Source organism: Yersinia bercovieri ATCC 43970, assembly GCF_013282745.1.
Classification (GTDB): domain Bacteria; phylum Pseudomonadota; class Gammaproteobacteria; order Enterobacterales; family Enterobacteriaceae; genus Yersinia; species Yersinia bercovieri.
Genome location: NZ_CP054044.1, coordinates 2,647,587 through 2,705,257, shown reverse-complemented (window position 1 = coordinate 2,705,257; position 57,671 = coordinate 2,647,587). Strand labels below are relative to the sequence as shown.

Here is a 57,671-nt window from a genome sequence, read left to right as displayed (position 1 = left end):
TCGCAGATGAACGCCGTCCGGGGCGCCCGAAAACAAACCCATTATCCCGTGATGAACAGCTTAGAATTAATAAGCGAAATCAACTACGGCGCGATAAAGTACGTGGCTTACGACGCGTGGAACTGAAGATTAATGCCGATGCCGTCGATGCTCTCAACAGCCTTGCTGAGCAGCGTAACATCAGCCGCAGTGAACTGATTGAACAGATGTTACTGGCTCAATTAGCCCATGATCAAGAGGGGTTTTAACCCTATCAGTTACCACCACGGCGTGGCGTAATCACTTACGCCACGCCGCTATTCCTAGAAAGTTTCCCAGTTGGCGTTGCTGTCTGCCTTGGCAGCGACAGGTGCCAGTTTTAATGGATTCGCCCGAGGTTTCACTGCTGGTTTTGCCCGCGCATCATCTGATTGTAATTTAAATACCGCCACTGCTCGGTTTAGCTGCGTCGCCTGCTCTTCCAATGAAGCCGCAGCACGCGAAGCTTCCTGCACCAAAGCAGCATTCTGCTGGGTCACGCTGTCCATCTCTGCCACCGCTTGCCCAACCTGACTAATGCCCTTACTTTGCTCATCAGAAGCCGAGGCTATCTCTCCCATTAAGTCGGTTACATTAGTGATCGAACGAACGATTTCATCCATGGTGACACCGGCACTCTCCACCAATGCCGACCCGCTTTTCACTCGGTTGACCGACTCGGTAATCAAGCCATCAATCTCCTTCGCCGCCTGCGCACTGCGCTGTGCCAAATTACGCACTTCACTGGCGACCACCGCAAAACCACGGCCCTGCTCACCCGCTCTGGCCGCTTCAACTGCGGCATTCAACGCCAAGATATTGGTCTGGAAAGCAATACTGTTAATCACGGTGGTAATATCCGCGATTTTGCGCGAACTGGCAGAGATCTCATCCATGGTGTGCACCACGTCAGCCACCAGCGCCCCGCCTTTTTTCGCCGTGATGGAGGCACTCGCCGCCAGTTGACTGGCGTGATGCGCATTATCAGCATTATGTTTTACGGTCGCGGTTAACTGCTCCATGCTAGCTGCCGTCTCTTCCAGTGCGGCGGCCTGCTGCTCGGTGCGAGACGACAAATCGGTATTGCCCGCAGAAATTTCGGCCGCGCCGTGATAAATCCCATCCGTACTGCTACGGATAGCCTCTACGGTATTGACCAAACTGGTTTGCACATCGCGCAATAGCGGGAATAGCTGCCCAACGCAGTTACGCCCAAAATCGACGATAGGCTGCCCAAGCTGACCGGAAGCAATAACCCGAAAATGCGCACGGATCTCATCCAGCGGACGCACCAGATTGGCCAATAGGTAGCGGTCAGTAGCCAGTAAAATCACCAGACCGGCCACCAATGCAGAGATAAGTGTTATGCTGCTCACTTTTGTCAGTTGCGAGAATTGCACTTTCGCCACGCCAATGGCCTTTGACGCCGCCTGATTAAAACCCTCGGCAACCGCGCCATATTGGCGGCTTAATGCAGGCACCGTTTTTTTCGCCAGATCTTGATAAGCGGCGGTATTGTTATCCATTGCGGCCTGATAAAGCGGCATCACCCCCTGCTCAATTAATCCACTCCATCCATCAATCACTCCAGCGACTAAAGCAGGATCAATCTGTGCATGGTCGATAGCTTTAAACTCGGCGAGTCTTTTCTTCAGGTTTTCCAGCGCGGCACTGGACGATTTTAGCTCTTTATCCGCATCGGCCAGGTTACCGCTTTGGTGATAATCGACTGCGCGGGCAAGACGGGTCACCATGCGGAAATATTGATCCGTCCCCTGATTAACTAAATTCATATTCTCAACCAACACCGTATTCGCGTTAGATGATTGTGTGAGTTGATTCAGTGATAACAATGTATAGGCAGATACACCGCCCCAGAGCAGGCAAAAGGCGCCAAGCACCCATAATAGCGCTGCTCTGATAGTAATATTTTTTAAAAACTGCATGTTCGTTCCCCTTATATATCGGATGGTTACCGTTAGAGACTCTGGTGTTATTTGATGACCGAAAAGCAATAAAGGACGTTCCATACAGCTAACGACAACTCCTTTCCGGCAAATTTTCATCTGACGGTTTCCCCCTGGCACCGCTAATTGCAACCTTGCGGTTACACAACGGTTATCGGCAATGAGGTTATAAGGTTGAGCAACTCACAAAAATTTAATATCGCATAAACTTGATACCCGCCCGGCAGGGTTTTCTGGCATGATGCTGCGCTATGAAATGTGTTATATTATTGGGCAGAAAGCGCAATAATCTGCATAAATATTTGAATTTATAAGGTATTAAGTTATATGGCGACTGTAGGCATTTTCTTTGGCAGCGATACTGGCAATACCGAAAACATTGCCAAGATGATCCAAAAGCAACTGGGCAAAGATGTTGCTGAGGTTCACGACATTGCCAAAAGCAGCAAAGAAGATTTAGAAGCCTTCGATATCCTGCTGATCGGTATCCCAACTTGGTATTACGGCGAAGCACAATGTGACTGGGATGATTTCTTCCCGACACTAGAAGAGATCGATTTCAACGGCAAGCTGGTTGCCCTATTCGGTTGCGGTGATCAGGAGGACTACGCAGAGTATTTCTGCGATGCGATGGGCACCGTGCGCGACATCATCGAACCACGTGGTGCCGCGATTGTCGGTCACTGGCCAACAGCCGGTTACCACTTCGAGGCCTCCAAGGGCCTGGCTGATGATGATCACTTTATCGGTTTAGCCATTGATGAAGATCGCCAACCGGAACTGACGAATGAACGTGTTGATGCTTGGGTAAAACAGATCAGTGAAGAGATGAATTTGTCTGAAATCACCGGCTAATACGCCATCCCGAAAACGCTGTGGTGTATTGAGCATCGCCCAGCGTTTTCGTTGCTCTTCATCCCTTTCACCCTTCTCTGTTAAGCAGCCCACAGATCCACATCTTCATTCGTGAAAAATAAAAATAAGTCGCTACAACTTTTTAACGTTATCGCTAGCGAACATAAACTAAAATGATGCTACACCCCCATTCATCAATACACCGCATGATTAATCTGGCAAAGTGTGCAATTATATCTTTGTTAACAACCACGGTTTTCATTTGGGGCGAGCAGTTCTATAATGAGACGTAATTGTAATTATTACGCCACGGATGTCATAGGCTGAACAGCCTTAATTTGAATCGATAGTAACAGGACTGAATCCGCATGACTGACAACAACAAAGCCTTAAAAAACGCTGGCCTTAAAGTAACACTGCCCCGGCTGAAGATTCTGGAAGTGTTGCAAGATCCGGCGTGCCACCACGTCAGCGCGGAAGATCTTTATAAAAAGCTGATCGATATTGGTGAAGAGATTGGTCTGGCGACGGTTTACCGCGTTCTGAATCAATTTGACGATGCCGGTATTGTGACCCGCCACAATTTCGAAGGCGGTAAATCAGTCTTTGAGTTGACGCAGCAACATCATCACGATCACCTGATTTGCCTGGATTGCGGCAAAGTGATCGAGTTTAGCAATGAAGCGATTGAAACTCTTCAACGTGAAATTTCTAAGCAACACGGCATCAAGCTGACCAATCACAGTCTCTACCTGTACGGCCACTGTGAATCCGGCGATTGCCGTGAAAACGAGTCTGCGCACGATAAAAGATAATGCCGCATTATCGCATTGATCTTATAAAGATTTTAAGCACTGAAAAAAACCCCGGCAAGCCGGGGGAAAACCATCAACTCAACTTCACTTAATTTTGTTTACCACAAAACAGGGTAAACAGCAGACACAGCGATTTGAAACCCATCATCAGACTTTAACTGGCTCGGCCCGGCTATGACGTTTACCATCCGGGCTGGTTGAGCGGATCATTACATTACCACTGACTTTAGGTTGCACTTTGGCATCATACTGCTGCCATTGCTTACCACCATCAGTGGAGTACTGGATAATCAAGCCCGGTAAGGAGATATTAGCCTCCAATTGACCCGCGACCACTCGTGCTCCCGGCACCGGCAGCCGGTAAGCGATGCCCGCTTTATCCAGTTTCGCCAGTTCACGTTGACCCATGATGTTGGCAAAACGCTGCCAATCAGTGTCCAACGCCTTGGTATCCACCAGATGCGTCTCGCCGCCTCTGTACTCCCGACCCGCTTGATAATCTTGCTCCCATGACGCACGATGCCAGGCGCGCTCCGCCAGCGGTAATGCCCGTGGGAAGATCATGTACTCCATCTGCTCATCGGTACGGACAGTTTCATTCCACGACTGACCGGAGATACCGTGCACACCAGGCCATGGCTTGTCGCTCTTCGCACTGAAGTGATTACCATCGCGATCAACAGAGGTTTCGGCGTTTTGCGGCATGTTGTCTGGGGCGAAACTGAACACTTTTTCCTCGTCGTTAAAGCGGGTTGCCCAGTAGTAGCCACGTTCGCTCGGGTTAACTTCATACGGCATGTCGAAGTAGACATAATCCGGGTTGGACGCCACCACTTCGTAGCCTTTATTGGCCCAATCATTGATTGAGTCGGCACCGCCCCAGAACAGGGTGTCCCAGAAGTTGACACCAACACGTTTGGTCGCAAACTCTTTCGCGTCTTTGGCATCTTTCAAGCCATCCTGCCACGCTTGCATTTTTTCGATGCCATGGGCATTAACTAATTTGCTCACCTCAATGGCGAAGTAGCTGGAGAGATGCTCCACATCCTGAACTTTGCCTTGCTTGACCATCTCTTGACAGACCTGCGACTTGGCCCATGGCTTATCTTCAACACTCTTATCAATGATGCCTTTGCCCGGCTCAATTGGGCCGTTTTTGTCCTGGAACCCCGACCCCAGACGGATATTTTTCGCCTCATCACCGCCAAAGTGCCAGGTGGTCAACGGCATACCGGCCTCTTTGTGCATCTGAGCCATTTCGCCAATCACTTTATCGACAAAGCGCTTAGAGGAGTCCAGACATGGGTTCAGATAACTTTTGCGCTCATAGAACTGCACCGAGGTGGTGTTGGAGTCATCGGTAGGATCCAGCAGGCGGAATTCATTAGCCTCTTTCTCTTTCCCCTGCTTCATCAGATTGTTGTAGCGGGCCTCCATGGAAACGACCGCGGCACGAGCATGGGCTGGCATGTCAATTTCAGGAATAACATCAATCTGGCGCGCTTGGGCGTATTTCAGGATCTCGATGTAGTCATCGCGGGTGAAATGGCCGCTCCCCAGATTACTGCTATCCGGGCCAGACCCCAGCTGCGGCAACAAACAGCTGTTTTCAGTCAAGTCGTGACAACGTTTGCTGCCCACATCGGTTAACTCTGGCAGGCCTGGGATCTCAATGCGCCAACCCTCATCGTCGCTTAGATGGAAGTGGAATTTATTCAGCTTGTAGGCGGCCATCTGGTCCAGTAAACGCAGCACCGCCTCTTTGGTTTTGAAGTTACGGCCAACATCGAGGAAGAGACCACGGTATTCAAAGCGCGGGGCATCTTTTGCGTCTAGTGTGGCGATTTTTTGGCTGCCGTCAGTGGGCACTAAAGAGAGGATAGATTGCAAACCATAGAACACACCGGAGGGATCAAAACCAATGACCTGTGCGCCTTTGTCACCAATTTTCAGCTCATAGGCACCGGAAACCGCTAAGTCGCCTTTAAACACCGCCGGTTGAATCGAGGTTTTTATCGGGAAGCCCGTGGCGTTCAGTTTCAGGCCGAGTAATTCGAAACGCTGCTGTACCACCTCGGCAGCCGGTTTAGGTAAAGCGCTCAGATCCAGTGCCACGCCCTGGCTCAAATTCACGTCTTGCGGATGAATTTTGACCTCCATTGGCGTCGGAATAATCTGCCCGCGTAGGTTTGCTGCCGTTAATGTTTTCACCGCTTCATTTTTGACGAAACGAGACTCCGGCGTCATCAGCACGTTATTGTCATCTTTGGTACGTTTCCACTGATCGCCCGTAAATTGGGTTAGATATTCGTTGATATCTTCAGTGTCGGTACTTTTCAGCACCTTGGGTTTCGCATCGCCGGAGGTGGCATACCAGCGCGGCATAAAGTCAGTGGCAAACAGCTGCCAATATTCACCCGTTATCGGGATTTCAACCGCCTGATTGGCAGGAAAACCGGCGAATTTAGCCGTAGGTTCAATTTTATGCAGGTCACCGGTCAGGTGTGTGATGCTGAATTGATCGTTATCTACCGTCAGAATTTGGCGAATGCTGTGGAAGTAAATGGCCCAATCCCGGCCTTTGATCTCATCCCCAGTGTTGGTCAGAGTTATCATTACTTGGTTGCAAGATGCCCAATCAGCCCCCAATTTGGCGCAATCAGCACCATTCTCACCAGCACGGTTATCCAATACTTTATAGTTAACTTTCAAGGTGCTGAGCTGGTCAACAATCTGTTGATTGGCGGTGTCCGCATTGGCGGCCCCCATCAAGCCGAAGGTCGCGGTGATCGCCGCTAACGTATTTAATTTGAATCTGTTCATCACTAACCTCATCCGTAATTAATAATTGCAGCCAGAGTCACTACTGGAAGTATTGCTGCTGGCTGAATTATTGTTAGCTTAATTGCTACTCTCAGAATGGTTTCAAGCTTAGTTATTGGCGCGAATTTCTTGCCAAAGTTTTCCGCACTGCGCCTCATAGGCCTGACCATTACCGGTATGCGCCGCGTCAATACAGCGCTGATAATCCAATACCCGAACCGTCTCTTTCTCAGTAAAAGCTTGATGCGCTCTCTCTTGCTTCAAGACATTCAATACCGCTTTGCAGGGGATTAATCTCTCCGGCGAGCCTTCACTGGCATTGATACAAGCGCTGTATGCTTGCTTCAGCTTAGTGTCTTCCGGTTGAGCCGGCGCTTGCGGCGCACAGGCACTCAATCCCAATACCACGGCAATAATAAAAAGCGTTTTCTTCATAGCAGGTGCTCCATTATGACCCCGGAGTGGTTACCGGGGAGGGCAATCAGAAGATGGTAAATGGTGCAATTACGATGAATTTAACGTCTTTCTCATCCTGGAACACATTGCCGAAACCACCGCCAAAGCTTGGAATATTGGTATGGTTGTCGTACATGGTGTAATGCAGTTTGAATAGGGTGCCTTTCGCCCGACCCTCTTGCAGCGTGTAGAGCACATCAAAGTTCCATGCGGACTCTTTCAGGCGGGTATTTTGGTCGAATTTGGGGTTACTGCTTGGTTTTGCATCCCAGCCATAGGCATAGGAAGTCCCCACTGACCAACCCGCTAAGTTCCAGTTTTTCAGGTCATACATCACGCCACCAAACAGCGCTTTTTCGCCGTTGGCGTTGAAGTCAGAGCGAGAATCCCACCAAACGTCCAAACGGCCGTTGGAGGTCGCATAACCTGGAGTCATACGTTGCAGGAAGTAGCCTTGGTTACCTTCAGCTTTAGCCCAAGTCCCTTCCAAACGCAGGTCAAATGGCCCGGTGGTGTAACCCAGAGTTAATGCTTGCAACCAGGCTAAGCCGTCATAGACGTCATTCACATTGCTGGCACCACCATCAACTTTGTCTTTCGCGCCGTAGAACTGGTAAGAGGTACGCAGATCATTGCCCGCAACCGGGAAGGCGTACGAGGCTTTGGCAAAATACTGATCCATGTAGTCTTTGGCCTGGCCGAATGCCGCTTCCATCACCAGCTTATTTTTGAAGTCGTATTTGGCACCGATTGAGTGCAGGTAACTCACGCCGGTCAAACCATCCGCCTGACGGAAGTTGTACATATTCTGATACCACGGCGCTTTATATTCATCGGTCCACATGTAGGACATGGACAGTGCACCCGCTGTATCAAAATCGAATTTCGCACCGCCTTCAGCACCACGATAAGTCCCGGGCATGAAGCTCCAGTGTGGTGCTAACAATGTCTGCCCTGTCGGTTGGATATAACCACCACGCGCCCAGAAATCACCAAATTTGAATTTGGCTGCCGCCTTATACACGCTGACGCCACTCTTATCGCCAGTCCATTTTTCATCCCAGCGAGTTTTAGCATCACTGAAACCAATTTCGTTTGGTGCTGCCGGGCCGCTGTTGGTCATTTCAACTGCACCGAAAGCGGCCAGGTCGATACCAAACATGTCTGCCGCGTAGCCGGATGAGAAGTCCAGATTGGCGTTAAAGGTGGAGTGATGCAGGTTAGCAACATATTTGCCATACTCTGCACTGCCCGGCGTTAAATCCTTACGGTCACGCTGACGCTGCCAATAATAGATACCGCCAGTCAGTGACGAATCATCCACAAAGCCTTCAGCCCTGGCCTCTGGGGTTGCCATAAACCCCGTTCCTAACAATGCGCCCGCGACAGCGAGCACTAACGTTTTACGTTTAGCATCGTGCGTAACCATAAGAAAAAATTCCTCTTTGACATCACATTTAAAGTGCTTTGCCTATGTCCACCACAGCTCACAGGTTCAGCCTCAAAAAAACCCTAAGTGGGTAAAATTTAGCTGGGGAGAGATCTCCACCAGCTGTTACTGATTTAAAAAAACGTCTCTTTCGATAAACGCTCTGAAGATTGCTGCTGGGATACAGACTATTTTTCGCGACGCGAATTATCAATTAAAAAAGTCAATAATTATTCAAAGTATGACAACGAGCACATAACTGTGAAAAAATATTACAGAACTCACAAAAGCTTTAAAAACAATGCATAAGCTTCTCAGTGAACTCAAAAATCGTCTCTCATTGACATCTTGAATGGTTTCAGCAAATACAATAAAACACGGAATATTCCAGTGGAAAATCACATTATTTCCCTGGTTAATTTGTAAAGCGAATATTTAAGAAAGACTTACAGATCGCCACGTCATCATGTGCAAAGAGGGTAATCAGTCGATATTGACCAAAAGAAAATGCAGAAAAGAGGAAATTGAATAGGCGGGTCTAATGTTTAATAAACAAAACAAAGGGTATTTTTAAGCATAAAAAAGGCGTGGACTTAGCCACGCCAATTAAGTTGAATCTGATTGCTAAAGCTTAGTTTGTCGCCTTGGCAGCCCAGGTATCACGCAAACCTACTGTGCGGTTAAAGACCAGCGCATCAGGGCGGGAGTAGCGGCTATCAGCACAGAAATAACCTTCACGTTCAAACTGATAGGTTTTCTCTGGCACAGCACTCGCCAGGCTTGGCTCAACGAAGCCCTGACGGATAACCAAAGACTCTGGGTTAATCGTCGACAGAAAATCTTCTGCGGCTGCCGGGTTTGGTACACTAAACAAACGGTCGTATAAACGAATTTCCGCAGGCAAGGCATGTTTAACCGAAACCCAGTGAATAACGCCCTTCACTTTACGGCCATCTGCGGGATCTTTATTTAATGTTTCGGCGTCATAGCTGCAATAAAGCGTCGTAACATTACCTTCAGCGTCCTTCTCGACACGTTCAGCTTTAATCACGTAAGCATTGCGCAGGCGCACTTCTTTGCCCAGTACCAAGCGCTTATATTGCTTATTCGCCTCTTCGCGGAAGTCAGCGCGATCAATATAAATCTCGCTATCAAATGGAACCTGACGGGTGCCCATATCCGGATTATTCGGATGATTTGGCATCGTCAACCACTCTTCACCAGCCGCACGGTTTTCGATAATCACTTTGATCGGATCAAGAACCGCCATAGCCCGTGGAGCATTTTCGTTCAGATCATCACGGATACATGACTCCAGTGACATCATTTCAACGTTGTTATCCTGCTTGGTCACACCAATACGGCGGCAGAATTCGCGGATAGAGGCTGCGGTGTAGCCACGGCGACGCAAGCCAGAAATAGTCGGCATACGTGGGTCATCCCAGCCCTCTACAACCTTCTCTGTCACCAGTTGGTTCAGCTTGCGCTTAGACATAATGGCGTATTCGAGATTCAGGCGGGAGAACTCATATTGGCGCGGATGGCACTCAATGGAGATATTATCCAGCACCCAATCATACAAGCGGCGGTTATCCTGGAACTCCAACGTACAGAGTGAATGGGTGATCCCTTCAATCGCATCAGAAATGCAATGGGTAAAGTCATACATCGGGTAGATGCACCACTTGTTACCCGACTGGTGGTGTTCAGCAAATTTAATGCGATACAGCACCGGATCACGCATCACAATAAAAGGTGACGCCATGTCGATTTTGGCACGCAGACACGCGGTGCCTTCAGCAAAGCCGCCAGCACGCATTTTTTCAAACAGCGCCAGGTTCTCTTCCACACTGCGGTCACGATACGGGCTATTTTTACCCGGCGCAGTCAGTGTGCCGCGATATTCGCGCATCTGCTCAGCTGTTAACTCATCCACATAGGCCAGACCCTTGTTAATCAGCTCTATTGCGTACTGGTACAGTTGATCAAAATAGTCTGAGGAGTAACGTACATCACCGCTCCAGGTGAAACCTAGCCACTCTACGTCGCGCTTAATAGATTCAACGAATTCGACGTCCTCTTTCACCGGGTTGGTGTCGTCAAAACGCAGATTGCATTGGCCGTTATAATCTTGTGCGATGCCAAAATTCAGGCAAATGGATTTCGCATGACCAATATGCAGGTAGCCGTTTGGCTCCGGCGGGAAGCGGGTATGAACCGACGTGTGTTTGCCGCTGGCTAAATCTTCGTCAATGATCTGACGGATAAAATTACTCGGGCGGGCTTCTGCCTCACTCATTGTTCTATTCCTCAATGCAAACGCAACAAATATAACCGCATATAATCCAACAAGCCCGGCCCGGAAACAACCGTTTGTTACCGCAAACAAAACAAAAAACGGGAAGAGATTGCTCTCTTCCCGCTGCTTTGATGAAAACTTAGGTCAGGTGCTCAGGAGTTCAGCACTCCGGTGAACTGATTATTTGCCACGAATCTCAAACAATTGGCTTTGACCGGCGACCACAGTGTCACCTGCCAGAAGCGAGATACCGGCGTAATCATCAATATTGCTAACCACAACTGGGCTAATCATTGAGCGCGCATTGGCATTCAGGTAAGCCAGATCCAGCTCCAGCACTGGCTGACCGGCAACCACAGTGGCACCCTCTTCAACCAGGCGGGCAAAGCCCTGACCATTGAGTTTCACCGTATCAATCCCGATATGAACCACAATTTCAGCGCCGGTTTCAGTCTCCAGACAGAAGGCATGGTCAGTATTGAAGATTTTAACGATGGTGCCGTTGGCCGGAGAAACCACCATTTTATCGGTAGGACGGATGGCAACACCCTCACCCACAGCTTTACTGGCGAAGGCTTCATCAGGAACCTGTTCCAATGCCACCACCTCACCGGTAATAGGCGAAACCAAGACTAATGAAGCGGTTTTCGCGCTGTTAATGACCGCCTGAGGCTGGGCCGCAGCAGGTGCAGCAGTGCTGCTTGCCGCAGGAACCGGGCCACCCGCTAACACGGCACGCATGGCTGAAGCAATCAGTTCCGCACGAGTACCGACAATCACTTGCACACTCTGTTTATTCAGACGAATCACACCTGACGCCCCTAAACGCTTCGCCACATTGTCATTAACCAATGCAGAGTCTTTCACGTTCAAACGCAGGCGAGTAATACAGGCGTCGATGCCAGTCAGGTTATCTGAACCACCAATAGCACCGATATAGCGACGAGCCAGGCCATTGATTTCACTTTCGTTAACCGCAGGCGTGTTATTTACATTCACGTCATAACCATCCTCCTCGCTACCCTCAACCGCCAGTTCACGGCCTGGTGTCAGCAAGTTGAATTTCTGGATAGTGAAACGGAACACCACGTAGTAAATGGCGAAGAACACCAAACCTTGTGGGATCAGCATGTACCAGTGTGTCGCCAGCGGGTTACGGGATGAGAGCACCATATCCACCAAACCGGCGCTGAAACCAAAGCCCGCGATCCAATGCATACTCGCAGCGATGAACACGGAGATGCCGGTCAGCACGGCGTGGATGAAGTACAGCACTGGTGCAACGAACATGAAGGAGAACTCAAGTGGTTCAGTGATACCGGTGAAGAAGGCGGCAAACGCCCCCGCCAGCATGATACCTGCCACTTTCGCTCTATTTTCCGGACGTGCGCAGTGATAAATCGCCAATGCCGCACCCGGTAAACCAAACATCATGATTGGGAAGAAACCGGCCTGATAACGACCAGTGATACCCACTACCGCTTTACCGGCGTCGATAGACTGTTGGCCACCCAGGAAGTTAGGAATATCGTTAATACCGGCAACGTCAAACCAGAACACCGAGTTCAGGGCATGATGCAGGCCGACGGGAATCAATAAACGGTTGAAGAAGGCATAGATACCCGCGCCCACAGAACCCATATCTTTGATGTATTCGCCGAAGGTCACCAATGCGTTATAAATCAGCGGCCAAACGTACATCAGGATGAAAGCGACAACAATCATCAAGAAAGAGGTCAGAATCGGAACCAGACGGCGGCCACTGAAGAAGGAGAGCGCTTTTGGTAACTCAACGCTGCTAAAGCGGTTGTACAACTCAGCGGAGATGATACCTACCAGGATACCCACAAACTGGTTGTTGATTTTGCCGAAGGCTGCTGGAACCTGATCAACCGGGATCTTTTGAATCATCGAAACCGCAGCTGGCGAACACAGCGTGGTTAAGACCAGGAAGCCGACAAAGCCGGTCAGTGCAGCAGCACCATCTTTGTCTTTTGACATACCGTAAGCCACACCAATGGCGAACAGCACGGACATGTTGTCGATAATCGCGGCACCGGATTTGATAAATAATGCTGCTAGCGCATTATCACCCCCCCAGCTAACGGGGTCGATCCAATAACCAACACCCATCAATATTGCAGCCGCAGGCAGCGTGGCCACAGGGACCATCAAAGCCCGGCCTACTTTTTGCAAGTAACTAAGAATATTCACTTTTCCCCCTATTCGTCCGATATCGGACCCTTTAAGTAGTTTATTTATTTTTACTCACTACCTTTTAGAAAAACGCATTGCACACTTTTATTTATTCACCGCATGTATGACTCATTGTGGAGTGTAAAAAAATTATTTCGTAACGCAAATTAAAACCCCCTATTTTGTGATAAATGTCACCAAAAACCAGTGAAAAAGCATCAATACACTAGCCAGGATACAAAACTTATTTTATCATTCGAAAAATGAACAAAGCATTGTACCAGCGCATGAGTCAAAATCTGAGTTACGCTTAGCTGGATGACTCAAACCGCGTAGAGTATAGCCACTATTAGCAATCCTAAGAGGTGCACGATGAGACTTATCCCACTGAAAAACACCACAGAAGTTGGTAAATGGGCAGCACGTCATATAGTTAACCGTATTAATGCGTTCAAACCAACTGCTGAGCGCCCGTTTGTTTTGGGTCTGCCAACCGGTGGTACACCGATGGAAGCTTACAAACACTTGGTCGCGATGCATAAAGCCGGCGAAGTCAGCTTCAAAAATGTTGTTACGTTCAACATGGATGAGTATGTCGGCTTGCCGCAAGAGCACCCGGAAAGCTACTACACCTTTATGCACACTAACTTCTTCGATCATGTTGATATCCCTGCCGAAAACATTAACTTGTTGAATGGTAACGCGCCGGATATCGATGAAGAGTGCCGTCGTTACGAAGCGAAAATTAAGTCTTACGGCAAAATCAACCTGTTTATGGGGGGTGTCGGCGTTGACGGCCATATCGCCTTTAATGAACCCGCCTCCTCTCTGGCTTCCCGCACCCGTATCAAAACTCTGACGCAAGAAACCCGCATCGCTAACTCACGCTTCTTTGGTGGTGATGCAAATCTCGTGCCTAAATATGCACTTACAGTGGGTGTGGGTACATTGCTGGATGCGGAAGAGGTGATGATTCTGGTGACCGGCCACGGTAAAGCTCAAGCGCTACAAGCCGCTGTTGAAGGTAGCATTAACCACATGTGGACCATCAGTTGCCTGCAACTGCATGCCAAGGCCATCATGGTGTGTGACGAACCTTCCACTATGGAATTGAAAGTTAAGACTGTAAAATACTTCCATGAATTGGAAGCTGAAAACATCAAAGATCTTTAATCGTTATCAGGGGGCTAAGATGTACGCTTTAACTCACGGCCGTATTTATACCAGCCATGAAGTATTGGATAATCATGCTGTAGTCGTGGCTGATGGATTGATCGAACGTATCTGTCCTGTCGATGAACTTCCGGCTGGTATTGAGATACGCGATTTGGGTGGTGCCATTCTGGCCCCCGGTTTTATTGATGTTCAGTTGAATGGTTGCGGCGGCGTGCAATTCAATGACTCTCTTGAGGCCATCTCAGAAGAGACGCTGGATATCATGCAGCGCGCTAATGAAAAATCAGGTTGCACCAGCTTCCTGCCAACACTGATTACTTGCAGTGATGAATTTATGAAGCACGGCGTTGATGTCATGCGCTCATACCTGCAAAAAAACCAGCATCAAGCACTGGGCCTGCATCTGGAAGGGCCGTATCTTAACCCGTTGAAGAAAGGCACCCACAATCCGGCGTTTATCCGTAAACCTAGCGCCGAAATGATTGATTATCTCTGTGCCAATGCTGATGTGATTACCAAACTCACTCTGGCACCAGAAATGGTTGATGCAAAATATATTCAACAGCTAACAGAAGCGGGCATTTTAGTTTCTGCGGGTCACTCAAATGCCACCTATAAACAGGCCCGTAAAGGGTTCGCCGCCGGTATCCGCTTTGCGACGCACCTTTATAACGCAATGCCGTACATTACGGGGCGTGAGCCAGGTTTGATCGGGGCAATTTTTGATACGCCTGAGGTTTATACTGGCGTTATCGCGGATGGTCTGCATGTTGATTGGGCCAATATCCGTAGCGCAAAACAGCTGAAAGGTGACAAGCTGGTTCTGGTCACCGATGCCACCGCGCCGGCAGGAGCTGAAATTGATCAATTTATTTTTGCTGGTAAAACAATATACTATCGCGATGGCTTATGTGTGGATGAGAATGGCACACTAAGCGGTTCGGCACTGACGATGATCGAAGCGGTTCGAAATAGTGTTGAGCATGTTGGCATCGCGCTAGATGAAACATTGCGCATGGCGACACTTTATGCGGCCCGCGCCATTGGCGTGGATAAGCAGTTAGGAAGTATTGAAGTCGGCAAAGTAGCCAACCTGACTGCCTTTACCCGCGATTATAAAATCACTAAAACCATCGTTAACGGTAACGAGGTTTTAAAATAAGCGAGTAATTTTATTGATGAGCACCGGCGGACAGTCACAAATTGGTAATGTGGATCTTGTGAAGCAACTCAATGGTGCCGTAGTTTATCGGCTTATTGATCAGCAAGGCCCGATTTCGCGCATTCAGATTGCCGATCTCAGCCAGCTAGCCCCCGCCAGTGTCACCAAAATTACCCGCCAACTGTTGGAGCGCGGGCTGATCAAAGAGGTCGATCAGCAAGCCTCCACCGGTGGTCGCCGCGCTATATCCATCGTCACAGAAAACCGTCAGTTCCATACCATTGCCGTCCGTCTTGGCCGCCATGATGCCACCATTACCCTGTTTGATATGAGCGGCAAGTCACTGGGTGAAGAGCACTATTCGTTGCCCGAACGCACGCAAGAAACACTGGAACATGCACTGTTCAATATCATCAGCCAGTTTATTGAAGCTTATCAGCGCAAATTACGTGAACTGATCGCCATTGCCGTCATCCTCCCTGGGCTAGTCGAGCCAAGCAAAGGCATCGTGCGCTATATGCCCCATATCAGTGTCAGCAACTGGCCATTAGTCGAAAATCTGCAAAAACGGTTCAATGTCACCAGCTTTGTGGGTCATGACATTCGCAGCCTGGCACTGGCCGAGCACTATTTTGGTGCAACCCGTGACTGCGAAGACTCCATATTGGTTCGCCTGCACCGAGGAACCGGAGCTGGGATTATCGTCAACAGCCAGATCTTCTTAGGCAGCAACGGCAACGTGGGGGAGATCGGCCATATCCAGATAGACCCCCTGGGTGAGCGCTGTTATTGCGGCAACTTTGGTTGTCTGGAAACCGTCGCCTCCAATGCGGCAATTGAAAACCGTGTGCGTCACCTGCTCACACAGGGCTATCCAAGTAAGTTAACACTGGATGATTGTCATATTGGTGCTATTTGCAAAGCGGCTAATCGGGGTGATTTACTGGCCAGTGAAGTGATTGAGCATGTGGGTCGCTATCTGGGCAAAGCCATCTCTATCGCCATCAACCTATTTAATCCGCAAAAAGTCGTGATTGCTGGTGAAATCATCGAAGCCGACAAAATTCTGCTTCCTGCCATTCAGGGCTGTATTAACACGCAAGTGCTGAAAAACTTCCGCCACAATCTACCGATAGTCACCTCGCAACTTGACCATCAATCCGCAATCGGTGCTTTTGCTCTGGCGAAGCGCGCCATGTTGAATGGTGTCTTGTTGCAGCGCTTGTTAGAAAACTAACCCGCTGATAAGGAAGTTGCATGGTCGATCCCCTAATCGACCATGTTATAGTGACTCATTACCGCGCTAAAAGAGTAAGTTAAACAATGACAATTAAAAGCGTTATATGTGATATCGATGGTGTGTTGCTGCATGACAATAAAGCGATAGCCGGGGCCAATGATTTTTTGGCTCGCGTACAAAATGCCGGAATGCCACTAGTTATCCTAACCAACTACCCATCACAAACCGCACAAGACCTGGCTAACCGTTTTATCACCGCAGGGCTTGATGTGCCGGAAAGTGCGTTTTACACCTCAGCCATGGCCACTGCTGATTTCCTGCGCCGTCAGGATGGTAAAAAAGCCTATGTCGTTGGCGAAGGGGCATTAGTTCACGAATTGTATAAAGCGGGCTTTACCATCACGGACATCAATCCAGATTTTGTGATTGTCGGTGAAACTCGCTCTTATAACTGGGATATGATGCATAAAGCCGCCTATTTTGTCGCCAATGGCGCACGCTTTATTGCCACCAACCCAGATAGCCACGGCCACGGTTTCGCGCCAGCCTGTGGTGCGCTCTGCGCCCCGATTGAGAAGATCTCTGGTCGCAAGCCATTTTATGTTGGTAAACCTAGCCCGTGGATCATCCGCGCCGCACTGAATAAAATGCAAGCACATTCAGAAAGCACCGTTATTGTGGGTGATAACTTGCGCACTGATATTCTGGCGGGTTTCCAGGCGGGTCTTGAGACGATTTTGGTTCTGTCCGGTGTTTCAACCTTGCCAGATATCGAAGCCATGCCATTCCGCCCGAGTTACGTTTACCCTTCTGTTGCCGAAATCGATATTATCTAATCCCTGCTGGCGGCGATGGCCGCCACGCCCTTTTGCCTCTCACTCCCTTTTTTAGTGCAATGCACCAAAGTTTCTTGCCATTTCTCCCTGTTTTAGCGCATTTTCTTTGTATACACCGCCGCCGTGCCAGCTATTGCGCTAAAACAGTAGCAGAGTAAATTGGCGTGTTTTTTGCATCTATTTAGGACATACAGCTTAATATTATTCGGATGACTGCATCGTCATGGGGCATAGCTTGCATCAATCACAAGCAACTGTGCGCACAACAGTTCCAGCGATGAACGACTCAAATTCAACATCATCACCGCCAAAGCAGAGAAGTTAGGGAGATTATTATGTGTTCTATTTTCGGGGTCCTCGACCTTAAAACCGACCCCATTGAACTGCGCAAAAAAGCGCTGGAAATGTCACGTTTAATGCGCCACCGTGGACCGGACTGGTCTGGTGTGTGGGCAAATGATAAAGCAATTCTCGCTCACGAACGTCTATCCATTGTTGACGTTAATACCGGCGCCCAACCTCTGCTTAATGAGGCGTGCACCCATATTCTGGCGGTCAACGGTGAGATCTATAACCATCAGGCATTGCGTCAGCAATATGGCGACCGATACGCATTCCAAACTGGCTCAGATTGTGAAGTTATTTTGGCGCTGTATCAGGAGAAAGGGCCTGAATTCCTTGATGATCTGCAAGGTATGTTCGCTTTCGTCTTATACGATACCGAAAAAGACGCTTACCTGATTGGCCGTGACCATCTGGGGATTATCCCGCTATATATGGGCCACGACGAACACGGCAACATGTATGTCGCCTCTGAAATGAAAGCACTGGTTCCAGTTTGCCGCACCATCAAAGAGTTCCCGGCGGGCAGCTATCTGTGGAGCCAGGATGGCGAAATCCGCGAATATTATCATCGCGACTGGTTTGATTTCGATAACGTAAAAAACAATGTTACCGATAAAGTACAACTGGCTAACGCATTAGAGGACGCGGTAAAAAGTCACCTGATGTCTGACGTCCCTTATGGCGTGCTGCTGTCTGGTGGCTTGGACTCCTCCGTTATCTCGGCTATCACCAAAAAATTTGCTGCCCGTCGAGTCGAAGATGATGAACGCAGTGAAGCCTGGTGGCCACAACTGCACTCTTTCGCCGTGGGTTTGATTGGCTCACCGGATTTGCGTGCAGCGAAAGAAGTCGCTAACCACTTAGGCACTGTGCACCATGAAATTCATTTCACCGTGCAAGAAGGTCTGGATGCAATTCGTGATGTGATTTATCACATTGAAACCTATGACGTCACCACGATCCGCGCCTCGACACCAATGTATCTGATGTCCCGTAAAATCAAGGCGATGGGCATTAAAATGGTGCTGTCTGGCGAAGGTTCTGACGAAGTATTTGGTGGTTACCTCTATTTCCACAAAGCGCCAAACGCCAAAGAGTTGCATGAAGAGACCGTGCGTAAGTTGCTGGCCCTGCATATGTTTGACTGCGCCCGCGCCAATAAAGCGATGTCCGCCTGGGGCGTTGAAGCCCGAGTGCCCTTCCTGGATAAGAACTTCCTCGATGTTGCGATGCGTATCAACCCGCAGGACAAAATGTGCGGCAATGGCAAAATGGAAAAACATGTCCTGCGTGAATGTTTCGAATCCTATTTGCCACACAGCGTTGCATGGCGTCAGAAAGAGCAATTCTCCGATGGCGTGGGGTATAGCTGGATTGACACATTAAAAGAGAAAGCCGCTGAGCAAGTCACTGATCAACAGATGGAAACTGCTCACTTCCGTTTCCCGTACAACACGCCATCGTCAAAAGAGGGTTATCTGTATCGCGAAATTTTTGAAGAGCTGTTCCCGCTGCCAAGTGCGGCTGAGTGTGTTCCTGGCGGCCCGTCAGTGGCGTGTTCATCAGCTAAAGCTATCGAATGGGATGAATCATTCAAAAATATGGATGACCCATCAGGTCGCGCGGTAGGTGTCCATCAGGACGCTTATAAATAACTGAATTAAATTACGGATAATCAATCTATCCGTCTCAACATTACTGCTAGCAAGGTCGCCTTTGGCGGCCTGAGGTTATTGACAAAGTGCTGGTTGCGGAGAGAACAGCTAGATCGTAAAGACGCCGTAAATCCTTCCCTGGAGGCTCGAGCCGCGCCATCCCTGGCGCGGACGCTTTACTCGTCTACCCGTCCTCTCCATTCCAGATCGCGTCATCGGGGTTTGTCAGCAGTCTGAGGTCGCCTTTGGCGGCCTTGCTTTTTATGTGAGATAAGCCGTCTGCGGTCAAATACTCAGAATCTCGCCAATGACCCCTTTTGCTGGCAAATTCAATAATTAATTACCATTTTCGTTCATTTAATCACCAGACTGTTCACAAGCCAAACAAACGAACCCTTTCAGCCCTTTTTCGGGAAAAAATTAGTTGACGCAATTCGGCCATATACGCATAATGCGCCCCGCAACGCCGATGAAGGTAATGCGAAAAAAGATGGCTACGTAGCTCAGCTGGTTAGAGCACAGCACTCATAATGCTGGGGTCACAGGTTCGATTCCCGTCGTAGCCACCATCTTTTTGCGGGAGTGGCGAAATTGGTAGACGCACTAGATTTAGGTTCTAGCGCCGCAAGGTGTGCGAGTTCAAGTCTCGCCTCCCGCACCATTATTCGTTCATCGGTTTGTCACAGCGGATGGGATATCGCCAAGCGGTAAGGCACCAGGTTTTGATCCTGGCATTCCCAGGTTCGAATCCTGGTATCCCAGCCATCTCTTTTGATGGTGAGTTGTAGACAGCAAGGTTGTGGTGTAACAAAAAGATTTGTATTTCAGTTGGGATATCGCCAAGCGGTAAGGCACCAGGTTTTGATCCTGGCATTCCCAGGTTCGAATCCTGGTATCCCAGCCATACAATTTCTTAAGAATAAAGATTTTAGGATGGCTACGTAGCTCAGCTGGTTAGAGCACAGCACTCATAATGCTGGGGTCACAGGTTCGATTCCCGTCGTAGCCACCATCTTTTGGGGTATCGCCAAGCGGTAAGGCACTGGATTCTGATTCCAGCATTCCGAGGTTCGAATCCTCGTACCCCAGCCAAATTTAGAAAAGCTCGCTTCGGCGGGCTTTTTGCGTTTTAGATTTCCCCCCTTATCCTTGCGGTATAACTGAGCCGGGCCATAGAGCAGTGACCCGCCCCCCGTAATCTTGCGCTCAACGTCAAAAGAGAGAACCAAAATTATTAGGTTGCAGACAAGCCTCAACGACGCTATCCCAAGCGGTGAGCGGTGAAACTTTAACAACCGAAATCAGTCGCCCTACAACCCCAATGCATACTTCAATGCATGTTCCTTCAGTTTGCCCGCGCGTTGAGCCGCCATCAGCGCTAAATTACGTACAAACTTCACTGGCGGTAGATCATTGCTAAAGGCGGTGTAAAACAGATCCATACCACTTTGCATAATCAGATTATCGGTACGTCGGCGGCGCTGGTAACGCAGTAATACCTGTTCACTATGCCAAGGTTCCGCCACTTCACGGGCCTGATTCAACACATTAAGCAGCGCATCAACATCTCGATACCCCAGATTAACCCCCTGCCCGGCTAGCGGATTGATGGTATGGGCGGCATCTCCTAGCAAGGCTAACCCCGGCTGTACATAGTGCTGCGCATGACGACGAACCAGCGGGAAAGAGCCAGCGGCGATCGCCTTAACAGCCCCCAAGCGGGATGGGAAGGCTGCCGCTATCTCCTGATTCAATTGCACCATCGGCATCGCCTGAAGCTGGCGAATACGTTGTGGGCTGTCATACCAGACCAACGATCCCCAGCGATCAAACAGCGGCAGGAAAGCACGAGGGCCAGAGGGGGAGAACTGCTGCCAGGTGGTCTCTTGCTGAGGGGTATCGGTCTCTACCGTAATCAGCATACAGGAGTGGCGATATTGCCAACCACTGGTGCCAATACCCACTAAACGGCGCACCAGAGAGTTGGCACCATCAGCGCCTATCACTAAATGGCCCTGTATCTCTTGCTGTGCATCTAACGTGATTTTCCAGTAGTCATCTACTCTGACCATAGTTTGCAGCCGTGACGGGCACAGCAACGTCAAATTGTGGCACTCTGCCATCTGTTGCCACAGTGCTAACTGCAAAACTCGGTTTTCAACCATAAAACCCAGTTCAGGTAACGAGAGTGATGCTGCATCAAAGATAACTTGCGAGCCAGGCTGCTCCCAGGTCTCCAGCCGACGATAGGGGGCATAGCGCATCTGTTGCACCCTTGACCAGACTCCGAGCTGCTTGAGCAATGCCACCGAGGTACAACCAATGGCGGAAACCCGTAAATCCGGCACGCTATTGGCATCAAACGGAGCCGGTGCCTCATGCTCCAATAGCGCCACTGACCAGCCAGTTTGTGCCAGCCCTAACGCCGCAGCTGCACCTACCATGCCGCCACCGACGACCACAACATCATAATTTGGTTGCGATTTATTCATTTTAGTTGTGCTTTAAAAGTTAAAATCGTACTTGCATAGGCAAGTATTCTGTTTGTCATGAGTGTACCGGATTTTTCACCCTGCATCAGAATAAGTAAGCCGTTATGCGGTGGTCATCGCACCGGCAAATGACTACAATATCCTTTAACGACTGAGCCTTTACGCTAACCACGACTCAATTGCGGGGCACCACTCTCGCTTGCAGACACTGCACAAAATGCCACGCGATGTGATTTTTATGATGAATAATCTAATGACTAAAAAACTGCACATCAAAACCTGGGGCTGCCAGATGAATGAGTATGATTCATCTAAAATGGCTGATTTGCTGGCCAGCACCCATGGTTACCTCTTAACAGAGACTCCCGAAGAGGCCGATTTACTGCTGCTGAATACCTGCTCAATTCGCGAAAAAGCCCAAGAGAAGGTCTTCAGTCTGCTGGGGCACTGGAAATTACTAAAAGAGAAAAATCCCGAACTGATCATTGGTGTTGGCGGTTGTGTAGCGTCACAGGAGGGGGAGCATCTGCGCCAGCGCGCGCCCTGCGTCGATATTATTTTCGGGCCACAAACCCTGCATCGCCTGCCAGAGATGATTAACCACGTCCAGGGTAGCCACAGCTCAGTGGTGGATATCAGCTTCCCTGAAATTGAAAAATTTGACCGCCTGCCAGAGCCTCGCGCCGAAGGCCCGACCGCCTTTGTCTCTATCATGGAGGGCTGTAATAAGTACTGCACTTTCTGCGTGGTGCCATACACCCGTGGCGAGGAGGTCAGCCGCCCAAGTGACGATATTCTTTTTGAAATCGCGCAGTTAGCAGCTCAGGGTGTGCGGGAAGTCAATCTGCTCGGCCAGAATGTGAATGCCTATCGTGGCGCCACCTATGATGGTGATATCTGTAGTTTTGCCGAGCTATTACGCCTGGTTGCTGCCATAGACGGCATTGATCGCGTGCGCTTTACCACCAGCCACCCGATTGAATTTACTGACGATATCATTGATGTTTACCGTGATACCCCAGAGCTAGTGAGCTTCCTGCATCTGCCCGTACAGAGTGGTTCTGACCGTATTTTGACCATGATGAAACGCGCCCATACTGCGCTGGAGTACAAAGCTATCATCCGCAAACTGCGTCAGGCGCGACCCGGCATCCAAATTAGTTCTGATTTTATTATCGGTTTCCCCGGTGAAACTCAGCAAGATTTTGAGCAAACCATGAAACTGGTGGCGGATATCCGTTTTGATACCAGTTACAGCTTTATTTACTCTTCGCGCCCCGGTACACCAGCGGCAGATCTGCCAGATGATGTGTCGGAAGAGGAGAAAAAACAGCGGCTACATATTCTGCAACAGCGCATCACTCAACAGGCGATGGAGATCAGCCGCGAGATGATTGGCACTGTGCAGCGCATTCTGGTGGAAGGCCCCTCCCGTAAAAATGCCATGGAGCTGGCCGGTCGCACTGAAAATAATCGGGTGGTGAATTTTGAGGGGACACCGAGCATGATCGGTCAATTCGTTGATGTGGAAATTATTGACGTTTATGCCAGCTCACTGCGCGGTATCTTGCGGCGTACCGAACAGCAGATGGATCTGCGAGTTCATGAGTCACCGCAATCGGTTATTGCACGCACACGCAAAGAGAATGAGATTGGCGTGGTGCAGTATCAACCCTGATAGTGAACGCCCTGATCCCCAATTATGCGAGTTAACTCGCATCAGTAGGCGCTGCATTGTCAGTGCCTATTTTATTTTGGTGTGAGGCTGCGCAGATTCAGACTTTTTAAGTTGCACCACCCAGCAACCGCTATTTGAATAGGCACGGAAAGCCGCAAACTTGCGTCTGCGTCGTGTACCATGAATAATTCCCAAATGACATGTATGATTGACGTTATATCGATAAATGATATACCCAGAGGAACGCAGTGACTCAGAGAAACAGTTTGCACGTAGTGACACAAGAGATCTTGCTGGAACCCGCCGATAATCAGCGCCTGCTGAGTTTATGCGGCCCTTTTGATGACAACATTAAGCAGTTGGAGCGCCGATTAGGGATCGAAATTAATCGGCGTGATAATCGCTTTAAGTTAGTCGGTAAGAGTATCTGCGTGGTTGCCGCGGCAGATATCCTGCGCCATCTGTATGTTGATACCGCCCCGATTCGGGGGGTTATCCCAGATATCTCGCCAGAAGATATCCACCTCGCGGTGAAAGAGAGCCGGGTGCTGGAGCAAACCGCCGAAAGTGTGCCGGATTACGGCAAGGCGGTGAATATCCGCACTAAACGTGGGATGGTCAAACCGCGCACACCCAATCAGGCGCAGTACATTGCCAATATTCTCGATCACGATATCACCTTCGGCATTGGCCCAGCCGGTACCGGCAAAACCTATCTGGCGGTTGCCGCAGCGGTCGATGCACTGGAGCGCCAGAATGTGCGGCGTATCTTGCTGACCCGACCGGCAGTTGAAGCGGGCGAAAAGCTGGGCTTCTTACCCGGTGACCTGAGCCAGAAAGTGGACCCTTATCTGCGCCCACTGTATGACGCCCTGTTTGAAATGCTGGGCTTCGAGCGGGTTGAGAAATTGATTGAACGTAACGTAATTGAAGTCGCGCCGCTGGCCTATATGCGGGGTCGTACTCTGAATGATGCATTCATCATTTTAGATGAGAGCCAGAACACCACCATCGAACAGATGAAAATGTTCCTGACCCGTATGGGCTTCAACTCCAAAGCGGTAATTACTGGTGATATCACGCAAACTGACTTACCGCGCCACCAGAAATCGGGCTTAAGCCACGCCATTGAGGTGCTGTCTGGGGTAGAAGAGCTGAGCTTTAACTTCTTCCATAGCGAAGATGTGGTGCGCCACCCAGTGGTCGCACAAGTGGTTATCGCCTATGAAGCCTGGGAAGCTGCGGAACAAAAACGCAAAGATGCCATTGCCGAACAACGTAAGCGGGAAAATCATACCCCGTCTGAGCAGGAGGCTCCGTGAGCCAAGTGATACTCGATTTACAAATTGCCTGCGCCAATAGCCAGGGTTTACCCACAGAAGCCGATTTTCAGCAGTGGCTGGAAGCCGTGCTACCTCAGTTTCAAGAGGTCTCGGAAGTCACCATCCGCCTGGTGGATGAAGCAGAAAGTCATCAGTTGAATCTGACCTATCGTGGCAAAGATAAATCGACCAATGTGCTCTCTTTTCCGTTTGAGGCCCCGCCTGAAATTGAACTGCCACTATTGGGTGATTTAATCATCTGTCGTCAGGTTGTTGAGCAAGAAGCTGTCGAGCAAGAGAAAGCACTATTTGCTCATTGGGCGCATATGGTTGTTCACGGCAGTCTCCATCTGCTAGGGTATGACCACATCGTTGACGATGAAGCAGAAGAGATGGAGTCGATTGAGACTGAAATCATGCAGAGCCTGGGTTACCCAGATCCCTATATTTCAGAGAAAGAGTCCGACTAAACCGTCAGCCGCGTGAATTTACCGCGGCTGAAATGATGATCACTTAATATGGGTAAACTTAACTAAAACGCCATGAGCGACGACCACTCACAAAACAATGATAGCCCCAGTCCCAAGAAAGGGTTCTTTACTCTTATCCTTAACCAGTTATTCCACGGTGAACCTAAAAACCGCGGCGATCTGGTAGAGCTTATCCGTGATTCTGAACAGAACGATCTGATCGATCCCGATACCCGAGACATGCTGGAAGGCGTGATGGATATCGCCGAACAGCGCGTACGGGACATCATGATCCCCCGTTCTCAGATGGTCACATTAAAGCGTAATCAAACGCTGGATGAGTGTCTGGATGTGATTATTGAATCTGCTCACTCCCGCTTTCCAGTGATCAGCGAAGACAAAGATCACATCGAAGGTATCCTGATGGCCAAGGACCTGCTGCCGTTTATGCGCACAGATTCTGAGCCATTCAGCATTGATAAAGTCTTACGGCCGGCGATTGTGGTGCCAGAGAGTAAGCGTGTCGATCGGATGCTGAAGGAGTTCCGTTCTCAACGCTATCACATGGCCATTGTCATTGATGAGTTTGGTGGCGTTTCAGGGCTGGTGACCATTGAAGATATTCTTGAGCTGATCGTAGGCGAAATAGAAGATGAGTATGACGATGAAGAGGACAGAGATGTCCGTCAACTCAGCCGGCACACCTATACGATCCGTGCGCTGACCCAAATTGAAGATTTCAATGAAGTGTTTAACACCCATTTCAGTGACGATGAAGTGGACACTATCGGTGGTTTGGTCATGCAAGCGTTTGGCCACTTACCTTCCCGAGGTGAAACCATTGAAATTGAAGGTTACTTATTTAAAGTTGCCATGGCGGATAGCCGACGTATCATTCAGGTTCACGTAAAAATCCCGGATGATGCTCCGCAACCCAAACTGGAAGAATAAATCCTCGATGCCTATTGCTTCATACCTTCAACGCCAGTGGGTTCGCGCCCTACTGGCGCTATTTTTTGGCGCCTGCGGTACGCTGGCCTATTCGCCATTCGATCACTGGCCGGCGGCTATCGTTTCGCTATTTGGCTTACTCAGCCTGACACTGAATCGCAGCACCAAACAAGCCGCATTTATTGGTTTTTGTTGGGGGATGGGGCAGTTCGGCACCGGTATTAACTGGGTGTATGTCAGTATTGCCGAATTTGGCGGTATGCCGACGGCAATCAATATCTTCCTGGTGGTACTACTCGCCGCATATCTGTCGCTCTACACCATGCTATTTGCCGGAATATTAGCGCGCATCTGCCCAAAAGCGACCTGGTGGCGGTTAGCCATTGCCGCACCGGTAGTGTGGCAACTGACTGAGTTCCTGCGCGGCTGGGTGTTGACCGGCTTCCCGTGGCTGCAATTTGGTTACAGCCAGATTAATGGCCCACTACAGGGGATCGCGCCGATTCTCGGTGTTGATGGCATCACATTTATGTTGATGGCAATCAGCGGGTTACTGGTCTATGCCGGCTATCAACGCCGTGTCACTGCTGCGCTGATTGCGCTGGCGCTGCTGTTGCTGCCATGGCCGCTGCGCCAGTTGCACTGGTTCACACCAGAGCCTGAACGCGCGGTTAATATTGCGATGGTGCAGGGTAATATTGCTCAGTCAATGAAGTGGGACCCCAAAGTCCTGCTGACCACGCTACAAATTTATCTGGATGAAACCCGCCCGTTTATGGGGAAAGCCCCCATTATCATCTGGCCGGAGTCGGCCATTCCCGATATTGAAACCGATCAAGCCCCCTTCCTGACTATGGTCGATAGCTTGATGCGGGCAAATCACAGCAGCCTGATTACCGGGATTGTTGATGCTCAACGTCGTCCAGAGGGCACGGGTTACCACTTCTTCAACAGTATCATTGTGTTGGGGGGTAAAGAGCCATACCAATATCCAACCCGCAATCGTTATAGCAAACACCACCTGGTTCCCTTTGGTGAGTTTGTGCCGCTGGAGTCCCTGCTGCGCCCATTGGCCCCATTCTTTGATTTACCGATGTCATCATTTAGCCGTGGGGGTTACGTACAACCACAGCTCAATGTCGCCGGATTTAACCTAACGGCCGCCATCTGCTATGAAATCGTGCTGGGCCAGCAAGTAAGGGATAACTTTAACCCTGATACCAACTTCCTGCTGACTATCTCAAATGATGCATGGTTCGGTCACTCTATTGGCCCCTGGCAGCATTTCCAGATGGCACGTATGCGGGCGCTAGAATTGGGCCGCCCTTTGCTGCGCAGCACTAACAATGGTATTACTGCGGCAGTTGGCCCCAGTGGTGAAGTGCTGGCGCAGCTGCCGCAATTCACTCAGCAGGTGCTTGAAGTGAAAGTCACGCCCACGACAGGTATCACACCTTACGCCCGTTTTGGCTCATGGCCGCTGTGGATCATCACACTGGTTCTTGGGGGATTAACCCTCTATCGTGCGCTGCGCTGCCGCGCTGACAAGAAGTGCCAGGCTGATAAAAAATAGCGCCTCGTGCGGGCATGTCATCAACATGCCCGTAGCCTCACTTTTGCTCCCCCACTGTCGGTATTGCGAATCGTTATCACGGCTGTTATCTTGCCGTCTGGTACAAATAATTAGCATGATTTGCAATTTGAGAGCCTTATGTCACTGAATCCTGAATTTATCCTCACCACCGAAGCGCAATTAAATGAGCATTACGCCGCTCCTAATAAAAATGTACTGAAAAAACAAATAGATCACATTGATGATTACGCCAAAAAGCTGATCGCCGCTGCGCCTTTTGCCGTGTTGGGTACACTGGGTGCCAATGGGATAGACTGCTCGCCAAAAGGCGGGGAGCCGGGCTTTATCCATGTACAGGACAGCAAAACCTTGATGCTGCCAGACCGTGCGGGGAATAACCGCCTGGATGGTATCCGCAATCTGCTGCATAACCCGTTTATCGGCATTTTGTTCCTGATCCCAGGCTGGACGGAAGGTTTTCGGGTGAATGGCCGCGCAAAAATTTCGGTTGATCCGGCGCTTTGTGAGCGCTTTAGCCAAAACGGCCACCCTGCCCGCACTGTCTTAGTGATTGATGTGGATGAGGTATTTATCCATTGTGGCCGCGCAATCACCTTTGCCGACTTGTGGAATCCTGAAAAACATGTGGGGAAAGAAGATATTCCAACGGCATTAGAGGTATTTAAGGCCCATCTGGCACTCAATAATCATCAGTTAAGCTGACCCACAATAAGCAGTCGCCACCTGGGCACTGACTCATTAGCCTTCCTCCGATTTATCGCCGATAGCCCTCAATAAGCAGGGCTTTATCCTGCTGGTATCCCTGCGACTGGCACAGACCTTGCATTGTTTCTAATCATAATGTGTTAACTATCGGCAAATACCGGTCAACCATTTAGCTATTGTAGGGTATTGCCGCAGTAGGCACACAAAGGTTAGTTTCGAATGAAGGATCGCGGTTTTTCGCCCGCACATTTATAGGGCGCATTACGCACCACTACAGTGCATGGATGTTTTGTTGCCTCTATTTGGTGCGATTTGCGTCTCAAAAAACAAACATTTATTCATCATTTGCATAACAATTTGCTATTTTTTAAAGATAATCTGATACAAGTAACAGCGAAAATCGCGTGTTGGCCAACAAAACATCGGTGGTTGTACCACCAAAACGAAACAAACCGATTTTTCGCCTAATAACATTTAGCTGCACACCGTTTTTTGTACGATATTTTTGTATGACATTGTTTTTAAACACAACATTAAGCAATAAAACAACAGCAAAGGAGTTGGACCATGCATATGCGTAAATTGGCGTTAGCGCTACTGTTAGCTGGGATGGCAAGTGGCGTAGCCCAAGCAGAAGAAGCGGCAGCACAACCCGCAGCGAAAGCGGAAGCCTCCGTCGATACTCTGAAGAAGATTAAAGACAGTGGCGTTATCGTGGTGGGTCATCGTGAGTCTTCCGTTCCCTTCTCTTATTATGATAATCAGCAGAAAGTGGTGGGTTATGCACAAGATTATTCTGATCTGATCGTTGATGCCGTTAAGAAAAAACTTAACGCGCCTGATTTGCAGGTAAAACTGATTCCGATCACGTCACAAAACCGTATTCCACTACTGCAAAACGGCACCTTTGATTTCGAGTGTGGTTCTACCACCAATAACCTGGAACGTCAGCAGCAAGCTTCGTTCTCTAATACCATTTTTGTTGTCGGCACCCGTTTGCTGACCAAAAAAGGTTCTGAAGTTAAAGATTTCAAAGACTTGGCAGGTAAAACTGTCGTGGTCACGTCCGGAACCACATCTGAAGTTCTGCTGAATAAGTTGAATGAAAAAGACAACATGAATATGCGTATCATCAGCGCCAAAGACCACGGTGACTCTTTCCGCACATTGGAGAGTGGTCGCGCAGTCGCCTTTATGATGGATGATGCATTGTTAGCTGGTGAACGTGCCAAAGCGAAGAAACCAGACCAATGGGATATCGTCGGCACCGCGCAGTCTCAGGAAGCTTACGGCTGTATGTTGCGGAAAAATGACCCCGCGTTCAAAGCACTGTTGGATGAAACCATCGCCACCGCACAAACTTCGGGTGTAGCGGAGAAGTCATTTGACCGCTGGTTCAAAAATCCAATTCCACCTAAAAATCTTAACCTGAATTTCTCACTGTCTGATGAAATGAAGGCGCTGTTCAAAGCACCTAACGATAAAGCATTGAACTAACAATAATAATCAGGGCGGGCACTGCCTGCCCTACTGATTGATGATGGACCGATTGGGATACAGGATGCGGGGTGGCCGTTCCCCACTCCGCATTTTTTTGTTCACCCTCGGGAGGCCGCAACGCATTGAATCATCAGTCATCAGGATGGCTTATCCATCCTCTTAAGGGAGTTCGTTATGTCAATAGACTGGAACTGGGGCATTTTCTTGCAAGCTGCCCCTTTCGGCAATACCACCTATCTCGGCTGGATTTGGTCCGGCTTTCAAGTCACCATCGCGTTGTCACTGTGCGCATGGGTGATCGCCTTTTTCATCGGCTCGCTGTTTGGCATTTTAAGAACTGTACCCAATCGAATTCTGTCAGGAATAGGCACCTGTTACGTTGAACTATTTCGTAACGTCCCCTTGATTGTACAATTCTTTACCTGGTATCTGGTGGTCCCGGAGCTGTTGCCAGTTGACATCGGCATGTGGTTTAAAAGTGAGCTGGACCCCAATATACAGTTCTTCCTCTCTTCCGTGATTTGCCTTGGCTTATTTACTGCCGCACGGGTTTGCGAACAGGTACGGGCAGGGATCCAATCACTGCCTCGGGGTCAGAAAGCGGCCGGTCTGGCAATGGGGTTAACCCTGCCACAGACTTATCGTTATGTTTTATTGCCTAATGCTTACCGGGTGATTATTCCCCCGATGACCTCAGAAATGGTTAATCTGGTTAAAAACTCAGCGATCGCCTCAACAATCGGTCTGGTGGATATGGCGGCACAAGCGGGTAAATTGCTGGATTATTCAGCTCACGCTTATGAGTCCTTCACCGCCATCACTCTTGGTTATGTGCTGATCAACGCCGTGATCATGCTGGTGATGCGATTAGTTGAGAAGAAAGTGCAGTTACCCGGCAATCTGGGGAGTAAATAATGTACGAATTTGATTGGAGTTCTATCGGCCCCAGCATTCCTTACCTACTGCAAGGCTTGGTTGTTACCGCCAAGATAACCCTGACCGCTATCGTATTTGGGATTATCTGGGGGACAGTTCTGGCGGTAATGCGCCTGTCACCGATTAAAGCCATCAGCTGGTTTGCCACCGTCTATGTCAACGTGTTCCGCTCTATTCCGCTGGTGATGGTGCTACTGTGGTTCTATCTGGTGGTCCCGAGCTTATTACAAAATGTGCTGGGCTTATCACCAAAAACTGATATTCGGTTAATCTCCGCCATGGTAGCCTTTTCGCTGTTTGAAGCGGCCTATTACTCAGAAATTATCCGTGCGGGTATCCAAAGTATCTCCCGTGGGCAATCTTCTGCCGCTCTGGCGTTGGGCATGACACAAGGCCAGTCGATGAGATTGGTTATCCTGCCCCAAGCTTTCCGCGCCATGGTGCCGCTGCTGTTAACTCAGGGAATAGTGTTATTTCAGGATACATCACTGGTGTATGTCCTTAGCCTGGCCGATTTCTTCCGCACCGCCACCAATATTGGCGAGCGGGACGGGACTCGGGTCGAAATGGTGCTGTTTGCCGGTTTGGTTTATTTCGTTATCAGTATTGCCGCATCGATGCTGGTTAACTATTTGAAGAAAAGGACTGTTTGATGATTTCCCTGAAAAATGTTTCTAAGTGGTACGGCCACTTTCAGGTGCTGTCTGACTGCACCACCGAAGTTAAAAAAGGTGAGGTCGTGGTGGTCTGCGGCCCTTCTGGCTCAGGTAAATCAACCTTAATCAAAACCGTGAACGGGCTGGAACCTATTCAAAAAGGCAGCATTACGGTTAATGGTATTGGTGTGAATGATAAAGGGACCAATTTGGCGCAGTTGCGTTCCAAAGTGGGCATGGTGTTCCAACATTTCGAACTCTTCCCACACTTGTCGATCATTGAAAATCTGACACTGGCGCAAATCAAAGTGTTGGGCCGCGATAAAGCCGCAGCCCGTGAAAAGGGCCTGAAACTGTTAGAGCGTGTCGGCCTGACTACCCACGCCGACAAATTCCCTTCTCAGCTATCGGGTGGCCAGCAGCAACGTGTGGCGATTGCGCGCGCACTCTGTATGGACCCCATCGCTATGCTATTTGACGAACCGACTTCAGCCCTTGATCCAGAAATGATCAATGAAGTGCTGGATGTGATGGTCAAACTGGCACTGGAAGGGATGACCATGATGGTGGTGACCCACGAGATGGGCTTTGCCCGTAAAGTGGCTAACCGGGTTATCTTTATGGATGAGGGGAAGATCGTCGAAGACAGCAACAAAGATGATTTCTTTAACAACCCAAAATCTGATCGCGCCAAAGACTTCCTGGCAAAAATTCTGCATTAATTGCTGTACTGCCCCTCCTCAACTGAGAGAGGGGCAAATCCTACTTCGCAGGGCTAAGGCTGGAATGGTCGGCGATTGAATTGGTCATGACCACATTTTGGGCAGAGCGGCAGCACTTCTGGGGTATAGAAGGCCAGGTGGTGATGGCACTTTTCACAGACCAAATTCCCTAGCCCGACCACCTCACCGCTGTGATAAACCCCATGGTGGCTGACATCTTTAAACACTTCACGCCACTCTAGCTGAGTTTTATCGGTGATATCAGCCAACTCCTGCCATAAGCTCTCTTTAATGACCCGCATAAAGACGCTGTCACTGAATTCATCCTTGCTCTCTTCATAGCTACGTGCAAACTCCTCCAGATCACGGCGCACCGCCTGAATTATCTGCTCAACTTCACTGCGGGTTAACTCTTCAACGGCATCCAGCCGCTGTTCAGCGCTGTCCACCAGCTTATCGATATCACGTTCACCATTTTTCAAGCGTTCAGTCAGTGATGTCACTAACTCGCGATAATATTGAGCTACCTTGTTCATATTGTCTCCTCGATCCACGGGTGTGATAAAGCACAGTTGTGATGAAGCAAAGTTGTGATGAAACAAAACAGTCAGCAGGCGAACTCCCTACAGCTGGTGACTCTCTGACTTTTGGGTTTCAAGCCTGTTACTTAGATAATAAAGTTAACGTTAATAATTTTAGTCGTAAATGACTAAGGTCACTGTACCCGCAGGTTGTTTCTCCCCCACTTTGGTGATTTCTGCCATCCACTACGCAGAAAAAACCGTCTGTGGGGTGCTGAGTGTTGTTGCCGCTGCCGCTTATCGGCTATGCTATGCGGATCTCTCTTTATGATATGAAACAGATGATGCTACAGGCGTAGCTGTTTTTCACTATAGGACCACTGGCCGCCATGCAAGAGCAATACCGCCCAGAAGATATCGAAACGCAAGTACAACTTCACTGGCAAGAGAAGCAGACGTTTAAAGTCACTGAAGACGCTAGCAAAGAAAAATATTACTGCCTATCTATGCTGCCGTACCCTTCAGGGCGTCTACATATGGGCCACGTTCGTAACTACACCATTGGTGATGTTATCTCCCGCTACCAACGTATGCTGGGCAAGAACGTGTTACAACCGATTGGCTGGGATGCATTTGGCCTGCCTGCGGAAGGCGCTGCGGTAAAAAACAACACCGCGCCGGCCCCCTGGACTTACGACAATATTGAATACATGAAGAACCAGTTGAAACTACTGGGCTTCGGCTACGACTGGGATCGTGAAATTGCCACCTGTAAACCTGACTACTACCGTTGGGAACAGTGGTTCTTCACCAAGTTGTACGAAAAAGGCATGGTCTACAAAAAGACCTCGGCGGTTAACTGGTGTCCACACGATCTGACCGTGCTGGCTAACGAGCAAGTGATCGACGGTTGCTGCTGGCGTTGTGATACCAAAGTTGAACGTAAAGAGATCCCACAGTGGTTTATCAAAATCACCGATTACGCTGATCAGTTGCTTAATGATCTGGACACGCTGGAAAGCTGGCCTGAGCAGGTGAAAACCATGCAACGCAACTGGATTGGCCGCTCCGAAGGCGTTGATATCGTTTTTGAGGTGCTGGATAGCGAAGAGAAACTCTCTGTTTATACCACCCGTCCAGATACCTTTATGGGCGTAACCTACCTGGCGGTTGCTGCCGGTCACCCTCTGTCACTGCAAGCGGCTGAAACCAACCCTGCACTGGCCGATTTTGTTGCTGAATGCCGTAACACCAAGGTTGCCGAAGCTGAAATGGCTACCATGGAGAAAAAAGGCATGGCGACCGGTCTCTACGCCATCCACCCGCTGACTGGCGAGAAACTGGCTATCTGGGCTGCTAACTTTGTCTTGATGGATTACGGCACTGGCGCAGTCATGTCCGTTCCAGGCCACGATGCCCGTGACTGGGAGTTCGCCACCAAATACCACCTGCCAATCAAAGCGGTTATTTTGGCCGCAGACGGCAGCGAACCAGATGTCACCAAAGAGGCCCTGACCGAAAAAGGCACCCTGTTCAATTCTGGCGAGTTTGATGGCCTGAATTATGAAGATGGCTTTAATGCTATTGCCGACAAACTGGTCGCACTCGGTGTTGGCCAGCGCAAAGTCAATTACCGCCTGCGTGACTGGGGTGTCTCCCGTCAGCGCTATTGGGGTGCCCCAATCCCAATGGTGACACTGGAAGACGGCACTGTAGTGCCAACACCAGAAGATCAACTGCCGGTTATTCTGCCAGAAGATGTGGTGATGGACGGTATCTCCAGCCCAATCAAGGCTGACCCTGAGTGGGCTAAAACCACCGTCAACGGCATGCCGGGCCTACGTGAAACCGATACCTTCGATACCTTTATGGAGTCATCCTGGTACTACGCACGCTACACCTGCCCACAATTTGATGAAGGTATGCTAGACCCCGCCGCCGCTAACTACTGGCTGCCGGTCGATCAGTATGTCGGTGGTATTGAACATGCCATCATGCACCTGATGTACTTCCGTTTCTTCCACAAATTGCTGCGTGATGCAGGTCTGGTGGATTCCGACGAGCCAGCCAAGCGCCTGCTGTGTCAGGGCATGGTATTGGCTGATGCCTTCTACTACACCGGCACTAGCGGTGAACGTATTTGGGTTTCGCCTGTGGATGCTATCGTCGAGCGTGATGATAAAGGCCGCATTATTAAAGCGACCGATGCTGAAGGCCATGAACTGGTGTATGCCGGCATGAGCAAAATGTCGAAATCGAAAAATAACGGTATAGACCCGCAGGTTATGGTAGAGAAATACGGTGCGGATACCGTACGCCTGTTTATGATGTTTGCATCCCCGGCAGAAATGACGTTGGAGTGGCAAGAGTCTGGCGTTGAGGGAGCAAACCGCTTCCTGAAACGTGTCTGGCGTCTGGTCTTTGATCACACCGCAAAAGGCGCAACTGCCCCGTTGGATATTGCCAACCTGACGAATGAGCAAAAATCCCTGCGTCGTGACCTGCACAAGACGATTGCCAAGGTCACCGATGACGTGGGTCGCCGCCAAACCTTCAATACCGCCATCGCGGCGGTAATGGAGTTGATGAACAAGTTGGGCCGCGCCCCTCAAGAAACGGAGCAAGACCGCGCTCTGCTGCAAGAAGCATTACTGGCAGTGGTGCGTATGCTTTATCCATTTACCCCTCACGTCTGCTTCACTTTGTGGCAAGCGCTGGGTGGCGAAGGTGATATTGATACCGCACCATGGCCAATCGCCGATGAACAAGCGATGATCGAAGACTCTAAATTAGTTGTCGTACAGGTTAATGGTAAAGTGCGTGGCAGAATTACAGTGCCTGCCGATGCCACTGAAGAACAAGTTCGCGAACGTGCTGGTCAAGAGCACTTGGTGGCTAAATACCTGGATGGAGTTACTGTGCGTAAAGTCATCTATGTCCCTGGCAAACTGCTTAACCTGGTTGTGGGTTAAGACAAGGAGGAGTTGTGCGACATCCTATTCTGACGCTGTTGCTGGGGTTGGCGGTGCTGGTCACCGCTGGCTGTGGCTTTAATCTGCGTGGCACCACTCAGGTGCCGCCTGAACTGCAAAAATTACTACTGGAAAGTGCTGACCCTTATGGCCCGCTAACCCGTGCAGTGCGTCAACAATTGCGTTTAAGCAACGTCACCATTGTTGATGACCCAATGCGCAAAGACCTACCGGCCTTGCGGATTATTGGCTCATCCGAAAATCAGGATACCGTGTCAATATTCCGCAACGGTGTAACGGCTGAGTATCAGTTAGTGTTGCATGTGCAGGCGCAGGTATTAATACCGGGCCATGATATCTACCCACTGCGGGTCAATATCTTCCGCACCTTCTTCGATAACCCGTTGACTGCACTTGCAAAAGATGCAGAAGCTGAGGTTCTTCGCCAAGAGATGCGTGTTCAGGCAGCCCAGCAGTTAGTGCGGCAGCTCCTAACCGTGCATGCTGCGGAGATCAAAAATGGGCAGGAAAATGGCGATAAATCGGTTAGCGGCAACAACGCAACCAGCGCCACTAAAATGGCCCCGGTCAAAGAGATCAATATTGGCAAACCAGCAGCCAGTAACTCCGCCCAATGATCCGAGTCTACCCTGAACAACTTGTCGCGCAGCTCCATGAGGGGCTGCGCACAAGCTATCTGCTATGTGGCAATGAGCCGCTACTGTTGCAGGAGAGTCAGGACCATATTCGTCGGGTGGCAGCACAACATGATTTCACCGAACATTTCAGCTTTACGCTAGATGCCCATACTGAATGGGAGAGTATCTTTAGCCTCTGTCAGGCACTGAGCCTATTTGCCAGCCGCCAGACACTGCTATTGAGTTTTCCTGAGAGTGGGTTGACGGCACCGATGAATGAGCAATTGGTCAAATTATCCGGGCTATTGCACCCTGATATTTTGCTGATTTTGCGGGCAAATAAGCTCACCAAAGCACAAGAAAATAGTGCCTGGTTTAAGGCACTCAGCACCAACGGCGTTTTGGTTAGTTGCCAACCCCCCGAACAGGCACAGCTGCCACGCTGGGTCAGCACGCGAGCCAAGAGCCTGAATCTCGACATTGATGATGCCGCCATTCAACTGCTGTGTTACTGCTACGAAGGCAATCTGCTGGCGCTATCGCAAGCACTGGAACGCCTCTCATTGCTCTACCCCGATGGCAAATTGACACTGCCCAAAGTAGAACAAGCGGTCAATGATGCCGCGCATTTTACGCCGTATCACTGGCTGGATGCCTTATTGGCCGGTAAAAGCAAACGCGCCTGGCATATCCTGCAACAGTTACAGCAAGAAGATAGCGAACCCATTATTTTGCTGCGCACTCTACAGCGTGAATTATTGCAGTTGTTAACACTGAAACGGCGTATGGATCAAGTGCCGCTACGCGCCTTGTTTGATCAATTCAAAGTGTGGCAGAACCGCCGCCCAATGATGACTCAGGCACTGCAACGTCTCTCCATGCAGCAACTGCAACAAGCCGTTCATTTGCTGACACAAATGGAAATTCGCCTGAAACAGGATTATGGTCAATCAATCTGGCCTGAGTTAGAAACGCTATCTATGCTGATGTGTGGCAAAATTTTACCTGAGAGCTTTTTTAATGCCCAATAACTCCCCGACTCGCACCCTACATGCCCTGTTCGGCGGTACTTTTGATCCAATTCATTATGGCCATTTGAAGCCAGTTGAAGCTTTGGCGCAACAAGTGGGCCTGCAACACATTATTTTACTGCCTAATCATGTGCCGCCTCATCGCCCTCAACCTGAGGCCAATGCACAGCAACGGCTGAAAATGGTTGAGTTGGCGATTGCCGATAATCCGCTGTTTAGCGTTGATTCACGAGAGTTATTACGTGACACGCCATCATTCACCATCGATACACTTGAATCTCTGCGTAAAGAACGTGGTGCTGAAGTGCCGTTAGCGTTTATCATTGGGCAGGATTCATTATTGTCACTGCATAAGTGGTATCGCTGGGAATCACTGTTAGATGTGTGCCATCTGTTGGTCTGTGCCCGCCCTGGTTATGCCCAAACACTGGAAACACCAGCGTTGCAGCAGTGGCTCGACGAACACCGGGTCTTTGATCCACTCGCGTTGAGCCTGCGGCCACAGGGGGCAATCTATTTGGCAGATACACCACTGTTGGACATTTCTGCAACTGATATTCGCCACCGACGTCATCATGGTGAAAGTTGCGATGACCTGCTACCACGTGCTGTGCAGCGATATATTGAATTACAAGGTTTGTATCGCGGCTGAGGGTTTATATCGCGACGCATTGACCCATGTTATACTCCGCCGCTAAATTTCAGGTATTCACTGAAAAACCGATACATTATAACTGTTCATACCGGTAACTGTTCGCGGAATCTCCCGCAAAACAGTACCTAAGAACATTATATATCCAAAGAACTTGGCGTTGCAGGTAGGCAGCAAGCGCACGCATCCCGATGAGCTTACATTAGTAAGTGATTCGGGTGAGTTAGTGTAGCTAACAACCCTGCAACTTCAAGGACGAAGGGTATAGACAGAAAACACCCGAGGGGGAACCTTTGCAAGGTAAAGCGCTCCAAGAATTTGTTATCGACAAGCTCGATGATTTGAAAGGCCAGGACATTATTGCTCTGGATGTTCAAGGTAAGTCCAGTATCACTGATTGCATGATCATCTGCACCGGTACCTCGACCCGCCATGTTATGGCTCTGGCAGATAATCTGGTACAAGAGTCCCGTGTTGCAGGCATGATCCCACTGGGCGTTGAAGGTCAGGGTGTCTCTGACTGGGTTGTGGTTGATCTGGGCGAAGTGATTGTCCATGTGATGCAAGAAGAGAGCCGCCGTCTGTATGAACTGGAAAAACTCTGGAGCTAAGCGGTGAAACTGCAACTGGTAGCCGTCGGCACTAAAATGCCTGACTGGGTGCAGACAGGTTTTACCGATTACCTGCGCCGCTTTCCCAAAGATATGCCCTTAGAGTTGGTAGAGATACCGGCAGGTAAGCGGGGCAAAAATGCCGATATCAAACGCATTTTGGAAAAAGAGGGCGAGCTAATGCTGGCGGCGGTTGGCAAAAACAACCGCATTGTCACGCTGGATATCCCAGGCACTCCCTGGGAGACCCCGCAATTAGCTCAGCAATTAGAGCGCTGGAAGCAGGATGGCCGTGATGTCAGTCTGTTGATTGGCGGGCCTGAGGGGTTAGCCCCGGCCTGTAAAGCTGCCGCCGAGCAGAGCTGGTCGCTCTCAGTGCTAACGCTACCCCATCCTTTAGTGCGTGTATTAGTGGCCGAGAGCCTCTATCGCGCCTGGAGTATTACGACCAATCACCCCTATCACCGGGAATAAGCGGGCGATGAACCTGAGTAAAATGATGGCATTGAGTAAAGTGCGAGTTTTAGGACAAATGCTGGTTTTGGGCAACATGAAGTAGCTGCGGGATGAAAAAAGAACCTAACTCTTTTCGCGACTATTCGGCTGAGTCAGCCCTGTTTGTCCGCCGCGCCTTAGTGGCTTTTCTCGGTATCCTGCTGCTAAGTGGGGTATTGGTCGCAAACATGTACAATTTGCAGATAGTGCGCTTCGAAGACTATCGCACCCGCTCCAATGAAAACCGCATCAAGCTAGTACCTATCGCCCCCAGCCGTGGCATGATATTTGACCGTAACGGCACCCCACTGGCAATGAACCGGACCATTTATCAATTAGAATTGATGCCGGAAAAAATCGAAGACCTCCCCGCCACGCTCAATGCACTACGCCCGATAGTGGATCTGACGGATGAGGATATCGCTAACTTTGAAAAAGAGCGTAAGCGCTCACGTCGCTTTACCTCCATTGCGGTTAAAACACCGCTGACTGAGGTTCAGGTTGCCCGTTTCGCCGTTAACCAATTCCGCTTCCCCGGTATTGAAGTCAAAGGCTATCAGCGCCGCTTCTACCCATACGGCTCTGCCCTGACTCACGTTATCGGTTATGTTTCCAAGATCAACGATAAAGATGTCGAACGGTTGGATAAAGAGGGCATTCTTGCTAACTATGCCGCCACCCACGATATCGGCAAGCTCGGTATTGAGCGCTATTATGAATCCGTATTGCACGGTAAAACCGGCTATGAAGAAGTTGAAGTCAATAACCGTGGCCGGGTGATTCGTCAGTTGCATGAGCAGCCGCCGCAGGCCGGCAAAGATATCTATCTGACCCTCGACTTACACCTGCAAACCTATATTGAACAATTGCTTAGCGGTAGCCGTGCGGCAGTCGTGGTTACTGACCCCCGCACAGGCGGCATATTGGCTTTGGTGTCGAATCCAAGTTATGACCCGAATCTATTTGTCGATGGCATCACCAACAAAGATTATCAGGGGCTACTGAATGATCCCAATCGCCCACTAATTAACCGCGCGACCCAAGGTGTCTACCCGCCGGCGTCGACGGTAAAACCTTATATCGCTGTGTCTGCACTGAGTGCGAATGTCATCACCAAAAATACCAGCCTGTTCGATCCCGGCTGGTGGCAACTACCCGGTTCGGAAAAACGTTTCCGCGACTGGAAAAAGTGGGGCCACGGCCGATTGAATGTCACCAAGGCACTGGAGGAGTCGGCGGATACCTTCTTCTATCAGGTGGCTTATGACATGGGGATTGACCGTTTGTCCGCCTGGATGACCAAGTTCGGTTACGGTGAATATACTGGTATTGATCTGTCCGAAGAGCGGGCGGGTCTGATGCCAACTCGTGAATGGAAACAAAAACGCCATAAAAAACCTTGGTATCAAGGGGATACTATCCCAGTGGGTATCGGTCAGGGTTATTGGACAGCCACCCCCATTCAGATGGCAAAAGCATTGATGACGCTGATTAATGATGGGGCGGTTAAAACCCCACATCTGCTGCAAAGCACCCGAGTTGATGGTGTATTAGTGCCCTATAAACAAGAAGATACCACGCAAATTGGCGATATTCACTCCGGCTATTGGGAGATCGCCAAAGATGGCATGTATGGTGTTGCTAACCGCCCCAACGGGACGGGTCGTAAATTCTTTGAAGGCACGCCCTATAAGGCTGCGGCAAAATCAGGGACAGCACAGGTTTACAGTTATGAAACCTATAATGCGCACAAAGTCGCGGAGCACTTACGTGACCACAAATTGATGGTTGCCTTTGCCCCTTACGACAACCCTACGGTCTCTGTCGCCATGATTCTGGAAAATGGCGGTGCAGGGCCGGCGGTAGGCACCATTACTCGCCAAATCCTCGACCACATTTTGTTAGGTGATAACAATACTGAATTACCGGATGCGGCCCCTCTTCCTCCGGGTGTAGAAGCAGATTAGCTGAAGTGGATTAAGGTAACTCATGACTGATAATCAACAAAAAGGCTCTTTGTGGTACAAAATGCACATTGACCTGCCGTTTCTGCTTTGCGTCCTGGCGCTGCTGGCTTATAGCGCCTTCGTGATGTGGAGCGCAAGCGGGCAGGACATGGGCATGATGGAGCGCAAGGTGGGCCAAATTGCCATGGGTCTGGTTGTCATGCTAGTGATGGCGCAGATACCGCCACGCGTCTATGAAAGCTGGGCGCCCTATCTCTATTTCGTTTGCGTGATTTTACTGGTCTTGGTTGATGCTTTTGGTCAGATCAGTAAAGGGGCTCAGCGCTGGTTGGATTTGGGCTTTATCCGCTTCCAACCCTCTGAAATTGCTAAAATTGCAGTGCCGTTGATGGTTGCTCGGTTTATGAACCGTGATGTCTGCCCTCCTTCACTGAAAAATACCGGTATCGCGTTAATTTTAATCTTTATGCCGACCTTACTGGTGGCCGCTCAACCTGACCTTGGCACATCAATCCTGATTGCGGCTTCGGGTCTATTTGTCTTGTTCCTTTCGGGGATGAGCTGGCGCTTAATCGCCATTGCTGCCGTCCTGGTCGCTGGGTTTATTCCTATTTTGTGGTTCTTCCTGATGCATGGTTATCAGCGAGATCGCGTGATGATGCTACTGGACCCGGAAAGTGATCCGCTCGGTGCGGGTTATCATATTATTCAATCTAAAATTGCGATTGGTTCAGGCGGATTATCGGGCAAAGGCTGGTTACACGGCACTCAGTCGCAATTGGAATTCCTACCGGAACGCCATACCGACTTTATCTTTGCCGTATTGGCAGAGGAGTTGGGATTAATTGGCTTCTTGGTGCTTTTAGCACTTTATCTGTGCCTGATCATGCGCGGTCTGGTGATTGCCGCCCATGCACAAACCACCTTTGGCCGTGTTATGGTCGGGGGATTAATGCTGATACTCTTTGTTTATGTGTTTGTTAACATAGGTATGGTCAGTGGAATTTTACCTGTGGTTGGCGTACCTTTGCCTTTGGTCAGCTACGGAGGCTCGGCGCTGATAGTTCTGATGGCCGGGTTTGGTATCGTGATGTCGATACATACTCATCGAAAAATGTTATCTAAGAATTTATAGAGGTGAGCAATGCGTAAGGAATGGCTTTGGATCGGCATCGCAGGCGTGCTGTTATCAGCATGTACCAGTCAGCCCCCGGCACCCCAGCAACAGGTGCAACAGACGTACAACGGCCCGGTAGTCGAGATCGGCGGTGCTGAGCCGCGCTACGAGCCTTTCAATCCTAATTTCAATCAGGATTATAAGGTTAATGGTCACTCCTACAGCATCATCAAAGATCCGCAAAACTTCTCTCAGACCGGCCTTGCTGCCTGGTATGGTGAAGAAGCTAACGGCAACACCACGGCGACGGGTGAAACCTTTGATCCCAATGCCTTAACCGCCGCCCACCCGACACTGCCGATCCCAAGTTATGTGCGGGTAACCAACATCAGCAATGGTCGCCAGATTGTGGTGCGCGTGAATGACCGTGGCCCATACACCCCAGGGCGGGTGATTGACTTATCCAAAGCGGCTGCCGATCGCCTGAATATCTCCAATAACACCAAAGTGAAGATTGATTTTATCAATGTTGCACCCGATGGTTCGCTCTCAGGCCCCGGGATGGTTGGCACCACTATCGCCAAGCAAAGTTATGCATTGCCAAGCCGCCCGGATTTAGGCTCCAGCGGAATGGGGACTCCAATACAGCAGGATGCGCCCGCAGTCAGTGCACCGGTGCGCCCTATCGATAATAGTAGTTTGTCTGGCGCTGACGCCACGCAGCCAGTCGCGCCACAAAGTAGCGGCTTCCTACGTGCATCGACCCCAGTCCCCGTTGGCGTGCTGGAAGGATCAGAACCCGCCGCGACTGCACCATCAGCGATGAGCGAGGCATCCGTCAGCCCACCGGTTGTTGCCAACCCAGGCCCCGTGACGTCATCAGTAGCCGCAGCATCAACTGCCACGGCAACATCAGGCGGTTATGTGGTTCAGGTCGGTGCATTGAGCGATGCTCAGCGGGCGCAAACCTGGCAGCAAAGCTTAAGCCAACGTTTCGGCGTGCCGGGCAAAGTAGCAACCAATGGCAGTGTGCATCGTGTCCAACTGGGGCCATTTAGCAGCCGTCAACAGGCGGTTGAACTGCAACAGCGCCTGTCGAGCGAAGCACAGCAGCAATCATTTGTGGTTGCTGCACCTTAAATCTACATACCTTGTAGCAATTTAAGGCTTATCTCATTAAAAAAACCGTAACCGACTGTACAAACAGGATGTTACGGTTGAAAGTATAAACGCTACATTGATGTACCCCAAACTGATTAGCATTGCTGCAAGGCAGCAAAAGAGCGAATCCCAATGAGCTGACTCAAGTCAGTGATTCGGATAAGTGAGAGCGGCTAACACAGCTGCAACGCCAATTGAACAGGGTATGTTATAGTGTGGCACGTTCTTAACTTACTCCCACGGATGTTGTTGTCCTGATCATGAAATATGTAACTACTTCTCGCATTATCAAGAGCCTGGCGCTCGGCACTGTTATTGTTATGAGCGCAGCTTCTGCTGCAAACGCTGATGACGTCAATCTGAAAACCATGATCCCCGGCGTGCCACAGATCGACGCGGAAGCCTATATTCTGATTGATTACAACTCCGGCAAAGTATTGGCAGAAATGAATGCTGATGCCCGTCGCAACCCGGCCAGTTTGACCAAAATGATGACCAGCTATGTTATTGGTCAGGCAATCAAAGCCGGTAAAATCGGGCCGGAAGATATGGTTACCGTGGGTAAAGATGCCTGGGCGACGGGTAATCCGGAGTTCCAAGGCTCCTCGTTGATGTTCCTGAAACCCGGCGACCGCGTCCCGGTTTCTAAACTGACCCGGGGTATCAACCTGCAATCGGGTAACGATGCCTGTGTTGCTATGGCCGATTACGTCGCCGGTAGCCAGGACTCATTCGTTAACCTGATGAATAACTACGTTAACGCGCTGGGTTTGAAAAATACCCAGTTCAAAACCGTGCACGGCTTAGATGCCGAGGGTCAATATAGCTCTGCGCGCGATATGGCGCTGATTGGGCAAGCACTGATTCGTGATGTGCCGGATGAGTATGCTATCTACAAAGAGAAAGAGTTCACCTTCAACAATATCCGCCAGATGAACCGTAACGGTCTACTGTGGGATACCAGTTTGAATGTTGATGGCATCAAAACCGGTCATACCGCCTCTGCTGGCTATAATTTGGTGGCCTCAGCCACTGATGGGCAGATGCGGTTGATCTCAGCAGTACTGGGTGGTCGCACCTATAAAGGCCGCGAAACTGAGAGTAAAAAACTGCTAACCTGGGGCTTCCGTTTCTTTGAAACTGTGGCACCGCTGAAAGTGGGTAAAGAGTTTGCTTCAGAACCCGTCTGGTTCGGTGACAGTGATCGCGTGCAGTTGGGTGTTGATAAAGACGTTTACCTGACCATCCCACGTGGCCGCATGAAAGATCTGAAAGCCAGCTATGTGCTGAATACACCTGAAATTCATGCCCCATTGGCGAAAAATCAGGTTGTTGGGATGATTAACTTCCAGTTAGATGGCAAAACCATCGACCAGCGCCCACTGGTGGTAATGAACGAAGTGAAAGAGGGCGGGATCTTTAGCCGCATGGTGGATTACATCAAACTGATGTTCCACCGCTGGTTCGGCTAATCGGCTGGCGCTTGAAAGCCAGAAAATCGCCCCCACATTATAAATAATATAAAACTCCCGCTCCGGCGGGAGTTATAATTTTATAGTCGAATGCTCTTTATCATTCGGCGACACAACCCAGGAGCGCACATGAAAACTAAACTGCACGAACTGCTTGAGTTCCCTTGTTCTTTTACCTACAAGGTAATGGGCATTGCTGAACCTCAGTTGGTTAACCAGGTGGTTGAAGTGGTACAGCGCCATGCTCCGGGTGACTACTCCCCGCAGGTAAAACCGAGCAGCAAAGGTAACTATCACTCCGTCTCCATCACCATCACCGCCACCCATATTGAGCAGGTGGAGACACTGTACGAAGAGTTAGGTAAGCTTGAACTGGTGCGGATGGTGCTGTAACCGGTACATTTGGTGACAGGTAAAATATCCAATCTACTCAGATGATGGCCCGGACGGGTGAATCCCACTCCGGGTCCTATTTTTTTAAATGCCAAAATAGTAGCCCCACACAACTGGGCTGGTATACTGACGCCACCATTTCTGTAACCAGATGATGACTCGCTTGCAACAACACAAGATCATTTTACGTCAATTGGGGTTGCAACCCTACCCCCCCGTATCCCAAGCTATGCATGACTTCACTGAGTTTCGCACTGATGCTACGCCGGATGAAATCTGGCTGGTGGAGCATCAACCCGTCTTTACTCAGGGCCAGGCAGGAAAAGCTGAACATGTTCTGATGCCCGGCGATATTCCGGTTATCCAAAGTGACAGGGGCGGTCAAGTCACCTACCACGGCCCCGGGCAGCAGGTGATGTATATCATGATTGACCTCAAACGCGCCAAAATGGGCGTGCGGCAGTTAGTGACGGCTATTGAGAATACGGTGATACAGACACTGACCTCTTTTGGCATTGATTCACAAGCCCGCCCGGATGCACCCGGCGTCTATGTTGGTCAGCAAAAGATATGCTCACTGGGGCTACGTATCCGCAGAGGCTGCTCGTTTCACGGTCTGGCACTGAATATTGCCATGGATCTGCAACCCTTCCAGCGCATTAACCCCTGTGGCTATGCGGGCATGCAGATGACTCAAGTTAGTGCATTGCAAGCGGGTACAACCGTGGCTGATATCCAGCCGGTATTAGTGCGCCAATTCACCCATCAGCTAGGTTACCCCGACGCCGAACTGCAACCCTGGTCATTAAGTGATTATCTCTCCCCTGATGCACTGTAAGTTACCCAGTTGCCCGACGACGTCGAGTAAGAAGAATAAATGGGGGCGGAATGGGGTGGCCAGTTTTAGTTGACCGCGACAGATGATATAATTTTTATACAATTTTCAAATATTTTTTAACGATCGCCGCATCACGTTGAATTCAATAAAAAATCTCAAATTGAGAGATTCAGAACTGGAACCTGCACGATTATGAGTAAACCGATTCAGATGGAACGCGGCGTAAAATACCGTGACGCAGATAAAATGGCGTTAATCCCGATTAAAACCGTGGTTACCGAACGTCAGGAGCTGCTGCGTAAACCCGAATGGATGAAAATCAAACTCCCTGCCGACTCCAGCCGTATTCAGGGCATTAAGGCCGCAATGCGCAAAAACGGTCTGCACTCGGTTTGCGAAGAAGCCTCCTGCCCTAACTTGTCTGAGTGCTTCAACCACGGTACCGCGACCTTTATGATCCTCGGCGCTATCTGTACTCGCCGTTGCCCATTCTGCGACGTGGCACATGGCCGCCCAGTTGCCCCGGATGCCAATGAGCCGGAAAAACTGGGTCAGACCATTCAAGATATGGGCTTGCGCTATGTCGTTATCACCTCGGTTGACCGTGATGACCTGCGTGATGGCGGTGCTCAGCATTTTGCTGATTGTATCTCCGCTATTCGTGCCAAGAATCCCACCATTAAGATTGAAACGCTGGTGCCTGATTTCCGTGGCCGTATGGATCGCGCATTAGAGATTTTGACGGCGACACCACCCGATGTGTTTAACCACAATCTGGAAAACGTGCCACGGGTCTATCGCCAAGTGCGCCCCGGTGCTAACTACGAGTGGTCGCTCAAATTATTGGAACGCTTTAAAGAAGCGCATCCTGATATTCCAACCAAGTCTGGTTTGATGGTCGGTTTGGGTGAAACCAATGCCGAAATCGTTGAAGTGATGCGGGATTTACGCCGTCACGGGGTAACCATGTTGACACTAGGCCAATATTTACAACCTAGCCGTCACCACTTGCCGGTACAACGTTATGTCAGCCCGGCTGAGTTTGACGAAATGAAGGCGGAAGCCATGGCGATGGGCTTTACCCATGCGGCTTGTGGCCCGTTTGTTCGCTCTTCTTACCACGCTGACCTGCAAGCAAAAGGGTTAGAGGTCAAATAAGCTGGGGCCTGAACATCCATTCAGGCCCTGCATCACTGAAATAACTTATTACACCTTATGCCGCAGACACAAAAAACGGATTTCCATTGGAGATCCGTTTTTTGTTATCAGGAATAATATTATTGCCGATAACAATCTAATTAGGGTGAGTGTTCTTTCGTGTTAGCCACAATATTGGCTAAACCCAATGCAACAATCACTCTTTATGTTCGATCGGCGGTGTCGCTTTAGTTTCTGTTGCCGCTTTGGACTCAGCAGTCGCACTTGCTGCTGGCGCATCATCATTACCCATGGCTTTTTTGAAGCCCTTCAAAGCTGCGCCCAAATCCGCACCCAGTGTGCGTAATTTGCTAGTGCCAAACAACAACACAATCAATATACCAACGACCAACAATTTGGTAATGCTGATACCTTCCATATATGCCTTCTTGATGAGAGTTCAGTTCATTAAATCATGAGCTATTTACGAATAAATTTCCGATTAAAACAACAGTAATATGTAACAGATTTCGTTAGTGAACTATGATTTACTCAAGAGTCTATTCCACTCATTTTGACTCATTCCGGATGAGACATTGCCGTTAACATCCCCCCAAAGCAAAAAACGAGGGAACCGCCAATTGCCTTATTCAAGTAGAATAAATACCCGGCGATCGGGATTAAGTTTTGCTAAAAGGACCTATTTACCTCGAGCATTTGGCTTAGGCATTGGCATGTTATGTGTTAGCTCGGTACTCTACACTCAGAATGCGCCACTCTGGTTATGGATAGTGCTCGCACTCAACGGATTAGTCTGGCCACACATCGCATTCCTGCTGGCCTCGCGCTCTGAAGAGCCATTTGAGCAAGAAATACTCAACATGAAAATAGACTCAGCCCTAGGTGGAGTCTGGGTGGCAATCATGTCGTTCAATGCCCTGCCATCGGTGGTTATTTTATCAATGATGAGTATGAATAATATTGCTTCAGGCGGCAAAAACGTCTTTTGCAAAGGGCTGGCATTACAAATTGCCTGTAGCTTATTGACCGCGTGGATATTTAATTTACCCTTTAAACCAGAAACCTCACCGCTTCAGGTTTATGCTTGCCTGCCAATGATAGTCGTCTACCCCTCCCTACTGGGATTAGTGACCTATCGAACCGCAAAACGTCTGGCCGAAAATAGGGAAGAGTTATTACGCATCAGCGTCAGAGATGGATTGACTGGATTATATAACCGCAGACACTGGGAGCATCAGTTACATAATCAATTTGACAGTTGTCGACGTTATCAGCATGGTGCCACACTGATTTTGCTTGATATTGATAATTTCAAATCTATTAATGACACCTTTGGTCATGCCGTCGGTGACGATGCCATTACGGTTCTTGCCGAAGAGCTATTACTGGGGCTACGGGCCATCGACATTGTCGGCCGCTATGGTGGCGATGAGTTTGGCGCGATTTTGCCAAATACCACGGCGGAGCAAACACGGGAAGTGTTAACTCGAATTCAGGAAAAGTTAGCCAATTTAGTTTTTGAGCAAGCACCCTCCCTGCAACTCAGAGTCAGCGCCGGCATTGCTGATTACAGGCATGACATGATTAACTATCAACAATGGTTAAAAGCCGCCGACTCCGCACTCTACCTGGCAAAAGATAATGGCCGCAATCGCATTGAGTTAGCGAGCTAATACGTTGCAGGCGATAAAAAGCCCCTGCACCACAGGTGTTCATCAAGAAAGGTGTTTATGTTTAATACGTTACTGGCAGTATTTATTGGTGGTGGTGTGGGCAGCGTAGCCCGTTGGTTGGTCAGCATGAAGCTCAACAATCTATCACCTAATATCCCGCTAGGGACACTGGTTGTAAACCTGATTGGGGCCTTTATTATTGGTCTGGCATTGGCGCTTTTTACCCGCCTTACTGATATTGATCCTATATGGAAGTTACTGATTACTACCGGTTTTTGTGGCGGGCTAACAACATTTTCCACCTTCTCTGTCGAAGTGGTCTATTTGATTCAGGATGGTAAACTAGCTTGGGCCGCAGGTAGTATCTTACTAAATCTGGCAGGTTCACTTGCCATGACCATGCTGGCCTTTCTGCTGGTCAATCACTTCGCAGGGCAGTAATACCAAGAGCGACACCGTCTTAATGTTTTCTTAATCTACAAACCCGATAATCATTGGGTAGAGAACAGTTAACCGATGGTGGTGGCTGAAGTGTTGGATCTTGCTATGTTTGGATTACCTAAGACGCGGGTTGAGTGGTTAACAGTGATTTTTTGCCTGTCTATCACCGTGATTTTCCTAAAAATATATCTCTTTTAGCTAACACCACTTCCATCGCTATATCAGTGCCAAAAATAAAAAACCCGCCTATTGAGGCGGGTTTTAAGAAATATGGGCTACTTAGATAGCGATAACATTAGCAGCAGATGGCCCTTTGGCACCGTTCGTGATTTCAAATTCTACACGCTGGCCTTCAGCAAGAGTTTTGAAACCGTTGCTAGCGATGGCTGAGAAATGAACGAAAACGTCCTTGCTGCCATCTTCTGGGGTAATGAAGCCGAAACCTTTGGACTCATTGAACCACTTAACGCTACCTTTAATCTTAGACATCAAACTTACCTTTACGTGGATGTTGGACACAAAATGTGTGTCAGATACAGTACAGCAATAGAACCGATTCTTGTCCACAGCCGAGATCACAAAAAAGAGATAAAAAGAGAAAACCCCACCTTTTCAGTCGCATTTTCAGCACAGAAATCCGCATTTTTTCTATTTTCAGCTCACCTTCACTGGGCCTAAAAACCCGCCAGACTGTATCTGAAAGCTATTCCCCTGTATTATACTTACCCATTGGATACGCTAATATGAGATGCATGATGAACGGTAGAATAACAACTTTTTTTGAAGATAAAGGTTTTGGTTTTATCACCGATGAGAACGGAGATAACCGTTATTTTCACGTTATTAAAGTTGCTAATCCCGAGATGATCAAAAAAGGGGCTGAGGTCACTTTTGAGCCAACAACCAATACCAAAGGGTTGTCCGCATTTGCAGTGAAAGTGGCTATTGAGAGTAAATATATATTCATTGCCAACGAGAGAATCAAACTCACCAGCATTAAATCATTCAACACCTTCACTAAAGAAGTTCCTGCACAGGCTGAAGTCGACAAGGCCAACACCGTCCTCTCAGTGAATTTACTGATGAATAAAATCCGACCGCAAGAAGAAGATATTGCAGAAAAAACAGTACCACTGAAAATGCTGTCGATAACCACATTCCAAAATGTAACTTATACATTTTCAGAGCATGAAGTCGATATTGATAGTACGGTTGCTAAGTTGAAGTGTATTTGATACTGACTATTTTCTACTGAGATTGTTTGGTATCCGCACCGATAACTGGCCCCAAATAGCTTTGGGGCCATCCGAGTACCCCCGGAGTTTTAATGCTGGCATCCCTGCCCGCTATAATAACAACATCCCTTAGATATTCTCTGGTGTTGACGGGAAAAGTAACAAAAAAATTCAGTCCATTTTTCATATTAACTATTTGAACATAAACATTTTAATTAACTCAACGTCTGTACGTGCACCCAATTTTTTCATCGCTGAGCGTTTTTGCCCACTTACTGTTTTCTCACTCTTTTTCAGAATTCTGGCGATATCACCACCGGAGAAACCTTCATTAAATAGCTTCAGCACGATATTTTCATTAGGTGTCAAATACTGACGTTCTGATGACGCCAGACTTAATACATTAGTATTTTTGCGCTCGGTTAAGTTTTCTTTAAGCCCACGAAGCTTGCGTTTGAACACCGTTGAAATTTTATTGGTTACGGCTTCGAGTGAATCTTCCCTGAAGATCATCGTTACGTTACTGAATCGTGGAATTCCCTGTAGAAAACTATTTAATCTCGCATCGCAAATCAAAAAGACATCCGCTTCTGATGGCGATCTGTCCAAGCTTTTTAGCGCATCGAAAAAGCTGAATTCATCGACACCAATAAAAATTATATCCGCTGAATAGAATGACTTCCGATAGAATTTAATCTCTTTCTTAAAGCCTAACGATGTGAATATTTTTTTTACGATAGTTACCATACCCAGTGTTTGATATTTATCGTTATCAACTATCATACAGCTTATCATATTGGCCACACCCGCTAGTGCCTAAGCACCCCATAAATCATTAACTCAGACCTGGTTATAATGAAATAAATATCATTAAAAATTATAAAGATAACCCAGGACACACCTCTGTTTCCTCAGTAAACCATAGAGAGATTCGCAGATATATAGGATGTCAACACCGGAAGATGTAGGAAATGTCTTTTTCTATAGAAAATATTTCTTAGCTGTTTACTTATGATAAATTTTACTGAGCGTGACAGCTTTCAGATTGTATGCAAAAATATAGAAAAATTAGTAGTCTGAATAGGAAAAGCCTGATGAAAACCATATCCCCTATGACGCTGCTTTCTCATTTAACCTTATTGTAAGTCAAACTACTTTATGAGAAACGTCGGTTTACATGCCCTAAAAACCTTAAGCTGCTTTTCTGCTGTAACCTTCTATTCCGCCAGTAAAACCTGCACTGAACAGTGTTTTTTAGGTGGTGAAGTGATGAGTGTTTTGTACTTTCTATCGATCATCGCAACCCCTCTTTTTTTCATGATTATTGGGTATATCGACTCTAATGATCAAATAGATCAAAAAGATATCTTCAGAAAGTTAAAATCAATCATAACTATTATTATCTTCTGGAACGTTCTCTTCTACTTTATCAATGAGGATGGATTCAAACGGGGCTATTTCCTGCAAAGTTGGCTTTTATTCAGCATTGCCATTATCTACCTGATTAATCCGATAATCTCTAAAGTCTTAAAAAGCAACAGAACAGCAATAATTACCCTCTCCTGTTTGGTCATCTTCTCTGTCTCTATCGACCTTATTAGCACATTCACCGAGAGACCATACCTGATTGATTTTCCACAATACTTTAGATTATGGACGTGGATTTTCTATTATATGGCCGGTAGATTTTTGTGCTCAAGGATATGTCAGAAAATAACAAAACTACCAAGAATACGTTTCATTGCTAAAATACTGTTAATCCCGACAGCTATTTCGATGTATTATTATGAAAGCTTTATGTCGATACATGTATACAAAACAGTGAATGCAGGCTATTTCCTCGATAACTTACACGTTTTAATTCTAAGTTTATGCTTATTTGTCATATTTGATAACTTTAACACTAAGCATGAGTGGATAAAGAAAGCCTTAGCCTATATCAGCCCTTCAATGATTGGGGTCTATATACTACATGATGGGATTTTCTACTTTATTTCCAGTGCATATAATTTATCAGATGTGACACTGAGATTTACACTTCTGTTATCCGTATTTGCCGCGTCGGTACTATTATCACGACTCCTATTACTCAATAAGTACACATCGCGATTCATCTCATTTTGATTGATATGGCCTAAATAGCCTCTGCTCTAAACGGAGGCTATCACTTTTCAGTAAGCAGGCGACCCTATCAATTTACTTACTTATTGAATCTGAATCAGGGTTAGCGTATTACCAAATACCGCACCCGTATCGATATAGAGTTGATTTTTAAACAGCAACGGCTTTACCAATGGTGTATGACCGAATATAAATTTATCCGCTCCTTTAATGGCCTCACTCTCTCCCTTCATGGCAGCATTAAGGCGCTTACGGTTCCATACCACTAAATGCTCACTGATGGGTTTACCGTACACATATTCATCTGAGGGGTAATCAGCATGGGCGATAATATACTTGCCGCGCTCAGTTGTAATTTCGATCACCAAGGGTAACTGCTCAGCCCGCTTAATTAGCCCTTCAACCTGAGATTTTTTACTGTCATCGAGTAAGAAAAACCAGCGGCCTCCATTCGCCATCCAGGTATCAACCTCGCCACCTGCCAGCATATCAATCGCCATTTGCTCATGATTGCCACGAACAGCACGAAACCAATGAGCATTAATTAGCTCATAACATTCAATATTCTGTGGACCGCGATCCGCTAAATCCCCGACAGAAACCAGTAAATCAGCAGAGCGCTCAAACTGCACACGATCCAAAGCATCCATCAGCTTTTTATAGCAACCATGAATATCACCAACAACAAAGATACGCCGGTATTCGCTGCCATCTATTTTATGGTACATAACAGGCCCCACAGTAAGTGCATTGCCTGTATTAACTTTAGTTGATTTGAGTGTTATTTGAGCAAAAAACAAGCAAGTAACAGAGGACCCGTGTTTTTACAATAAGATAAGCCGCCCTCAGGCGGCTTATTTAAGGTTGATGGACTACAAAGGCCGATAAATATCTCTGTAGTGAGCCAATCTTTCTCGGAAGAACTCAAGTTCATCGGACGAAAGTTTCGCCTCAATTTTATCAATCCTAATTTTCTTCTTTTGGTTTTCCATAAAAGCAATCGTGGATGCCACAAAGTCCAGACTGGTATGGCAATATGCGGAAACAATTTTCTCTAGTGCTGACATTACACACCTCCACACTACTCAGCACACAGTAAAGAATTAACACAAATAATTATATTTAAACCGTGAACAAGATCAATCTTAGAAGCTAAGTTCCGCTAAAGGAAGCCATACTATCGACGCAATAGTCGATTGAAAATACCAACTGAATCTGACTATTTTAAGTGAGTCGATGTTTTCTAACTCATTTTCCGCTATCTTCTTGGGCTATGATGAATACCAACAACTGATAATGAGAACAGTGTGAAACTGAGAAAAACAACCCTAATTATGATAGCGCTGGCGCTGGCGGTTTTCGCTTACACCTATTTTACCGGAGCTTAAGGCGGCCAAACTCATGCTAAAAGTGATTGCCCAAGATTTTATAAAACTGGAACATATTGATGATGTTATGCCGCTCTACCAAGAGTTAGTCGCATGTACAAAACTTGAACCACTCTGTGTATCCTACGATCTATTTATTGACCATAAAGATCCTGGCCACTTTATTTTTATTGAAGAGTGGCCAGATCAAGCCGCTCTGGATATACATTGCGCCACCGCGCATTTCAGACAATTAGTGCCAGAGATCAATCAATATCAGCGAAAAGAGTGTGAAGTTACTCTTATGCACTCTTTTGATTAGAATTTAAGAACAACTCATCATCACTCCACGAGTTGTTCTTCTTCATGATATTGATTTTGCCACATGGCTGAGTATCGGCCATTTTTCAGCAGCAGCGCCTCATGACGCCCACGCTCAACAATCGAACCCGCTTCCAGCACAATAATTTCATCAGCATCAATGATGGTTGATAAACGGTGGGCAATAACCAGCGTGGTGTGATCACGGCTGACCTCCCGCAAATGGGCCTGAATTTCACGTTCAGTCTGGGTATCCAACGCACTGGTAGCTTCATCGAAAACCAATATCGCCGGATTTTTGAGAATAGTGCGGGCAATCGCTACCCGTTGTTTTTCACCGCCGGATAATTTAAGCCCCCGCTCGCCAACTCGGGTGTCATAGCCATCTGGCAAGCTACTGATAAAATTGTGAATATGTGCCAGTTTTGCGGCCCGCTCTATCTCTGAAAAACTGGCTGATGTTCTGCCATAAGCAATGTTATAACGCAGCGTGTCATTAAATAGCACGGTATCTTGAGGCACGATACCAATCGCCTTGCGCAGGCTGGCCTGAGTGACATTGCGGATATCTTGCCCGTCAATAAGCACCGCGCCATCAGTCACATCGTAAAAACGGAACAGCAAACGGGAGAGTGTTGACTTGCCCGCCCCTGAAGCCCCCACAACCGCCACCGTTTTGCCCGGAGGAATGGTAAAACTCACGTTATTCAAAATAGGTCTACGCGGATCATAACCAAAACTGACTGAGTCAAAGCGCACTTCACCTTGGGTCAACTGCAATGTCGCGGCATCCGGCTTATCGGTAATCTCTTGCTCAACCATCAACAAATTGAGCATATTCTCCATATCAATCAATGCCTGCCTGATCTCAGAGTAAATAAAACCAAAGAAATTAAGCGGCTGATATAACTGTAAAAGGTAGGCATTGACCAAGACAAAATCACCGATAGTCATTCGACCTTGGGTGATACCTTTCGCTGCCATCGCCATCATGACCACTAATCCTACTGAGATAATGGCCGTTTGCCCGAGACTTAATGCAGTAAAACTGAATTGATTTTTTATTGCCGCATGTTCATACAGCTGCCGCGACTTATTGAAACGTTCGGCTTCAAACTCTTCATTGCCAAAATATTTTACGGTTTCATAATTGAGTAAACTGTCGATAGATTTAGTGTTGGCATCCGCATTGGCCTGATTAAGTTCGCGCCGAAAGCGGGTTCGCCAACTGACAGCCATCACCGTAAATAGGATATAACAGGCGACCGTGACCAAAATGGCGAGTGCAAACCAGCCATCTAATAGATGCCACATGATCAAAGAGACCAGCGTTATCTCAAACAAAATAGGGAATATGGAGAACAGCAGGCGTGAAAGTACCGTAGCAACCGCTTGTGTTCCGCGCTCGATCGACAAAGATAAACCACCCGTTTGTCGGTCAAGATGAAAGCGCAAACTTAGCTCATGTAACTGTTTAAATACCCGCAATCCAAGTAGCCGAGTCGCATTCTGGCTGATATGAATAAACATCACGTTGCGCAGCTCTTCAAATAAAGAGGCGCTAATTCTCGCGATCCCGTAGGCGATAATAAGGCTGATCGGAATAGCCAACATCCTGGCGCTTTCACTGCTTAATGTGTCGATCATCGCCTTGTAGGCCAGTGGCACCAGTGTTGTGCTGACCTTAGAAACCACCATAAATATGATGGCGGCCATCAGGTAGTAGCGGAGTTTGCGGTTATTCTTTGGCCACAGATAGGGCAGCAGGAACTTGAGTAAGCGGGAGCGATCCATATTTATATCTTTGTCATCTCAGGTGAAACAGCTGTAATTGTTTTTTTACATTCTGCCACGTATCAATGTAATGGCCTAATTGGGCTATACAGTTTTTTTGACCAAGATGAGCAATTCTCTTCGATATCCAAAAAATGTGATCGGCGTAACATTCCTCTTATCGAAAGCAACCCGCTTTCACTTATACAAACCGAAGAGAACATATTATGAAAACAACTATCGCAGCACTGACCCTGATCGCAGCAATCTTGGCACCAACAGTTTCAATGGCCAATATCGGTGACCATGACAGCTATCAAGGCACCTTCTCTATTAGCCAAGGCCAAACCACTGGCACAGCTGATCAAACCGCTAAAAACTAATTAGCTATATAGTCCCAAAGCGGCTAAAAATGAGGCACCAAAAGTCCCACGCAGATTGAGTGGGACTTTTATTATTCACCTATTATTCGTCGAAGAACCAATAGCCCTGATTAATCAGTTCGGTTAACTCAGCAATAAAAGCTGAATTCTGTAGCGCCCCACCCAACTCTTTTTTACCTATATGGGTGTAACGGCACAGTGCATCGGCGGCTTTAGGATCGGAGGTTTCCAGCCGTTCGCTATTGATGAAAAAATTGTCGCCAACTTGCAGAACCCGCAACCCACTCAGACGGGTCAAGACTTCACCGCCCATCAGTGCATCGACAATCTCCTCCTGCTGGAAAGGTGGCTCGGCTGGTGCAATATCCAGCTCATGGCGTGGCGTGGTGGCAAAGCGGCCAAACCACTGTTTGAAATCTTCCGGCTGATTAATCGTATCGACCATCATGCCGCGCAGGCGCTCAAGTTCATACTCTTCAACCCTCCCCGGATGTTCCCGACAGGTTAAATCAGGATCACTGTAATGTTCACCACCGAGATCATTTTCCAGCGCATAGTCAGCGAAACTGCTGATTAAGTCTCGGCCATTTGGCCCACGAAAGCCGACCGAGTAGTTGAACGCCGTTTCATGGGTGAAACCATCGTGTGGGAAGCCCGGTGGAATATATAAAATGTCACCCGGTTCGAGATCTTCATCAATAATCGGCGTGAATGGCTCAACATGCAACAGCGCCGGGTGCGGGCAAAACTGTTTTAGCGGCAGTTTATCACCAACACGCCAACGGCGGCGGCCCATCCCCTGAATGATGAATACATCATACTGATCAATGTGTGGCCCAACACCACCACCTGGAACAGAAAAAGAGATCATCAGGTCATCTAAGCGCCAGTCCGGCAGCACGCGAAATGGGCGCACAAGTTCAGCGGAGGGGGCATGCCAGTGGTTAACCGCCTGAGCCAGCAGTGACCAGCCGGTTTCACCCAAATTATCAAAATGCTCAAATGGCCCATTACTCGCCTGCCACTGACCATT

The 57,671-nt window shown here is 48.6% G+C and carries 53 protein-coding genes and 6 tRNA genes (2 of these 59 cut by a window edge); 44 read left to right on the top strand and 15 right to left on the bottom strand.

Annotation, left to right across the window (positions count from 1 at the left end):
- On the top strand, positions 1–248 hold the 3' portion of the coding sequence (ybfE, locus tag HRK25_RS12205; protein ID WP_005277127.1) for a LexA regulated protein. The gene continues 40 nt to the left of window position 1, outside the view; 248 of the gene's 288 nt are visible here — the last part of the coding sequence; its start codon lies off the left edge, out of view; its stop codon occupies positions 246–248.
- A 54-nt stretch (positions 249–302) separates the two neighbouring features.
- Here ybfE and HRK25_RS12200 read toward each other — a convergent pair whose 3' ends face one another.
- Entirely contained in the window at positions 303–1,964 is a 1,662-nt protein-coding gene (locus HRK25_RS12200) for a methyl-accepting chemotaxis protein (protein ID WP_005277130.1), read from the bottom strand.
- Between the two features lie 348 nt (positions 1,965–2,312).
- Between HRK25_RS12200 and fldA the strand changes: the two genes are divergently transcribed.
- Together fldA and fur are read left to right on the top strand one after the other, a co-directional pair.
- The gene (gene fldA / locus HRK25_RS12195; RefSeq protein ID WP_005277133.1) at positions 2,313–2,840 is read left to right on the top strand and encodes a flavodoxin FldA; all 528 of its coding nucleotides are present in this window, start codon (positions 2,313–2,315) and stop codon (positions 2,838–2,840) included.
- A 368-nt stretch (positions 2,841–3,208) separates the two neighbouring features.
- Entirely contained in the window at positions 3,209–3,655 is a 447-nt protein-coding gene (fur, locus tag HRK25_RS12190) for a ferric iron uptake transcriptional regulator (RefSeq protein ID WP_004875622.1), read from the top strand.
- A gap of 147 nt (positions 3,656–3,802) precedes the next feature.
- On the opposite strand, the gene HRK25_RS12185 is transcribed toward fur, so the two are convergent.
- The 5 genes from HRK25_RS12185 to nagE all read right to left on the bottom strand — a co-directional run bounded on the left by HRK25_RS12185 (position 3,803) and on the right by nagE (position 12,876).
- Positions 3,803–6,478: a beta-N-acetylhexosaminidase gene (locus tag HRK25_RS12185; protein ID WP_099460535.1), complete on the bottom strand. Its 2,676-nt coding sequence runs from the start codon at positions 6,476–6,478 to the stop codon at positions 3,803–3,805.
- Positions 6,479–6,586: 108 nt separating this feature from the next.
- Positions 6,587–6,913, bottom strand: coding sequence for a ChiQ/YbfN family lipoprotein (chiQ, locus tag HRK25_RS12180; RefSeq protein WP_005277139.1), 327 nt, complete (start codon positions 6,911–6,913; stop codon positions 6,587–6,589).
- A gap of 46 nt (positions 6,914–6,959) precedes the next feature.
- A complete protein-coding gene (gene chiP / locus HRK25_RS12175; protein WP_005277144.1) occupies positions 6,960–8,363 on the bottom strand; it encodes a chitoporin ChiP in 1,404 nt (467 codons plus the stop codon).
- A 631-nt stretch (positions 8,364–8,994) separates the two neighbouring features.
- A complete protein-coding gene (gene glnS / locus HRK25_RS12170) occupies positions 8,995–10,662 on the bottom strand; it encodes a glutamine--tRNA ligase (protein WP_005277148.1) in 1,668 nt (555 codons plus the stop codon).
- Between the two features lie 180 nt (positions 10,663–10,842).
- The gene (gene nagE, locus HRK25_RS12165; RefSeq protein ID WP_032898496.1) at positions 10,843–12,876 is read right to left on the bottom strand and encodes an N-acetylglucosamine-specific PTS transporter subunit IIBC; all 2,034 of its coding nucleotides are present in this window, start codon (positions 12,874–12,876) and stop codon (positions 10,843–10,845) included.
- Between the two features lie 354 nt (positions 12,877–13,230).
- Between nagE and nagB the strand changes: the two genes are divergently transcribed.
- The 11 genes from nagB to HRK25_RS12110 all read left to right on the top strand — a co-directional run bounded on the left by nagB (position 13,231) and on the right by HRK25_RS12110 (position 20,364).
- Positions 13,231–14,031: a glucosamine-6-phosphate deaminase gene (gene nagB, locus HRK25_RS12160; RefSeq protein WP_005277154.1), complete on the top strand. Its 801-nt coding sequence runs from the start codon at positions 13,231–13,233 to the stop codon at positions 14,029–14,031.
- Between the two features lie 19 nt (positions 14,032–14,050).
- Positions 14,051–15,196 (top strand): N-acetylglucosamine-6-phosphate deacetylase, encoded by a 1,146-nt coding sequence (gene nagA / locus HRK25_RS12155; RefSeq protein ID WP_005277157.1) that lies wholly within the window; start codon positions 14,051–14,053, stop codon positions 15,194–15,196.
- Between the two features lie 16 nt (positions 15,197–15,212).
- Complete coding sequence (gene nagC / locus HRK25_RS12150; protein ID WP_005277160.1) at positions 15,213–16,433, top strand: DNA-binding transcriptional regulator NagC; 1,221 nt, start codon at positions 15,213–15,215, stop codon at positions 16,431–16,433.
- 86 nt (positions 16,434–16,519) lie between these two features.
- Entirely contained in the window at positions 16,520–17,272 is a 753-nt protein-coding gene (locus HRK25_RS12145; protein ID WP_005277163.1) for an HAD-IIA family hydrolase, read from the top strand.
- A gap of 335 nt (positions 17,273–17,607) precedes the next feature.
- The gene (gene asnB / locus HRK25_RS12140; RefSeq protein WP_005277166.1) at positions 17,608–19,272 is read left to right on the top strand and encodes an asparagine synthase B; all 1,665 of its coding nucleotides are present in this window, start codon (positions 17,608–17,610) and stop codon (positions 19,270–19,272) included.
- 492 nt (positions 19,273–19,764) lie between these two features.
- A tRNA-Met gene (locus tag HRK25_RS12135) sits at positions 19,765–19,841 on the top strand.
- Between the two features lie 7 nt (positions 19,842–19,848).
- Positions 19,849–19,933 (top strand) — tRNA-Leu (locus HRK25_RS12130).
- Between the two features lie 29 nt (positions 19,934–19,962).
- Positions 19,963–20,037 (top strand) — tRNA-Gln (locus HRK25_RS12125).
- A 64-nt stretch (positions 20,038–20,101) separates the two neighbouring features.
- Positions 20,102–20,176, top strand: a tRNA-Gln gene (locus tag HRK25_RS12120).
- Between the two features lie 31 nt (positions 20,177–20,207).
- A tRNA-Met gene (locus HRK25_RS12115) sits at positions 20,208–20,284 on the top strand.
- A 5-nt stretch (positions 20,285–20,289) separates the two neighbouring features.
- A tRNA-Gln gene (locus tag HRK25_RS12110) sits at positions 20,290–20,364 on the top strand.
- Positions 20,365–20,582: 218 nt separating this feature from the next.
- On the opposite strand, the gene ubiF is transcribed toward HRK25_RS12110, so the two are convergent.
- Positions 20,583–21,764 carry a 3-demethoxyubiquinol 3-hydroxylase gene (ubiF, locus tag HRK25_RS12105; RefSeq protein ID WP_005279090.1) on the bottom strand — a complete coding sequence of 394 codons (1,182 nt, stop codon included), beginning with the start codon at positions 21,762–21,764 and terminating at the stop codon, positions 20,583–20,585.
- A 253-nt stretch (positions 21,765–22,017) separates the two neighbouring features.
- Between ubiF and miaB the strand changes: the two genes are divergently transcribed.
- The 10 genes from miaB to HRK25_RS12055 all read left to right on the top strand — a co-directional run bounded on the left by miaB (position 22,018) and on the right by HRK25_RS12055 (position 32,298).
- Positions 22,018–23,442, top strand: coding sequence for a tRNA (N6-isopentenyl adenosine(37)-C2)-methylthiotransferase MiaB (gene miaB, locus HRK25_RS12100; RefSeq protein WP_032898956.1), 1,425 nt, complete (start codon positions 22,018–22,020; stop codon positions 23,440–23,442).
- A 248-nt stretch (positions 23,443–23,690) separates the two neighbouring features.
- A complete protein-coding gene (locus tag HRK25_RS12095) occupies positions 23,691–24,764 on the top strand; it encodes a PhoH family protein (RefSeq protein WP_172676376.1) in 1,074 nt (357 codons plus the stop codon).
- The gene (ybeY, locus tag HRK25_RS12090; protein ID WP_032898946.1) at positions 24,761–25,234 is read left to right on the top strand and encodes an rRNA maturation RNase YbeY; all 474 of its coding nucleotides are present in this window, start codon (positions 24,761–24,763) and stop codon (positions 25,232–25,234) included. Before HRK25_RS12095 ends, ybeY begins: the two co-directional genes overlap by 4 nt.
- 72 nt (positions 25,235–25,306) lie before the next feature.
- The gene (gene corC, locus HRK25_RS12085; protein ID WP_004873307.1) at positions 25,307–26,185 is read left to right on the top strand and encodes a CNNM family magnesium/cobalt transport protein CorC; all 879 of its coding nucleotides are present in this window, start codon (positions 25,307–25,309) and stop codon (positions 26,183–26,185) included.
- 7 nt (positions 26,186–26,192) lie between these two features.
- Positions 26,193–27,758, top strand: coding sequence for an apolipoprotein N-acyltransferase (gene lnt, locus HRK25_RS12080; protein ID WP_005279098.1), 1,566 nt, complete (start codon positions 26,193–26,195; stop codon positions 27,756–27,758).
- A gap of 138 nt (positions 27,759–27,896) precedes the next feature.
- The gene (locus tag HRK25_RS12075; protein ID WP_005279099.1) at positions 27,897–28,481 is read left to right on the top strand and encodes an MSMEG_1061 family FMN-dependent PPOX-type flavoprotein; all 585 of its coding nucleotides are present in this window, start codon (positions 27,897–27,899) and stop codon (positions 28,479–28,481) included.
- Positions 28,482–29,051: 570 nt separating this feature from the next.
- Complete coding sequence (locus HRK25_RS12070) at positions 29,052–29,981, top strand: glutamate/aspartate ABC transporter substrate-binding protein (protein WP_005279100.1); 930 nt, start codon at positions 29,052–29,054, stop codon at positions 29,979–29,981.
- Positions 29,982–30,158: 177 nt separating this feature from the next.
- Complete coding sequence (locus HRK25_RS12065) at positions 30,159–30,899, top strand: amino acid ABC transporter permease (protein ID WP_004873312.1); 741 nt, start codon at positions 30,159–30,161, stop codon at positions 30,897–30,899.
- Positions 30,899–31,573, top strand: coding sequence for a glutamate/aspartate ABC transporter permease GltK (gene gltK / locus HRK25_RS12060; RefSeq protein WP_032898950.1), 675 nt, complete (start codon positions 30,899–30,901; stop codon positions 31,571–31,573). The genes HRK25_RS12065 and gltK overlap by 1 nt, the downstream gene beginning before the upstream one ends.
- Positions 31,573–32,298, top strand: coding sequence for an amino acid ABC transporter ATP-binding protein (locus tag HRK25_RS12055; protein WP_004873313.1), 726 nt, complete (start codon positions 31,573–31,575; stop codon positions 32,296–32,298). Before gltK ends, HRK25_RS12055 begins: the two co-directional genes overlap by 1 nt.
- 53 nt (positions 32,299–32,351) lie before the next feature.
- On the opposite strand, the gene HRK25_RS12050 is transcribed toward HRK25_RS12055, so the two are convergent.
- A complete protein-coding gene (locus HRK25_RS12050) occupies positions 32,352–32,834 on the bottom strand; it encodes a zinc ribbon-containing protein (RefSeq protein ID WP_005279103.1) in 483 nt (160 codons plus the stop codon).
- Between the two features lie 169 nt (positions 32,835–33,003).
- On the opposite strand from HRK25_RS12050, the gene HRK25_RS12045 reads away from it, so the two are divergent.
- The 14 genes from HRK25_RS12045 (at position 33,004) to lipA (ending at position 47,324) form a co-directional block, all read left to right on the top strand.
- Complete coding sequence (locus HRK25_RS12045) at positions 33,004–33,150, top strand: hypothetical protein (protein WP_005279105.1); 147 nt, start codon at positions 33,004–33,006, stop codon at positions 33,148–33,150.
- Positions 33,151–33,208: 58 nt separating this feature from the next.
- On the top strand, positions 33,209–35,791 hold the full coding sequence (gene leuS / locus HRK25_RS12040) for a leucine--tRNA ligase (protein ID WP_005279107.1): 2,583 nt from the start codon (positions 33,209–33,211) through the stop codon (positions 35,789–35,791).
- Positions 35,792–35,805: 14 nt separating this feature from the next.
- A complete protein-coding gene (lptE, locus tag HRK25_RS12035) occupies positions 35,806–36,429 on the top strand; it encodes an LPS assembly lipoprotein LptE (RefSeq protein WP_005279108.1) in 624 nt (207 codons plus the stop codon).
- On the top strand, positions 36,426–37,460 hold the full coding sequence (gene holA, locus HRK25_RS12030) for a DNA polymerase III subunit delta (protein WP_032898952.1): 1,035 nt from the start codon (positions 36,426–36,428) through the stop codon (positions 37,458–37,460). Before lptE ends, holA begins: the two co-directional genes overlap by 4 nt.
- Positions 37,450–38,112 (top strand): nicotinate-nucleotide adenylyltransferase, encoded by a 663-nt coding sequence (gene nadD, locus HRK25_RS12025; protein ID WP_032898954.1) that lies wholly within the window; start codon positions 37,450–37,452, stop codon positions 38,110–38,112. Before holA ends, nadD begins: the two co-directional genes overlap by 11 nt.
- A gap of 293 nt (positions 38,113–38,405) precedes the next feature.
- Positions 38,406–38,723 (top strand): ribosome silencing factor, encoded by a 318-nt coding sequence (gene rsfS, locus HRK25_RS12020; RefSeq protein WP_004873320.1) that lies wholly within the window; start codon positions 38,406–38,408, stop codon positions 38,721–38,723.
- 3 nt (positions 38,724–38,726) lie between these two features.
- Complete coding sequence (gene rlmH / locus HRK25_RS12015) at positions 38,727–39,197, top strand: 23S rRNA (pseudouridine(1915)-N(3))-methyltransferase RlmH (RefSeq protein ID WP_005278057.1); 471 nt, start codon at positions 38,727–38,729, stop codon at positions 39,195–39,197.
- Between the two features lie 92 nt (positions 39,198–39,289).
- A complete protein-coding gene (mrdA, locus tag HRK25_RS12010; protein WP_005278070.1) occupies positions 39,290–41,185 on the top strand; it encodes a peptidoglycan DD-transpeptidase MrdA in 1,896 nt (631 codons plus the stop codon).
- Positions 41,186–41,207: 22 nt separating this feature from the next.
- Positions 41,208–42,320 (top strand): peptidoglycan glycosyltransferase MrdB, encoded by a 1,113-nt coding sequence (gene mrdB, locus HRK25_RS12005; protein WP_005278071.1) that lies wholly within the window; start codon positions 41,208–41,210, stop codon positions 42,318–42,320.
- A 9-nt stretch (positions 42,321–42,329) separates the two neighbouring features.
- Positions 42,330–43,442, top strand: a complete 1,113-nt coding sequence (gene rlpA / locus HRK25_RS12000; protein ID WP_032898663.1) for an endolytic peptidoglycan transglycosylase RlpA — start codon at positions 42,330–42,332, stop codon at positions 43,440–43,442.
- Between the two features lie 281 nt (positions 43,443–43,723).
- Positions 43,724–44,935 carry a D-alanyl-D-alanine carboxypeptidase DacA gene (gene dacA, locus HRK25_RS11995; protein WP_032898665.1) on the top strand — a complete coding sequence of 404 codons (1,212 nt, stop codon included), beginning with the start codon at positions 43,724–43,726 and terminating at the stop codon, positions 44,933–44,935.
- Positions 44,936–45,064: 129 nt separating this feature from the next.
- A complete protein-coding gene (ybeD, locus tag HRK25_RS11990) occupies positions 45,065–45,328 on the top strand; it encodes a DUF493 family protein YbeD (protein ID WP_032898667.1) in 264 nt (87 codons plus the stop codon).
- A 151-nt stretch (positions 45,329–45,479) separates the two neighbouring features.
- A complete protein-coding gene (lipB, locus tag HRK25_RS11985) occupies positions 45,480–46,166 on the top strand; it encodes a lipoyl(octanoyl) transferase LipB (protein ID WP_005278075.1) in 687 nt (228 codons plus the stop codon).
- 192 nt (positions 46,167–46,358) lie between these two features.
- The gene (gene lipA / locus HRK25_RS11980; protein ID WP_005278076.1) at positions 46,359–47,324 is read left to right on the top strand and encodes a lipoyl synthase; all 966 of its coding nucleotides are present in this window, start codon (positions 46,359–46,361) and stop codon (positions 47,322–47,324) included.
- A gap of 196 nt (positions 47,325–47,520) precedes the next feature.
- Here lipA and tatA read toward each other — a convergent pair whose 3' ends face one another.
- The gene (gene tatA / locus HRK25_RS11975; protein WP_005278078.1) at positions 47,521–47,742 is read right to left on the bottom strand and encodes a Sec-independent protein translocase subunit TatA; all 222 of its coding nucleotides are present in this window, start codon (positions 47,740–47,742) and stop codon (positions 47,521–47,523) included.
- Between the two features lie 295 nt (positions 47,743–48,037).
- Here tatA and HRK25_RS11970 point away from each other — a divergent pair, with 295 nt between their 5' ends.
- Together HRK25_RS11970 and crcB are read left to right on the top strand one after the other, a co-directional pair.
- The gene (locus HRK25_RS11970) at positions 48,038–48,997 is read left to right on the top strand and encodes a diguanylate cyclase (protein WP_005278080.1); all 960 of its coding nucleotides are present in this window, start codon (positions 48,038–48,040) and stop codon (positions 48,995–48,997) included.
- A gap of 57 nt (positions 48,998–49,054) precedes the next feature.
- Positions 49,055–49,438: a fluoride efflux transporter CrcB gene (gene crcB, locus HRK25_RS11965; protein ID WP_032898670.1), complete on the top strand. Its 384-nt coding sequence runs from the start codon at positions 49,055–49,057 to the stop codon at positions 49,436–49,438.
- A gap of 279 nt (positions 49,439–49,717) precedes the next feature.
- Here crcB and cspE read toward each other — a convergent pair whose 3' ends face one another.
- Positions 49,718–49,927: a transcription antiterminator/RNA stability regulator CspE gene (gene cspE / locus HRK25_RS11960; protein ID WP_002210315.1), complete on the bottom strand. Its 210-nt coding sequence runs from the start codon at positions 49,925–49,927 to the stop codon at positions 49,718–49,720.
- Between the two features lie 266 nt (positions 49,928–50,193).
- On the opposite strand from cspE, the gene HRK25_RS11955 reads away from it, so the two are divergent.
- The gene (locus tag HRK25_RS11955; protein WP_005278086.1) at positions 50,194–50,673 is read left to right on the top strand and encodes a cold-shock protein; all 480 of its coding nucleotides are present in this window, start codon (positions 50,194–50,196) and stop codon (positions 50,671–50,673) included.
- Positions 50,674–50,865: 192 nt separating this feature from the next.
- Here HRK25_RS11955 and HRK25_RS11950 read toward each other — a convergent pair whose 3' ends face one another.
- Positions 50,866–51,456, bottom strand: a complete 591-nt coding sequence (locus HRK25_RS11950; protein ID WP_005278088.1) for a helix-turn-helix transcriptional regulator — start codon at positions 51,454–51,456, stop codon at positions 50,866–50,868.
- A gap of 375 nt (positions 51,457–51,831) precedes the next feature.
- Here HRK25_RS11950 and HRK25_RS11945 point away from each other — a divergent pair, with 375 nt between their 5' ends.
- The gene (locus HRK25_RS11945; RefSeq protein WP_005278090.1) at positions 51,832–52,797 is read left to right on the top strand and encodes an acyltransferase; all 966 of its coding nucleotides are present in this window, start codon (positions 51,832–51,834) and stop codon (positions 52,795–52,797) included.
- A gap of 80 nt (positions 52,798–52,877) precedes the next feature.
- Here HRK25_RS11945 and HRK25_RS11940 read toward each other — a convergent pair whose 3' ends face one another.
- A complete protein-coding gene (locus HRK25_RS11940; protein WP_005278091.1) occupies positions 52,878–53,522 on the bottom strand; it encodes a metallophosphoesterase in 645 nt (214 codons plus the stop codon).
- Between the two features lie 144 nt (positions 53,523–53,666).
- Positions 53,667–53,861, bottom strand: a complete 195-nt coding sequence (locus HRK25_RS11935) for a glycogen synthase (protein ID WP_005278093.1) — start codon at positions 53,859–53,861, stop codon at positions 53,667–53,669.
- Positions 53,862–54,195: 334 nt separating this feature from the next.
- On the opposite strand from HRK25_RS11935, the gene HRK25_RS11930 reads away from it, so the two are divergent.
- Positions 54,196–54,483, top strand: a complete 288-nt coding sequence (locus tag HRK25_RS11930; protein ID WP_005278095.1) for a putative quinol monooxygenase — start codon at positions 54,196–54,198, stop codon at positions 54,481–54,483.
- 20 nt (positions 54,484–54,503) lie between these two features.
- Here the strand turns inward: HRK25_RS11930 and HRK25_RS11925 are convergent, their stop codons facing one another.
- Positions 54,504–56,276, bottom strand: a complete 1,773-nt coding sequence (locus HRK25_RS11925) for an ABCB family ABC transporter ATP-binding protein/permease (RefSeq protein ID WP_005278105.1) — start codon at positions 56,274–56,276, stop codon at positions 54,504–54,506.
- A 206-nt stretch (positions 56,277–56,482) separates the two neighbouring features.
- On the opposite strand from HRK25_RS11925, the gene HRK25_RS11920 reads away from it, so the two are divergent.
- Entirely contained in the window at positions 56,483–56,638 is a 156-nt protein-coding gene (locus HRK25_RS11920) for a hypothetical protein (RefSeq protein WP_005278114.1), read from the top strand.
- Positions 56,639–56,720: 82 nt separating this feature from the next.
- On the opposite strand, the gene HRK25_RS11915 is transcribed toward HRK25_RS11920, so the two are convergent.
- Positions 56,721–57,671, bottom strand: partial view of a ribosomal protein uL16 3-hydroxylase gene (locus tag HRK25_RS11915; protein WP_005278116.1) — the 3' portion only. 171 nt of this gene lie beyond the right edge of the window; the window shows 951 of its 1,122 coding nt (coding positions 172–1,122); the start codon falls outside the window, past its right edge; the stop codon is at positions 56,721–56,723.

What these genes read in the sequence shown, in the direction of transcription:
- corC (WP_004873307.1), top strand. Translation starts at nt 25,307, where the DNA reads ATGAGCGACGACCACTCACAAAACAATGATAGCCCCAGTCCCAAGAAA.
- mrdA (WP_005278070.1), top strand. Translation starts at nt 39,290, where the DNA reads ATGAAAAAAGAACCTAACTCTTTTCGCGACTATTCGGCTGAGTCAGCC.
- HRK25_RS12075 (WP_005279099.1), top strand. Translation starts at nt 27,897, where the DNA reads ATGTCACTGAATCCTGAATTTATCCTCACCACCGAAGCGCAATTAAAT.
- holA (WP_032898952.1), top strand. Translation starts at nt 36,426, where the DNA reads ATGATCCGAGTCTACCCTGAACAACTTGTCGCGCAGCTCCATGAGGGG.
- crcB (WP_032898670.1), top strand. Translation starts at nt 49,055, where the DNA reads ATGTTTAATACGTTACTGGCAGTATTTATTGGTGGTGGTGTGGGCAGC.
- miaB (WP_032898956.1), top strand. Translation starts at nt 22,018, where the DNA reads ATGACTAAAAAACTGCACATCAAAACCTGGGGCTGCCAGATGAATGAG.
- tatA (WP_005278078.1), bottom strand. Translation starts at nt 47,742, where the DNA reads ATGGAAGGTATCAGCATTACCAAATTGTTGGTCGTTGGTATATTGATT.
- dacA (WP_032898665.1), top strand. Translation starts at nt 43,724, where the DNA reads ATGAAATATGTAACTACTTCTCGCATTATCAAGAGCCTGGCGCTCGGC.
- nagB (WP_005277154.1), top strand. Translation starts at nt 13,231, where the DNA reads ATGAGACTTATCCCACTGAAAAACACCACAGAAGTTGGTAAATGGGCA.
- HRK25_RS11935 (WP_005278093.1), bottom strand. Translation starts at nt 53,861, where the DNA reads ATGTCAGCACTAGAGAAAATTGTTTCCGCATATTGCCATACCAGTCTG.
- lipB (WP_005278075.1), top strand. Translation starts at nt 45,480, where the DNA reads ATGATGACTCGCTTGCAACAACACAAGATCATTTTACGTCAATTGGGG.
- nagC (WP_005277160.1), top strand. Translation starts at nt 15,213, where the DNA reads ATGAGCACCGGCGGACAGTCACAAATTGGTAATGTGGATCTTGTGAAG.
- HRK25_RS11940 (WP_005278091.1), bottom strand. Translation starts at nt 53,522, where the DNA reads ATGTACCATAAAATAGATGGCAGCGAATACCGGCGTATCTTTGTTGTT.
- HRK25_RS11955 (WP_005278086.1), top strand. Translation starts at nt 50,194, where the DNA reads ATGAACGGTAGAATAACAACTTTTTTTGAAGATAAAGGTTTTGGTTTT.
- ubiF (WP_005279090.1), bottom strand. Translation starts at nt 21,764, where the DNA reads ATGAATAAATCGCAACCAAATTATGATGTTGTGGTCGTCGGTGGCGGC.
- chiQ (WP_005277139.1), bottom strand. Translation starts at nt 6,913, where the DNA reads ATGAAGAAAACGCTTTTTATTATTGCCGTGGTATTGGGATTGAGTGCC.
- nadD (WP_032898954.1), top strand. Translation starts at nt 37,450, where the DNA reads ATGCCCAATAACTCCCCGACTCGCACCCTACATGCCCTGTTCGGCGGT.
- HRK25_RS11950 (WP_005278088.1), bottom strand. Translation starts at nt 51,456, where the DNA reads ATGATAGTTGATAACGATAAATATCAAACACTGGGTATGGTAACTATC.
- asnB (WP_005277166.1), top strand. Translation starts at nt 17,608, where the DNA reads ATGTGTTCTATTTTCGGGGTCCTCGACCTTAAAACCGACCCCATTGAA.
- HRK25_RS11925 (WP_005278105.1), bottom strand. Translation starts at nt 56,276, where the DNA reads ATGGATCGCTCCCGCTTACTCAAGTTCCTGCTGCCCTATCTGTGGCCA.
- glnS (WP_005277148.1), bottom strand. Translation starts at nt 10,662, where the DNA reads ATGAGTGAGGCAGAAGCCCGCCCGAGTAATTTTATCCGTCAGATCATT.
- HRK25_RS11920 (WP_005278114.1), top strand. Translation starts at nt 56,483, where the DNA reads ATGAAAACAACTATCGCAGCACTGACCCTGATCGCAGCAATCTTGGCA.
- fldA (WP_005277133.1), top strand. Translation starts at nt 2,313, where the DNA reads ATGGCGACTGTAGGCATTTTCTTTGGCAGCGATACTGGCAATACCGAA.
- fur (WP_004875622.1), top strand. Translation starts at nt 3,209, where the DNA reads ATGACTGACAACAACAAAGCCTTAAAAAACGCTGGCCTTAAAGTAACA.
- ybeD (WP_032898667.1), top strand. Translation starts at nt 45,065, where the DNA reads ATGAAAACTAAACTGCACGAACTGCTTGAGTTCCCTTGTTCTTTTACC.
- HRK25_RS11945 (WP_005278090.1), top strand. Translation starts at nt 51,832, where the DNA reads ATGAGAAACGTCGGTTTACATGCCCTAAAAACCTTAAGCTGCTTTTCT.
- gltK (WP_032898950.1), top strand. Translation starts at nt 30,899, where the DNA reads ATGTACGAATTTGATTGGAGTTCTATCGGCCCCAGCATTCCTTACCTA.
- lnt (WP_005279098.1), top strand. Translation starts at nt 26,193, where the DNA reads ATGCCTATTGCTTCATACCTTCAACGCCAGTGGGTTCGCGCCCTACTG.
- HRK25_RS11930 (WP_005278095.1), top strand. Translation starts at nt 54,196, where the DNA reads ATGCTAAAAGTGATTGCCCAAGATTTTATAAAACTGGAACATATTGAT.
- leuS (WP_005279107.1), top strand. Translation starts at nt 33,209, where the DNA reads ATGCAAGAGCAATACCGCCCAGAAGATATCGAAACGCAAGTACAACTT.
- nagA (WP_005277157.1), top strand. Translation starts at nt 14,051, where the DNA reads ATGTACGCTTTAACTCACGGCCGTATTTATACCAGCCATGAAGTATTG.
- cspE (WP_002210315.1), bottom strand. Translation starts at nt 49,927, where the DNA reads ATGTCTAAGATTAAAGGTAGCGTTAAGTGGTTCAATGAGTCCAAAGGT.
- HRK25_RS12055 (WP_004873313.1), top strand. Translation starts at nt 31,573, where the DNA reads ATGATTTCCCTGAAAAATGTTTCTAAGTGGTACGGCCACTTTCAGGTG.
- HRK25_RS12070 (WP_005279100.1), top strand. Translation starts at nt 29,052, where the DNA reads ATGCATATGCGTAAATTGGCGTTAGCGCTACTGTTAGCTGGGATGGCA.
- HRK25_RS12200 (WP_005277130.1), bottom strand. Translation starts at nt 1,964, where the DNA reads ATGCAGTTTTTAAAAAATATTACTATCAGAGCAGCGCTATTATGGGTG.
- HRK25_RS12050 (WP_005279103.1), bottom strand. Translation starts at nt 32,834, where the DNA reads ATGAACAAGGTAGCTCAATATTATCGCGAGTTAGTGACATCACTGACT.
- HRK25_RS12145 (WP_005277163.1), top strand. Translation starts at nt 16,520, where the DNA reads ATGACAATTAAAAGCGTTATATGTGATATCGATGGTGTGTTGCTGCAT.
- HRK25_RS11970 (WP_005278080.1), top strand. Translation starts at nt 48,038, where the DNA reads ATGTTATGTGTTAGCTCGGTACTCTACACTCAGAATGCGCCACTCTGG.
- rlpA (WP_032898663.1), top strand. Translation starts at nt 42,330, where the DNA reads ATGCGTAAGGAATGGCTTTGGATCGGCATCGCAGGCGTGCTGTTATCA.
- lipA (WP_005278076.1), top strand. Translation starts at nt 46,359, where the DNA reads ATGAGTAAACCGATTCAGATGGAACGCGGCGTAAAATACCGTGACGCA.
- mrdB (WP_005278071.1), top strand. Translation starts at nt 41,208, where the DNA reads ATGACTGATAATCAACAAAAAGGCTCTTTGTGGTACAAAATGCACATT.
- HRK25_RS12045 (WP_005279105.1), top strand. Translation starts at nt 33,004, where the DNA reads ATGACTAAGGTCACTGTACCCGCAGGTTGTTTCTCCCCCACTTTGGTG.
- chiP (WP_005277144.1), bottom strand. Translation starts at nt 8,363, where the DNA reads ATGGTTACGCACGATGCTAAACGTAAAACGTTAGTGCTCGCTGTCGCG.
- HRK25_RS12185 (WP_099460535.1), bottom strand. Translation starts at nt 6,478, where the DNA reads ATGAACAGATTCAAATTAAATACGTTAGCGGCGATCACCGCGACCTTC.
- HRK25_RS12065 (WP_004873312.1), top strand. Translation starts at nt 30,159, where the DNA reads ATGTCAATAGACTGGAACTGGGGCATTTTCTTGCAAGCTGCCCCTTTC.